Raw genomic sequence first — 57,671 nt, 5'->3', positions numbered from 1 at the left:
GGGCCGGGGCGAACCAGGACGGCGTCGCCCAGGTGACCGCCTAGGTGACGCCGTCGGCATGTTCGGCTTCCGGAGTCGCGCGGACGGCGGACTCAAGGGCCGCGGAAGCTCTTGATCTGTTTACCAGCCGGATCAGACGTGGGTGACCAGGAGGGTCACGCCTGCCTCGTCGCCACAGTCGACGAAAACGGGACCGACGCCATTACCGATGGTGGGGGCGAGGGTCGCCTTCACCACGAATCCCTGCGGGTTGTCGTCAATGATGCGGATGTTCTGCAGCAGCGGGCGCTCTCTGTTGATCCCGGCGAGCACCGCCTTGAGCTCTTTGCCGCCGCCGCAGTTGCCGGTGATCGTCACCTCCTGGCCTCGCTTGGTGGTCGGATTGGGGCTGACCTGAAGCACCGCCCTGGCGCCCTTCGGCGGCTTCGGCGCGGCCATCGCAGCGGTGGCCTGACTGGCCGTGCCAGCCTGGGCACCAGCCGGCACGCCGACCAATCCCAGCAAACCGGCCGTCAAGCTCAGCCCGGCGATCGCAGTGATCACTTTCTTGCTCATGGCGATTCCTCCAGTTCTCATCCGGCTATCTCGACGAGAAACGGTAGGGCGGACCGCAGCGGGAGTGCGTCGTCCGTTGATCGTCATTTGACCTTGCACCGTTCGCTGTATGAGCTACACCAAAGGGAGTAGGTATCAGGCATGAAATGCCCGGTGACCTGTGGACGGACATGAAGTTCCGCTGCCTATCGATAATGGACGCGCCAGTGGAGCACCCCTAGGGCCCCTATGGTTTCTCCAGGGCCCCCTATGCATTCCCTAGGCCATGGGCGCCGCTGACCGGCGATGGTACGAAATCGTTCGTGACCAAGAGAAAAATATTATCCCTGACATCCAGCAGAATTCTCGGTGCGGTCGCGCTCACCGCGAGCCTGACGACCGCGAGCCTGGCGACCGCGGCCCCGGCGGGCGCGACACTCGCGCCGGTCTGGGACCAGCTGTCCTTTCCCTACGGGTACGTCGAATCCGAGAAGCAACTCAAGGAACTCAACGATGTCGCCGCGCTGAGCGGCACCCAAGCTTGGGCTGTGGGGCAGGTGCGGATGGAGGGCTGGCCGAACCCGCCGGCGGGTGCGGTCTGCCCCGATCTGTTCCGCTGGAACGGTCAGAACTGGGTGGACGACCGGCCGGATATCAACTGCCGGGGCGCGCTGACCTCGGTGTCGGCCGCCGCGGCGAACGACGTGTGGGCCACCGGTTCGACCATCGCCTACCACTGGAACGGTACGGCCTGGACCCTCACTCCGTACCCGACCGAACAGAACAACCCTTTCTACCTTGATGATGTCGCCGCGGTGGGCGGCACCGCCTTCGCGGTCGGCAGGTCCTACCAGTCAAGCAGTGAGGTTTCCACGGCGGGTGTGATCCGCTGGAGCGGCACCGCCTGGCAGAAGATGAGCCTCCCGCCGCTCGCGGGCAACACCGACCTGAGCGCGGTGCATGCTCTGGCACCGGACGACGTCTGGGCGGTCGGCACCACCAACCGCTACGGGCCGAGCACCGATGCGCACACCCTGGTGCTGCACTGGGACGGCCACACCTGGTCCCGGCTGCCGGATCCGCCGAAGGAAGCGCTGGTCGAGACCGCTCTGGACGCGGTGGCCGCGCGGTCCGGCGAGGTGTGGGCGGCCGGTCAGCGGACCACCTACGAGGCCAACGGCATTTCGGTCAAGAAGCGCGAGGCGTTCGCCATGCGTTGGAACGGTAGCGCGTGGACGGTGACGCCGACCCCGGCGATCACCGGCTGGTACGGATCCTCCATCACCTCGCTGGCCTGGAACGGCACCGAGGTGTGGGCCGGAGGCAGCGGGCAGGACGACGCCACCGCGCGCAGCGTCGGTGTGCTGCTGCGCTGGAACGGCACCGCCTGGCAGCAGGCGCCGAAGCCGCCGCTGCTCGACGACTACCGGATCAAGCAGCTCGGCGCTGTGCCGGGCGGCGGCCTGTGGGCCACCGGCTACGGCACCCGGGAGACCGACGAGCACGCCAAGGGCCAGTTCCTGGCCCGGGTCACCGGCTAAACCTTCCTCCTTGCGATGGAGTGGGTGATGTGCGCGAGCCGACCGCTGCGCCATCGCATTGTGGGGGCCGACCGCCTGGCTTGGGAGCGGGCCTGGAGGGGGCCAGGGCGATCTTCGAGTCGTTCGTGTCGGCCGGCGGGACCACCTTCGACGTCTCGAACATCTACCAAGACGGTGAGGCAGAGACCGTTCTGGGCGACCTGTTGGGTCGCGAGCGCGACGACTACGTTGTGATCGCCAAATACAGCGGGAGCAGGAGCGTCCAGGTCCGCCCCGGCACCACAGGCAACAGCCGCAAGACCATGATCCGGTCCCTGGAGGAGACCCTGCGACGGTTGAAGACCGACTACGTTGACGTCTTCATGCCGCACTTCCCCGACGGCGTTATCCCGATCTCGGAGATCCTGGGCGGCTTCGAGGACCTGATTCGAGCGGGCAAGATCCGCTACGGTGGCCTGCCGAACTTCCCGGCCTGGCGGGTCGCCGGCGCCGCTGTCAGGTCGGAGCTGAACGGAGACAGGTCGCTGGTCGGCATCCAGACCGAGTACAGCCTGGCTGAGCGCTCTGGGAGCGGGAACTCATCCCGATGGCCCAAGCACATGGGCTGGGCGTCGTTCTCTATTCCCCGCTGGCAGGCGGTCTGCTGACCGGGAAATACCGCCACGGCGAGCAGGGGCGACTCAGCGCACGGGCCGCGGTCGACGGTACTGTCGGCGAGGGCGGTGAGCAGCGCACCGCTGTGCTCGACGCGGTCCTTGCCGTGGCCGCTGAGATTGGTACCGGCCCAGTCCATGTCGCACTGGCCTGGCTGCGTCAGCGCGCTGCGCGGGCCCAGACCTCGATGATCCCCATCGTTGGGCCTCGCACCCCGGCCCACTTGGCAGGATACCTCGACGCGCTGGATGTCGAGCTCGACCCACACCACTACCAGCTGTTGGATGAGGTCAGCGCGATCAGGTTCGGTGCCCCCCACGAAGACGTGGCCGGCGCGCTAGCCCACGGCGTCGACGGGGACCGGAGTCTCTTCGACGACCCGCTCATCCCGGTGATCTGAAACACCGGCCCAACCGCCCGCCACGGCTGATCCCGCCTCATGCCCGTTGACCCCTGCCTCACTTTCGGTCTCGTCTGGACTGCCTTTGCCCCTCGCCGGCATCGCCGTCATCAACCTCGAATGCCCTGACCCGATCTCCCTGGCCCGCTTCTGGGCACACATGCTCAGCGGCGAGATAACGGTCGAGACACCGGGATTCTGCGCGGTCAAGGTCGGGACGCTCCACCTCGGTGCAGTCCGTGTCGAGGACGACCAGCCACCGACCTGGCAGTCCAATGATCGCTCACAGCAGATCCACCTCGACCTCACTGTCGATGACCTCGACACCGCCGAGCACGAGGCGGTCCGATCATCTACGCATGCTCCTCATCGGCGGCGGACTCGACCACCCTCACCGGAAGTGTCCGTCAGCGCGGCGTGGCTACTCGGCACGCATGCCCACCTGGGCGCACGGCTCGCCGCCCACCCCATCAAGCTGTGACGAAGGCACTAGGCGGCCGAGTGGGTGATGGCGCCGGTGTAGGTCCCGGCGACGACATCGGCCGGCAAGGCCACGGTGATCGTCGGGTTCCAGGTGGCGGAGTTGTTCCCCGCGCCGTCGGCGGCGGAGAAGGCGATACGCGCGGAGCCGAGGCCGCCGGCCGTTCCGGGAGTGAATGTCGCGCTACCGGTCGTGTTGATGGCCGGGCCCGGGGAGTAGTTGACGGATCTCTTCGCGATGGTCTCGGGGGCGGTGGCGCCGCCAGTGGTGAAGTCCGTGGAGTCGACGGTCGCGGTCCAGGCGGCGTTCGGGTCACCGCGGGTGTCGGTCACGGTGATCTCGCCGAGCGGGCCCGACACGTTGGCGGCGCCGGCTGCTGCGGAACCCGGGTCCGCGCTGCCGGGCACGTTGATGGACAGTGCGCCGGTGGACCGGCTGATGGCGTTGGTGTCCAGGGTGACGGCGCCGTTGCGGGCCAGGACGCGACCGTTCACGTTCACGCCGGTGGTCACGGTGATCGAGGTCAGCGCGAGGACGTTCCCGGCCAGGCTGGAGCCGGTACCCAGCGTGGCCGAGCTGCCGACCTGCCAGATGACGTTGGCGGCCTTGGCGCCGCCGGTGAGGATCACCGCGCTGGAGGAGGCGGTGATAAGGGTGGAGGCCGCCTGGAAGATGAAGACCGCGTCCGGGTCTCCCTGCGCGTCGAGGGTCAGGTTTCCGGTGATCCCGAAGGTGCCCGCGGCGGAGTTGTAGACCCCTGGTTTCACGGTGGTCCCGCCGAGCTCTGTCCCGATGGTGGTGGCGGGAGTACGAGAGGCGGCGTCGTTGTAGGCGGCGGTCAGGTCGACCTGGGCGTGGGCGGCGGCGGTGTCGGCCACGTGGATGGCACCGCCGACCACGGTGCCGGGCGGGAAACCGGTGACCGACGTGCCCGGGCTCAGCCCGAGGTCGCCGGTGATGACGGTCTCGCCGGTGTTGGTGACGGTGCTGGCACCCAGAACCGCGAAGTTCGCGGCGCTGCCGAGCCCCACCGGCTTGTCCGGGGTGCACGCCCTGGCTTGCGCGGTAAGGAGCATGGTCACGACGGGAATGAGCGCGAAACCGGCCGCCAGCCGGGAAGAGCCAGGAAAGCCGATCTGTGCCGGGGCGGCCACACCGGTGGTCGCGAAGGTCGAACCCCTGGCATATCGCAGCATTGCCGAGACAAGTCTGTTCATACGTCCCTCACCTATGGACGGAGTTGCGGATAGTGATCTTGTAGTCCCCACATCGGCCCGGTGCGGGGGTGGCGTGCTCTGTGGATGACAAGACTTCTTTCCTTGATCACTGACACGGGATACAAGACAGCCGGGGTTCACCGGGATCAGCCCGAACCTTGGGATGGCTATGGCGCCGAATTTCGCTGTCAGCCCGTGACGCACGATTCACGTCGCGACACCACGGCGGGTGAGCTGTGGAAAACCGCAGCCAGATCCGGGTACGCGCTTCCTTCCGGCGCTCGGACCCCCCGGACCTCGCGTTTCTCGTCATGATGGGAAGTTGATCGACGTCCCGCGCCGCACGCTCGAGGGCCGATCTTGACGGGTCCGGTGGACGGGAGAGGCGATACATAGTCGTGAGATAGCGAGACATAGGCGTGGGGTCGCGGGCTGCGGTCGGCAGGGGTCCTACGGCGAGTGCCGCAGAAACCATGGACGGGCGCGGGGTTCCTCCATCGAGGCGCCGACAGCTCCCCGTTGCCAGTAGCCCGACCCGTAAGCGCTGGTCAGACGTTTTCGTCGGCCCTGCGACAGATTTCCGGATTCTTTCTGCCGGAAGGTTGACGTAAAAAATGGGCAAACCATAGGTTTCCAGCGTGTCAACGCCCAATGGAGCCCATGCGCTCGTCCGTCGCTCCCATGAGGAGAGAGTGCTGCGCCTGCTACGCCAGCACGGCGCGCAGAGCCGCAGCGAGATCGCGACGCGGGTCGGCCTGTCGCGCACCACGGTCTCCGAGATCACCAGTGACCTGATCGGGCGCGGCGCGATCCAGGTCGTCGACACCGACGCCGTCGAGCGCGTCGGCAGCGGCCGGCCGGCCGAACGGCTCGCGCTGGACCCCGGTTCGGGGCAGTACATGGGCGTCGACTTCGGCCACCGGCGGGTGAACGTCCTGGTGGCCGACGCGGCGCACGACATCATCGCGTCCGGCACCTCGCGCTACGAGGAGTCGGCGCAGTGGCCCGAGCGGGTCGAGGCCGGGCTGGCGCTGATCGACCGGATCAGCGCCGACACCGGTGTCCACTACGGCGCCCTCCAGGCCATCGGGATCGGCGTGCCGGGCTGGGGTGACCGCTCGCGCGCCGACGGGGTGGCGGAGCTGTTCGCCGAGCGCTTCCACACCGCCGTGATCGTCGACAACAACGTGCGCTTCGCGGGGCTGGCCGAGGCGCTGCACGCCCAGTCGGACTCCGTACGCGACCTCATCTACCTGCGCCTGTCCGACGGCGTCGGCGGCGGGCTCGTGGTGGGCGGCCAGCTCGTACGAGGCTTCAAGGGCTACGCCGGAGAGCTCGGCCATGTGACCGTCGTGCCCGGCGGCGCGCAGTGCCGGTGCGGCAAGCGCGGCTGCGTGGAGACCGTCGCGTCGGTCCCGGCGATCCTCGGGCGCTGCCGCGAGCTCGGCCTGCCGATGGAGACGCTCGACGACCTGCGGGCCGCCGTAGAGATCGCGCACCCGGTCGTCGACCAGGTGCTGCGCGCGGCCGGCGCGGCGGTCGGCCGGGTGCTCGGCACCGCCGCGATGACGCTCAACCCCAGCGAGATCGTGCTGGCCGGCGAGATCGTCATGATCGCGCCCACGCTGGTGCAGCAGGTCGCGGCCACGGTCACGTACGAACTGTCGTGGCTGACCGACGCGGCGCCGGTGATCCGCGCCGCCCTGCTGGCGGACGACGGCGGCGCGCTCGGCGCCATCGCGGCCCTGTTCCACGAGTCCCCACTGCTGGCCGGATACGAAGCGAACGTCACAACGGACGGAGGCCAAAGGTGGCCGTGATCACTACGGAAGCGGCGGCGGCCACGAAGGTCCGCCCCCGCAAGAGCCGTACCCTGCTGATGCTCAACATCGGCTCGGTGGTGGCCGGGCTGGCGATCTGGTGGGGGCTGTCCCTGGCCGGGCTGCAGTTCCCGACCCCGGGCGAGGTCGTCGCGGCCGCCTGGCGGATGCTCCTGGACGGCACACTCGTCACCGACGTCGGCGCCTCGCTCGGGCGGGTGCTGGCCGGGTTCGCGCTCGGCTCGGTCGCGGCGGTCCTGATCGGCTTCCTCATGGGGTGGTACACGATCGCGCGCGGCCTGTTCGAGCCGTGGATCCAGTTCTTCAGGACCGTCCCGCCGCTGGCGATGCTGCCGCTGGTGCTGGTCCTGATGGGCATCGGCGAGAGCCCGAAGATCTTCGTCATCTTCCTGGCGGCGTTCCTGGCCTGCGTCATCTCGACCTACCAGGGCGTGGTGAACGTGGACCGGACCCTCGTCAACGCCGCGCGGGTCCTCGGCGCGGGGGACGGGACGATCTTCGCGCGGGTCGTGGTGCCGGCCTCGACGCCGTTCATCCTCGTCGGGATGCGGGTCGGGCTCGGCTCGGCCTGGGGCACGCTGGTGGCCGCCGAGCTGCTGGCCGCGCAGGCGGGGCTCGGGCACCGGATGCAGAACGCGCAGCTCTACTACGACCTGCCGACGATCTTCGTCGGCATCATCACGATCGGGATCCTCGGCCTGATCATGGACCGGCTGCTCATGCTGGCCGGCAACAAGCTGACGGCCTGGCAGGAGAGCCGATGACCACGCCCAAGATCTCCGTACGCGACATCGAAAAGGTCTACCCCGTCGGCAAGGAGGACTTCGTCGCCCTCGGCGGCGTCTCGCTCGACATCGCCGACAACGAGTTCGTGACCGTCGTCGGGCCCTCCGGCTGCGGCAAGAGCACGCTGCTCAACATCCTCGCCGGGCTGGAGCAGCCCACCGGCGGCGCCGCGCTCGTCGACGGCAAGCCGGTCTCGGGTCCTGGCCCCGAGCGCGGGGTGATCTTCCAGCAGTACGCGCTGTTCCCGTGGCTGACCGTCCGCGAGAACGTCGAGTTCGGCCTGCGTACCGCCAAGGTGCCCAAGGACGAGCGGCGCCGGCGGGCCGAGCACTTCATCGGCCTGGTCGGCTTGGAGCGGTTCGCGGACGCGCTGCCCAAGACGCTGTCCGGCGGCATGAAGCAGCGCTGCGCCATCGCCCGCGCGTACGCGGTCAACCCGTCGATCCTGCTCATGGACGAGCCCTTCGGCGCGCTGGACGCGCTGACCCGGGTGCGGCTGCAGGAGCAGCTCCTGGAGACGTGGAGCCAGGAGCGGCGGACGGTCATGTTCATCACCCATGACGTGGACGAGGCGGTGTTCCTCGCCAACCGGGTGATCGTGATGGCCGCGCGGCCCGGCCGCATCGCCGATGTCATCGACGTCGACCTCCCCTATCCGCGCGACGAGGACATGCGCCTGAGTCCCGAGTTCGGGAACCTGCGCAACCGCGTCTGGCATTCGGTGTACCACCAGCGGCAAGTCAAGGAGCCCGCGCAATGAGAAAGACATCCATCGCCGCTGCCGCCGTCATGCTGGCGCTCGGCACGGCCGCCTGCTCGTCAGGCGACGTCGGCACCCAGGTCAACTTCGGCTACATCGGCGACTTCAACGGCGCCAGCCTGCTCGCCGTCGCCGACCAGCAGGGCCTGTGGAAGAAGCACGGTATCGACGCGAAGACCAGCGTCTTCACCAACGGCCCGCTGCAGATCCAGGCGCTGGGCACCGGCGACCTCGACTTCGGCTACATCGGGCCGGGCGCCATGTGGCTGCCGGCCACCGGCAAGGCCAAGGTCGTCGCGATGAACACGCTCGGCAACGCCGACCGCGTCATCGCGCAGGCCGGTACGGGCTCGATGGCCGACCTGAAGGGCAAGACGATCGGTGTGCCCGAGGGCACCTCCGGCGACATGATCCTCACGCTCGCCCTGAAGAAGGCCGGGCTGGCGAAGACCGACGTCAAGATCGTCCCGATGGACGCGGCGACGATCGTCTCGGCGTTCACCTCCAAGCAGATCGACGCGGCCGGCTTCTGGTATCCGGCCATCGCCACGATCAAGAAGGCCGTTCCGGACCTGGTCGAGCTGGCCAAGAACGAGGACTTCGCCGACACGGTGTCCTTCCCGACCGCGTTCGTGGCCGGCAACGACGTCGTCGCCAAGGACCAGGGCAAGACCCAGAAGGTCATCGCCGTGCTCCGCGACGCGATCCAGTACCGCAGCGAGCACCTCGACGAGACCATCGCCGCGACCGCCAAGATGCTCAACCAGCCGGCCGAGCAGGTGAAGGCCGACGCGGCCAACTCCAAGGTGCTGTCGCTGTCCGAACTGGACGGCTACACCAAGGACGGCACGATCGACAAGTGGCTGACCGGCATGAACGACTACTTCGTCGGCGCGGGCAAGCTCACCGGCGCCGTCGCCCCCAAGACTTACTACACCGCCGACCTGTTCACGGGCGCCGCCAAGTGAACATCCTGTTCCTGATGACCGACCAGCACCGCGTCGACACCCTCGGCGCGTACGGCAACCGCCTGGCCGCCACCCCCGTCCTCGACGAGCTGGCCAGGACCGGAACCCGGTTCGACCGCTGGTACACCCCCACCGCGATCTGCACGCCCGCGCGGGCGAGCCTGCTCACCGGGCAGGCGCCGTTCCGGCACAAGCTGCTGGCCAACCACGAGCGCAACGTCGGCTACATGGAGGACCTGCCCGACGGGCAGTTCTCCTTCTCCGAGGCGCTGCGGGGGGCCGGGTACAACTGCGGGCTCATCGGCAAGTGGCACGTCGGGCACCACCGGCGGGCGGCCGACTTCGGCTTCGACGGGCCGGACCTGCCGGGGTGGCACAACCCCGTGGACCACCCCGACTATCTGGACTACCTGGCGGCCAACGGGCTGCCGCCGTACGAGATCCACGACCACATCCGAGGGACGCTGCCCAACGGCGGGCCGGGCAACCTGCTCGCCGCGCGGCTGCGTCAGCCGGTGGAGGCGACGTTCGAGCACTACCTGGCGACGCGGACGATCGAGATGCTGGAGCGGTACGCGGCCGACGAGCGGCCCTTCTTCCTGCAGCTCAACTTCTTCGGGCCGCACCTGCCGTACATCGTGCCGGACGAGTACTTCGACATGTTCGACCCCGAGCTGGTCGAGCTGCCCAAGTCGATCGCCGAGACCTTCGCCGGCAAGCCCGCGGTGCAGGCCAACTACAGCGCGCACTGGACGTTCGACACCATGCCGCTGGAGGTGACGCGCAAGCTCATCGCCGTCTACTGGGGGTACGTCGCGCTCATCGACGCCCAGATCGGCCGGGTCATGGACGCCATGCGGCGCCTCGGGCTGGTCGACGACACGGCCGTGTTCTTCACCTGCGATCACGGCGAGTTCACCGGCGCGCACCGGCTGCATGACAAGGGCCCGGCGATGTACGAGGACATCTACCGCACGCCCGGCCTGCTCCGCGTTCCGGGGCAGGAGCCCGGAGTCGTCCGGTCGGAGTTCGTCAGCCTGCTGGACTGCACGGCGACCATCCTCGAACTGGCCGGGATCGACCCCGCTCCCGCCGTCGACTCGCGCAGCCTCGTGCCGCTCGCGTCCGCCGACGAGGTGGCGTGGGAGCAGGACATCGTCTGCGAGTTCCACGGGCACCACTTCCCGTATCCGCAGCGGATGATCCGGACCGACCGCTACAAGCTGGTCGTCAACCCGGACTCGACGAACGAGCTGTACGACCTGTTCACCGACCCGGACGAACTGCTCAATGTCTACGCGCACCCCGAGATGGAGGCGGTGCGCGGCCGGCTGATGCGGCGGCTGTACCAGGTGCTGCGGGATCGGGGTGACAACTTCTACCACTGGATGACGTCGATGTACGACGTCGGCGACGTCTCCTACGACCCGACGATGAGCGGGCTGGACGAGGCGACCTACCGGTGAGACGGCCCAACATCGTCATGATCCTCACCGACGACCACGCCTCGCACGCCGTCGGCGCGTACGGGTCGGTAGTCAACCGGACGCCGCGCATCGACGAGATCGCGGCGTCCGGGGCCCGGTTCGACAACTGCTTCGCGACCAACGCGCTCTGCTCGCCGAGCCGGGCCAGCATCCTGACCGGCACGTACTCGCACGTCAACGGCGTCTCGACGCTCGTCACGCCCATCGACGCCGCCCAGCCGACGTTCGTGAGCCTGCTGCGGGACGCCGGGTACCGGACCGCCATCGTCGGCAAATGGCACATGGGGGACGGCCCCGGTCATGATCCGCAGGGGTTCGACTACTGGGACGTGCTGATCGAGCAGGGGGAGTACTTCGATCCGCGATTCCTCTCGAAGGAGGGCCTGCGGACCGTCCCCGGCTACGCCACCGACCTCATCACCGACCTGGCGCTGTCGTGGGCCGACGGGCTCGACGGCGACGACCCGTGGTGCCTGCTGATCTACCACAAGGCGCCGCACCGCCCGTGGGAGCCCGACGAGAAGCACGCCGGGATGTACGCCGAGCCCATCCCGGTGCCGGCGACGTTCACCGATGACCACGCGACGCGCTCGTCCTCGGCGCGGCGGGCGGCGATGCGGATCGCCGAGCACCTGAACGCCGAGGACCTCAAGCAGGATCCGCCCGAGGGGCTGTCCTACGAGGAGCTGGCGCTGTGGAAATATCAGCGCTACATGGAGGACTACCTGGCCGTCGTCGCCTCGGTCGACGACAACGTGGGCCGGGTCGTCGACTGGCTCCGGGCCCGTGGCGACTTCGCGGACACGCTCCTGATGTACTGCTCCGACCAGGGCTTCTTCCTGGGGGATCACGGCTGGTTCGACAAGCGCTTCATGTACGAGGAGTCGCTGCGGATGCCGCTGGTCCTGAGCTACCCGAGGCGTGTACCGGCTGGTCAGGTACACCCCGGTATCGTGACGAACGTGGATTTCGCGCAGACCGTGTTGGACGTGGCCGGGGTGGCGCACCATCCCCGTATGCAGGGGCGCAGCTTCCTGGCGGACCTGACCGGCGAGCCCGGCCCGGCTCCCGCCGAGGGGATGTACTACCGCTACTGGGAGCACGACGACGTCTTCCACAAGGCGCCGGCGCACTACGGTTACCGGACGTCCCGCTACAAGATCATCTACTTCTACAACGACGGCATGGGACTGCCCGGTACGGGCGCGTTCACCTACAGCGGGGAATGGGAGCTGTACGACCTGGAGGCCGACCCCGCGGAGCTGCGCAACGTCTACTTCGAGCCGGACTATCTCGCGGTCCGCGAGGAGATGAAGGCCCGCATGTGGCAGGCGCAGGCGGCACTCGGCGACGAGCCGCACCCCAGCCAACCGGTCCCCAGCCAGTTGCTCCCCGGCCGGCCGCGCCCGAGCCAGTCGCTCCCCGGTCAGCCGCACCCCGGCGGGGTGTGACATGTCGGGCAGCTGCTGCACACCCGCGACGCCGGCCACACCCCTGGAGCCGACCCGGTTCGCGGCACAGGGCACGCACGCGATCGAGCAGGTGGACCTGCCCGGCGGCGAGTTCCGGATGGGCGACGCCACCGGCGACGGCAACCGGGGCGACGGTGAGACGCCCGTCCACCCGGTGGTCCTGGCGCCGTTCTCGATCGACGCGACCTGCGTGACGACGGCCGACTTCGCCGCCTTCGCGGAGGCGACCGGCTACCGGACGGAGGCCGAGGAGTACGGCTTCTCCGCCGTCTTCCACCTGGCGCTGCAGGCCCGCCCGGAAGACGTGATGAACCCCGTCCCCGGCACCCCCTGGTGGGTCGGCGTCCACGGCGCCGACTGGCGGCACCCCGGCGGCGCCCTGTCATCGGCGGAGGCCGACCACCCCGTGGTCCATGTGAGCTGGAACGACGCCCTCGCCTACTGCTCGTGGGCCGGCCGGCGCCTGCCGACCGAGGCCGAATGGGAGTACGCCTCCCGTGGCGGCCTCGAGGGCGCACGCTACCCGTGGGGCGACGACCTGCCCGAGGACGAGTGGCGGGTGAACATCTGGCAGGGCGTCTTCCCCACCCGGAACACGCTGGCCGACGGCTACCTGACCACGGCTCCGGTCCGCACGTTCGAGCCCAACGCGTACGGGCTCTGGCAGACGGTCGGCAACGTCTGGGAGTGGTGTTCGGACTGGTACGCCCCCGACTACTACGCCTACTCCCCGTCGGCCGACCCGCGCGGCCCGCTCCGTGGCACGACGCGGGTGCTGCGCGGCGGCTCCTTCCTGTGCCACGACTCCTACTGCAACCGCTACCGCAACGCGGCGCGGTCCTCGAACACGCCCGATTCCTCGATGGCCAACGCCGGGTTCCGGACCGTGGCGCCATGAGGCCGCCGGAAAGCTGACCGTGGGGCTATGAGACCGCCGGCTGGTGGCCGAACCTGACCGGTTTCGGGCCGCGCAGCCGCACGGCCGGGTCGGTCAGCGCCTGGTCCCGGGCCTCGACCTCGACGGCCGGCTCGATGACCGGCTCGGCCTCGCCCGCCGCCACGATCCGCCACAGCAGCCGCGCGCGCAGCCCGGCCGCCACCTCCAGATGGGACCGATGCCCCGCCAGGTTGACCAGCTCGTGCGGGTCGCTGTCCAGGTCGTACAGGGCCTGCTCGCGGTAGTGGGCGGAGGCGGGGCTGGCCACCGGGTCGGCGTCCTCGGCGACGGCGTAGTACTTCCACCGCGAGGTACGGATGCCGCGCCCCACTTCCGATTCGCTCACCTGGAAGAACACCTCGTCCGGCCAGGGGGCGCGGGCGTCGCTGAGCAGCGGCAGGAACGAGCGGCCCTGCATGTTCTCCGGCACGGGCAGCCCGGCCGCGTCCAGCAGCGTGGGCGGCAGGTCGATGACGCTGACCGGCCGGGAGATCGCGCCGCCCCCGTCGAACCCCGGCCCGCGCACGGCCAGTGGCACCCGCAGCGACGCGTCGTGGCAGGACCGTTTGTACTCGCCGTTGCGGGTCTTGAAGTGGTTGCCGTGGTCGGAGGTGTAGGCGACGATCGTGTCGTCGAGCAGGTCCATGCTCCGCAGCGCGTCGAGCAGCCGGCCCAGCCCCTCGTCCAGGCGCTTGACCTGGCCCAGGTAGCCGCCCAGGTGCCGGGCGGCCGTGCCGCCCAGCGCGGTCAGGTCCGGCGGCGTCCAGCGGCCCTGGTAGCGCTCCTCGTAGCCGTCGGGGGCCGGGTAGTTGTCCACCTCGTTCTGGTGGTGCGGCTCCAGGAAGGACAGGAAGAGGAAGAAGGGCTCGTCGTGGTGGTCGGCGACGAACCGGACGGCCGCGTCGACCAGCGCGTCGGAGCGGTAACCGGGCAGGAAGACGGGGTCGTTCGCCTCGTCGTACACGATCGTGCGGTAGGCGTCGGAGGTGTGCTCCAGCGCGTTGGCCGCCAGCCACGACCCGTAGCCGCCGCGTAGTTCCTCGGGCACCGGCTCGGTGGCGGCCAGGTGCCACTTGCCGATGTAGCCGGTGGCGTATCCGGCGGCGCCGAAGTGGTGCGCCAGGGTGCGCTCCTCGGCGGGCAGGGCGCGGCCGTTGCGGTAGACCCCGGTCGTGGTCGGGTAGCGGCCCGTCTGCAGGGCCGCGCGGGCGGGCGCGCACACCGGTTGCGGGGTCAGCGCGACCGTGGCCTGCGTGCCGTGCCGGGCCATCCGGTCGAGGTTCGGGGTGAAGGGACCCACGGTGTCCCACCGCTGCTGGTCGGTGAAGACGACGATCACGTTCGGGCGCAAGGAAGAGCTCCTGTCGAAGGGCCGTTGGGAGAGGCTGTTGGGAAGGGCTGTCAGGAAGAGCCGCGTCGCAGGAATGTCCACGGGCGGACCACTTCGCGGGCGGGCAGGGGCCCGTCGGCCTGGAGGCGGTCGAAGAGCAGGCGTACGACGTCGGTGTAGTCGTGTCTGAGCGGGCCGACGGTGCTCAACTGCGGGTTGCTGATGAGCCCCTCGTCGATGTTGCCGACCCCGATCACCGCGACGTCGCCCGGCACGCTCAGCCCGATGTCCCTGGCGGCGGAGAGCACGCTGATCGCGGCCCGGTCCGACGCCGCGAAGATCGCGTCGGGCCGGTCGGGGGAGCGCAGGAGCTCGGTGGCTGAGTGGTAGGCCGCCACGCGGTCGTCCGCGCCGGAGACGATGATCCGCCGCTCGACGCCATGCCGGTCGAGGGCCGTCGTGTAGCCCAGCAGCCTGCCGGTCGGGTGGTCGCGGTAGAGCTCGTGGCGGTGCGCCATGAAGGCGATGCGCGTGCGGCCCTCGGCCAGCAGATGCTCGATCGCCTCGGCGCTGACCTCGGTCTCCGGTGTCCGTACGACGTCGCAGCCGTCCGGCACGCTCTCGTTGCGGACCACGACCATCGGCAGACCGCCGGCGGCGATCTCGGCCAGCAGGTCGTGGGTGAGGTGCTCGCCGGCCAGATTGACCAGCGCGCCGTCGGCGATCCCGCTCCGCAGCACGTCGGCCGCGGCCCGCGCGCGAGCCTCGGAGTAGACGGCGAGCGTGATCACGGAGTAGCCGTGTACGTCGGCCATCTCGTGGAGGTCCCTGGCCAGCCGCTCGTCGGTGGGCACCCCGCCGAGCGAGCCCTGAACCAGGCAGACCCGCTGGGTCCGGCGCTTGCGCAGGCTCCTGGCGGCCTGGTCGGGCGTGTAGCCGAGCTGCCTGGCCGCGTCGAGCACCCGCTGTCTCGTCTCGGCGGCGACGGGCCGGTCCCGGCCGCTGAGCACATAGGACACGGTCGCCACCGACACCTGCGCCAGCTCGGCCACCTGTCGTGCTGTGGGTCTCATGTGTGCTGATGTTAAACGATTAACATCAGCGGGCTCTACTCTAACCCTCCTGATCGGATCAACCTTCTGTCGTTCGGACGCTCTTTGCCGGTGAGGTAGAATTCAGGTACCGAGGACATTTCGTGCGTTGACACTCAGGTCGGCGTCGCCCACGGCGATCCGCGATTGTCGGCCTCCTCATGTTGGGCCGGACAGGTCAGGCGACCATGAAGGCGTCAGTTCTTACTCATCTCAAGCCGCTGAGCGCTGTCGCTTCCGCGGCTCCTGCCATCGGCTCCGAAGTGCGGCTCAGCCTGAATCCCGTTCTGAGCCGGCGATCCGTGGTGGACGGGGCGTGGTGGCCCCACTCCCGTGACGCGGCCGCAGAGCTGCCAGGGCTCATCGCCGCCGTCGATCAGCGGCTCGACCGGACCACGTTGCGGGTCGGCGTGCGCAAGGAGGCGTGGGACCACATCCCGCGTCGTATCCCGGCACCCGGGCGCCAGATCAAGGTCGGCTGGTTCCACAACACCGACCCTCAGGTGGTCACGTTGATCCTCGCGGGTGCCGAGCCGATCGTTCTGCTGGTCATCCCACCGGACACCGCGAGCGGGCCCGCTGAGGCCGCGCTCAAGCTCGGCGCTCAGGACACGAGCGGATTGTGGCCGGTCGACCTCCTCACCATCGCCCGCCTGCCCGCCACCCGCAGTGCCCGGCGGGCGGGCCAGGAAGCCTCGGACGGCTGGGAGAACGAGGGTGGGCACATCGCCGACCAAGCGGCCGGTCCGCCGATCCCGTAGCCGGTAGTTCCAACCCGAGCGCCGGGGCGGCGGGGGCGTAGGCTGCTGGACGTGGACCTCCCCCCGTCTCACGGCCCGACGTTGCAGGTCGCCCAGGCGTTCATCACCCTGGCCGACACGCTGGTAACCGGGTTCGACGTCATCGACTTCATGCACGGCCTGTCCGAGCAGTGCGTGCGACTTCTCGGCGTCGATGCCGCCGGGCTGCTGTTCGCCGCCCCCGGTGAGAAGTTGCGGTTGGTGGGCGCCTCCAGTGAGCAGAGCCGGCTGCTGGAGCTGTTCCAGCTCCAGACCGACCAGGGTCCCTGTCTGGACTGTTTCGCCACCGGTCGGTCCGTGCACTGCGCCGACCTGGCTACGGCGGAGCCCATGCGGCGCTGGCCCCGCTTCGCCGAGCAGGCCGGCGTCAACGGGTTTCGCGCGGTCGACGCGCTGCCCATGCGGCTGCGCAACCAGGTGATCGGCGCGATGAACCTGTTTCGCCACGAGCCCGGCGAAATGCCGGCCCCCACCGTCGCGCTCGCCCAGGCCCTGGCCGACATCGCCACCATCGGGCTGCTCCAGGAGCGCGCCATCCGGGAAGGCCAGGTCCTGTCCGAGCAGTTGCAGCACGCGCTCGACAGCCGGGTGGTAATCGAACAGGCCAAGGGTATGCTCAGCGAGCGTTACACGCTGCCGATGGAGCAGTCCTTCGCCGTGCTGCGCCGACACGCTCGCGACCACAGCCGCCACCTGACCGAACTCGCGCGTGAGGTGGTCGCCCGTGCCGCCGACCCCGGCCTCATGCCCTTCCCTCCCGCCCCCTCAGCCGAGGACGCTGACCCGACGCCGTGACACCCGGCGAGGCGTCAGCCCGGTAACCGGACGGTGGTTCCGCCCGTGTCGCTGGAGAAGGTGACCGCGTCGCCGAACTGCCGGATCGGGGGTGGAATACGGGAGCCCCTGAAGTCCCAGGTCGGCGACAGGTCCTGTACACCGGTAGCATGGGCCCAGGCACCGAGTGTTCCCCCGATGTATCGGGGGACGTCAGCCACAATCCTGAGAGCGGGACGCAAGATGCGTAGTCCTCGCACAACCGAAGACTTGACCACGATGGAGTCCGCCCCGACCACCGAGGCCGACGAGCGGGCCGAGCACGCGGCCAACGCCCAGTGGCTCAAGGACAACCCGGCTTCGATGCCGCAGGTGGCCGCGGGCCGCTGGGCCGTGTACAACCGCGCCGGCCACCTGCGCGGCCACCTCGTCGGTGATGGCCCGACCCGCGAGACCCGCTTCAAAGCGACCAGCGCCGACAAAGCGGACAACGACCGGATGCCCGCCGGCAGCGCGCGCTTCGGCATCACCTTGCACGATGCCGGGGCACATCTCCTCGATGGGGGCACGCACGGCGGCCTCGCCGAGGCAACGGGCAGCTGAGCGCCGCTCAGGCACCGGCGCACCGTGCGAGGCCGCTCGGTCATGCGTTGGGGCAGTAGGCCGGGGCCGTGCCGTAGGCGTACTGGAGGAAGTCGACCAGGTCGTCAGGCCAGGAGTTCCAGTCGTGGCCGCCGGTGCCGTAGCAGTAGCGGTGGTTCACTCCCAGACTGGTCAGCGTCTTGTCGAAGTCGCTCGCGTACGAGCCGAGGATGGTCTCGTCGACCGACAAGGCGTCATCATGGGCCTTGCTGTCGTAGGCGCACGTCTTCGGCGCTGGGTGGTTGCCGTCGGCGTACTGGGGATTGCCGGGAGCGCCCGGCAACTCCTTGCAGCCGCCCGCGTACAGGCCGAACCGGCCGCTGTAGGGCGCGTACTTGCCCTGTGTCACCAGCTCGGCCGGGTTGACGGACGGCCAGTCGTCGACCGTCTTGCCGTTGAAGACGGTGCTCGTGTACGGCCCGAACAGGCTCTCCAGCCGGTAGCGCCGCTGCTTGTCCTGGTCGAGCACCAGGACGCCGTTCTCGTATTTGTTGACCCTGAACGCCCCCCAGTCCGTCAGTGGCATGATCGCCGCGCCGGACGCCCACATGGAGTCGGAGATCGTCCGCTGGGCGGGCATGCCCCGCAGGTCGATGCCCGGGGAGAAGGCGCCGATGACGGAGAACACGTCGGGGTGCGCGGCGGCGTACTTGAGCGTGCCGAAGCCGCCCATCGAGATCCCGGCCAGCCCGCGCCCGGATCGGTTGGCGATGGTGTTGAAGTTGGCGTCGATCCAGGGGATGAGCTGGGAGATGTGGTACGTCTCCCACTTGGGCGCGAAATATCCGTCAGTGCGGCCGACCCAGTCGCTGTACCAGCCGGTCATCCCCCCGGTCGGCATCACCACGATGCCGTCATAGGCCCCCGCCTGGTCCACCAGGGAGACCAGATCGGTCTTCGTCGTCCATTCGTCGTAGTTGTCCCCGCCGCCGTTGAGCAGGTAGAGCGAGCGGTAGCGGGTGCTCCTGGCCGGGTCGTAGTCCTTGGGCAGGTAGATCCGTACGGTGATCGGACGGGCCAGCGGGTCGATCGCCGGAGTGCCGCCGGACGCCTGGAAGATCGCCGTGGAGGTCATGGTGATGTCCCGCAGCTCGGACCCGTTGTCCTGGAGATGCCGGTCCACGCTCACGCAGGTGATGCCGTAGTTGTCGGGGTGGGGCAGGGTCGTCGAGCAGGTCTGCGCCCGCGCCACGCCGGCCGGGACCACAACCGCTCCGGCGATCATCAGCAGTCCGGTCAATGCGCGCGATAACCACCGTGGGGAACTTCGCATCGCTTCCTCCTCCAAGTGAGAAACCGGGCATCAAGGTACAAAGCGGTGCCGATTTCCGCGTCAACCGCCGGGTGGAGAAAGTGGTCAACCTTCGCCTTGTGGGCCGGGGCCGCGTACAACTCCTGCGGTAGGTCGCCTGGCGTATTGCGGCTTTCGAGTGGGTCTTGCCAGTTTTGTCATGTCGGCTTTCACTGATCTCCATACCGGTGATCCAGGAGGAGCCGATGCGTGGCTTACGGGCGTCCGCAGTCGTTCTGGCGATCGTTCTTCTCACGACGTTCCTGACCTCGGGGCAATCCGTCCCGGCGGTCGCCGGGCCGTCCGACCCGGAGCCGGCCTCGCTGGTCACGCTCTCCGTGCCGGACCAGGCCACGATGGAGCGGCTGAGGGCCTCGGGGGCGGACCTCACCGAGCGGGTACGCCCACAGGCGGACGGCAGCGTCCAGGTCGACGCGGTCGTCACGCCGAGCCAGCTGACGGCGCTCGCCGCGCTCGGCGCGACCCTGGCGCCCGGCACGCCGCCCAGCTCCCGGGCGACGCCGAAGGGCACCGCGGCGCCGGATCAGCTGGTCATTGAGCGGGCGGTGTGGTTCAAGAGCCGCGACGGGTACTTCCTGTCGGTCGAGGCGTCCAGCAGCGCGGGGGCGGCGGCCACGCTCAGCGTGAGCTGGACGGGCAAGGGCGGTTCGGGCGGTCAGGTGCCGATGGTGCCGTACGTCGACGCGGGAGCGTACCTGGGCCACCAGCTCAGCACCCCCGTGCCGGCGGAGAACCGGCCGCAGTGGGTCACAGTCACGTCGGCGGCCGGTGGCAGGGCGGACGCGCGGGTCCAGGAGTGGCCCGACGGGGAGCGGCCCGACCGCCAGGGTCCCGGCTACGAGAAGGACTTCGTCAGCCAGTACATGCCGCCGACCCAGCTCAACGAGCGGGTCAAGGCGCTGCACCGGCGCTTCCCCAAGCTCACCGACATCATCACGCTGCCGAACCCGACCAACGGCTACCGGCGCAACGCCCAGGCCCTGATCGGCACCCCGCCCGGCGCCGCCGTCGTGGTCACCTCGAACGCCTACGGCTCCGAGGGCGGCAACGACCTGGCCATCGAGCTCGTCACCCCCGGCGCCCCCGACCGGCAGTTGCAGGTGACGGTGAACGGCAAGCAGATCACCGTAAGTCTGGCCACCGACGGCTCCGGCACGTCCACCAGCACCGCCGCCCAGGTGGTCGCGGCGATCAACGCGACGCCGGGCATCGCCGTCAAGGCCACGACCTACCGCACCGACGCGGGACTCGGCGTCATGGCGCCCGCCCCGCTCACCCAGCTGAGCGACTTCCTCAAGGCCCCGGCCGACGTCCCCCGCGCGCCGTGGCGAGTGCTGGCCCTGCGCGTCGGCGTGCACAGGGACGGCTCGCGCACCGGAGTGCTCGCCTACGCGCAGGAACACGCCAGGGAATGGGTGGGGCCGCTGGTCACCATCGAGGCGGCCGAGCGGCTGCTGCGCAACTACGCGCGCGACGCGGCGACGCGGGAGCTGCTGAAGCGCACCGACATCTTCATCGTGCCCACGGTCAACCCCGACGGCGCGAACTACAGCTTCTACGACTTCAACTCCCAGCGTAAGAACATGACCAACCACTGCCCCGCCCAGCAGTCCGACCCGGCGCTCCGCAACACCTGGGGAGTGGACGTCAACCGCAACTACGCCGTGGGCTCGCTGTCGGACGGATACTTCGGCGCCTCGGCCGGCTGCCAGAGCGGTACGTACGCCGGGCCCGCCGAGCACTCCGAGCCCGAGAGCCGCAACCTCATCTGGCTGGCGCAGCGGTATCGCAACATCAAGTTCGCGATGAACGTCCACAGCTACGGCGGCTATTTCATGTGGCCGCCGGGCGCCTACAAACTCGACGGCCGCGTCACCCTGACCCGGCCCACACCCCGGCAGGAGGCGTACTTCCTGCGTTCGGCCCGCACCATCGAGCAGGCCATCGCCGCCGAACGCGGCACGGTCACCTGGCCGCAGCAGACCGGGCCGGTGACCGACGTGCTCTATTCGGCGGCGGGCAACTCCGCGGACGAGCTCTGGTACGACCACGGCGTCTTCGGATGGGACTTCGAGGTCGGCAGCGACCTGTGGAACCCCACGACACAGAGATGGGAGGGAGTGGGGTTCCAGCCGCCGTTCAGCGAGGGGCACGCGGAGGCGATGGAGTTCGCCTCCGGCCTCATCTCGCTGATCGGGGTCGCCGCCGACTATCGGGAGCCGTGACGGGCACGTCTCGCCGGCCCGGCCGCAGCGGCGGCCGGGCGTGCCGGAGTGTCAGCCGATCACCCGCGCCACCCCCGGTATCCGCCGGAGCACCAGCCAGTCGAGCAGCAGCACGACCGCCATAGTGACCCCCGCCAGCGGGAACAGCAGGCCGAGCACCGCCATGACGGCGATCACTCCGTACGCGCTGCGCCTGTTGGTGGCGCGGGCGGGCGCACCGGCTCGCCCGCGCGGGCGGCGCTTCCACCACATCCACGCGCCGGTGACCACGAGCGTGATCAGGGACAGGCAGGCGGCGAGCATGACGAGCAGGTTGACGGTGCCGTAGCGGCGGCCCTCGTGCAGGGCGATGCCCTGTTCGACGGCTTTGGCCATGATGCCGTACTCGGCCCAGCCGTAGGAGACGAGCACCCGGCCGCTGTACTGGTCGACGTGGAGCGTCTGCGCGGCGGCCGGGTCACGGCGGTTGTCGGTCACGACGGTGTACACGCCCTTCGCGTCCTTGGGGAGGAGGACCTTGACGTCGCATTCGGCTGGCTGGCAGTCGCGCAGGACCGGACGGGCGGCGGCCAGGGCCCGCTCGATGGGCACCGCACCCGGTTGCAGCACGCCGCCGGCCGTTTCGTGCGCGGCGTGACCTCCGGACTGCGGTACGGGGAGTCGTTCGGCGGACCAGGGCACCTTGACGTCGGGGTTGGTGGACAGGTCTCCGGACAGCGTCGAGGTCTTGGGGAAGGAGTCCGCGCTGGGGGTGGTCGAGCCCGTACTGTCCTGGATGCGCTGCAGGCCATCGCCCCACACGCCCGACCAGGGCAGGCCGGACAGGACGAGGAAGACGACCACCGCCCCGGCGCCGACTCCGGTGAGGGTGTGCAGGCGGCGCAGCCGGCCGCGGCCCGACCGCTTGGCCCGCTTATGTGTACGTCGCCCGCTCCACCACAGGTACGTGCCGGTGGCGATGAGGATCAGCGCCCAGCACGCGGCGATCTCGACGACCCGGTCGCCGATGGTGCCCGCCATCAGCTCACCGTGAATGGTGCGTATGACACGCATGAAGGTGGTGCCGTCGTCGATCTGCCCCACCACGCGGGCTGTGGCCGGATCGACGTAGACCGAGACGCCCTGAGCGAAGGGGCCGGTGTCGGCGCCCTGGAGGATGACCCGGGTGGTCCGGTCCGGGGCGGTGGGCGGGATGACCGACATGACGGCCGCGCCGGGCCGCGCCTGCCGGGCGGCGGCGATCTGCTCCGACAGGGGCTTCGCGGTAGTTACCGGCGCGGCGAGCGTGCGGACGTCGGCGTAGTGCCACTCCTCGAACGGCTCCTTGAACAGGTAGATCGACCCGGTTATGGCGAGGATGAGCAGAACGGGGGCGACGAACAGCCCGGCGTAGAAATGCCAGCGCCAGATGATGCGATAGCGCTGGGACGACAGGGCCGGGGTGGGCTGGACGGTCGGCGGCCGTACCTCGACAGAGGTCATGGGGTTCTCCATTCCGGAGACGCGCCCGTCTCGGGGCGCGCGAACAGCGGGGGCGGTCATGACCGGCCGATCGGGTCTTCAAGGCGCGATCGGGGCTTCGATGCACGATCGGGCGCAAGGCACGGTCGGGGCTTCGATGCGCGATCGGGGCGTACGGCGCGATCGGGCCGCGAAGGCCATGATCGTCGTGCGGTCATGATGGACCGGACGTGCGGCTTCCGGGTACGAGGACGGCGATGCATGCGGTCGGTCCCGGCGGCACACGGTGCCGGTAAATGGTCGGCTTCAGCAGGCGTCGCCTACTGAGGCGGCCCCCGGCGGCACAGCTCCCAGGTCAGTACCTGGGTGGTGGGCATCCCCGGCGTGACCTCCACTACCGGCGCCACGCGGCGCGGCGTCGAGGTCGGCACGAGCAGGTCGGTCAGCGGGCGCCACAGGTCGCGGAGCGAGCAGGCCAGCAGGAACAGCAGTGTGGCCAGCGCCGTCTCACCGCGCTCCAGCCACCAGGCGGACACCGTGGCGACCAGCACGTGCGCCAGCAGCATCCCGACCCCGGCGGACAGTCCGCCGAGGTGGTGTCCCGTCAGCGGAAGGCCGGGGCCGGGACCGAAGAGATGGTGCATGCCGTACTGCGCGGCGAAGGAGGCGACGAGCAGCGTTCCCAAGCTCCGCCGCCGGCGCGCGAGGACGTACGCCCCCGCGCCGGTCACGGCGGTGGCGGTGGCGACGATCCCCAGCCCGGCGCCGGTGCCACCGGCCAGCACGTGCATGCCCAGCGCGGCGTACACGCAGACGACCGCGAACACCGCCGCGCGCACGACACGTCCGGCGGGCTCGTTCCGATCGGCGCTCACGCGCGATCACCGCTCACATGTGCAGATACGGCCCAGCGGGTGTCTCGGTTCGATCGCGCCGTAATGGGCGGTGGTCCCGTGGGCTCCATCGGATTGACCTGCGGAAACTTCGGCTCGCCGGGTAGGGGTGTCGGGGAAGGGGACGTCGGACGGGGGCAGATCATGATCATTGCCGGGGTGGACGGCTCGCGGGCGGGGCTCGAGGCCGTCGGGTGGGCCGCCAGGGAGGCCGCGCTGCGCGAGGTGCCATTGACCGTGGTGCACGCCATGCCGGGATGGGCCTGCGAGACGGCGTCCGGCCACTATGCCGCCGTGGCCAAGTGGATGCGCGACGGGGGCGAGATGGCGCTGGCCGCGGCCGAGGACCGGGCGCGCGGCGAACACCCGAAGATCAACATCAGGACGATGCTCCTGCCCGGCGATCCCCGAGCCGCCCTGATCGGGGCCGCGAAGGAGGCCGAGCTGCTGGTCATCGGCAGCCACGGGCTCGGGGGAGTGCGCGGGCTGCTGGTGGGGTCCGTGGCGTACGGGGTGGCCGGGCACGCGCCCTGCGACGTGGTCGTCGTGCGGCAGCTGCCGTCCCTTCCTCGTGGCGAGCTGGTGGCCGGGGTGGACGGCTCGCCGCGGACCCGCCGTCGGGTGCTGGACTTCGCCTTCTCCGAGGCGGAGTTGCGGGGTGTGACCCTGCGGGCCGTACATGCCTGGAGCGGGTTCCAGCCCACGAGCGAGGAGGATGAGCGGGACGGGCGGCTCATCCTGCGCGAGGCGCTGGCCGGACACCGTCAGGACCATCCCGATGTCGAATTGATCGAGGAGGCCGTGCACGGTCACCCCGTGGAGGTGCTGCGTCAGGCCGCTGAGGGCGCCGACCTGCTCGTGGTCGGCTCGCACGGGCACGGCGCGTTCGCCGGCATGGTCATGGGCTCGGTCAGCCAGGCCATGTTGCACCACTCCCCGTGCCCGCTCGCCGTGGTCCGGAACCGGCAGGACGACCCAGGTTGAGTTTCGAGCATTCATGGGTTGATGACGACCGCGCTGCCCAGCGGGACATGTGCCAGGACGCGCAGGGCGGCGGCCGGGACACGGACGCAGCCGTGACTGACCTCCTGCCCGAACACGCTCTCGTCCGGCCAGCCGTGCAGCCCGATCGTGCCGGGGCCGCCGTCGAAAGTCTGGAGGACGGCGGAATGCGAGCCCAGCGCGAGCATGCGCGGGCTGTACGTCGCGTCCTCAGGAGTCAGCGAGGCGAGCAGGAACGTCCGTCCCGTTGGCGTGGGGGTCGACGGGGCGCCGGTGGCGACTTTCCACGTGCCCAGACTGCGATCGGACTTGAACACCGTGAGTTGATGAGCGGCCAAATCGATGCGTACGTAATAAGGGCTGTAGGCATTCCGCAATCCGCCGCCAGCGGTATAAATCCAGCCCGTCGACAGATTCGGGCGGCTCGGCAGCATAACGCGTACCCATCCCGGCTGCTCTTCCACTATGGGCACCCATACGGGGCCGCCCACTGAAGTGGTCGGCAATATCCCCACCGGTGCGCCGCCGGGGCTGGCATAAACCACCTGTGGTCGCGTGGGATGCGTCAGGTGCCCATTCCCCGGCTCGAAAGGAGCAGTGTCTTTCGGCGCGCCGCGCAATCTCGTGTACGTCGTGGAGCGCGTCAGCCGAGCCCGTTGCGCGGCCGACACCGGCAGCGGCGCGATCTGCTGGATCGGGGCGGCGTGGGGCGCGGCGGCCGGTGGCGGGGCGGTCGTTCCGCAGGCCGCGGCCAGGGTCATGGCGGCCAATGCCGTGCTCCACGCGATCGGCCGCGCATTGCTGTTCCTGTCCAGTTCCATGCGATCGCGCAAGGCGGCCTCCACTATTTCCGGGGTGAGCAAGGGCAGTTTACGGAGGAGCCTTGAGCGTCTTGGGCCGAGAATTGGGATAAGTCGTTTTATCGGGTGATCTCGGGTCTTGGTTGATAAGTGGCAGAGGCTTTGTCGCGCCTTTACCGGTCGATTGTGCGTGGTCGTTGATCTCCCCGAATATCATGCCGAGTTGCTTGCCGTTTCACCTCGCTGCGCGGGTGGAAGCCGGTTGTATCCAGCGCGCTCCCCTATAGAAAAGATTCACTACATGGAAGTAATCTCTGGTCGCGCTTCCCGCCGGTCGCGATGGGTCTCTCTGCTGGCGGGGGCCTTCGTGCTCGTCGTCGCCGGTGCTCTGCTGACCACATGGCCATCCGGCGCAAAGGCGGCCCAGCCGCGGTCCTGCCACCAAAACGAGGACGTCTGCGATAGCCCGGCCACCAGCATCTCGGGCGATCTCGAAGGCATGACCCTCGAACCCGGCGTCTACACGGCCGCGTCCTCGATCGAGCTGACCGGCACGGTCACCCTCGACGCTCAGGGCGATCCCGACGCCGTCTTCATCTTCCAGATCGGCACCGCGTTCTTCACCGGCCCGGACAGCGACGTCGAACTCGTCGGCGGCGCTCAGGACTGCAACGTCTTCTGGGAGGTGGGCAACACGGTGACGACCGGCGCCATGCCCGACGTGACCGTACCGGTGGACGAGGAGGTCGAAGAGGAGGTCAATGAGGATCGGGGGAGGCCCGGGACCGAGACGGCCGTCACGGACGACTGCCCTCTGGCGCATCAGGTCACGCCGCCCGCCCTTCCGCCATGTGCGGAGACTCCGCCGGTGCGGCCGGTGCCGACTCCGATAGAGCGGCCGACCCCGGCCCAGCCGGTGAAGCCGACCCCGACGCCGAAGGTGGTTTCTACGCCCCAGGTGGACGCACCTCCGAAGGCGGTGTCGACGCCTCCGACGGTTTCGACTCCCCACACGGTTACGCCGCCGAAGGTGGTTTCGACGCCTCAGACGGTTACGCCGCCGAAGGTGGTTTCGACGCCTCAGACGGTTACGCCGCCGAAGGTGGTTTCGACGCCCAAGACGGTTGCGACGCCTCAGACGGTTGCGACTCCGAAGGTGACGTCGACTCCGACGGCGACCGCGACGTCCACTCCGACGGCGACATCCACCTCCAGGACGAGCACACCCGATCACCACCGTGATCATCACCACCGCGACCGCCACAACTGCGGACACCACTGCGGGCTCGAACCGGCGCCCGAGCCCGTCCCGGTCGGCTCGCGTCTGCGTGTGGCCGGCTGACGATCCTGTCCGGCTGCCTGTTTCGGGGCGATGCGCGGGATGACCAGCTCGCTGAGGCCATCCCGCACATCGCCGCAGCCGGTCGGCGTCTGTGAGCGCCGAGGTCGGTCGCGCAGAGAGTCATCGCGCGGGGCCAGAGGACGGGCGTCGAGGGGCGGGCATTCAGAAGACGGACGTCAGAGGACGGGCATCCGGAGATGGGCGTCCGGAGATGGACGTCCGAAGATGGGCGTCAGGGGATGGGAGTCAGGGGTGGCTCGCCGTTCAGGACCGCGATGATGTTGTCCACGGCGAGGTCCACCATCCGGGCCCGAGTCGCCTCGGTGGCCGAGCCGATGTGCGGGAGGGCCGCCACGCGTTCGTGCTGAATCAGCGGGTCGCCGACGCCGTTGCGCGGCTCGCGGTCGAACACGTCCAGCCCGGCCGAATGGAGCCGCCCGGCCTGCAGGGCGGCGAGGAGCGCGGCCTCGTCGACGACGCCGCCGCGGGCGGTGTTGACGAGGGTCGCGGTGGGTTTCATCATCGCGAGCTCGTCCGCGCCGATGAGACGGCGGGTCTGATCGGTGAGCGGTACGTGCAGAGACACCACATCGCTGGTGCTCAGGAGCTTGGGCAGGGAAACCGCCTGGGAGAGCTCGTCATCGGGTTTACGGGACAAGGTGTGCTGGACGGTCATGCCGAACCCGATCGCCCGGCGGGCGACGGCCTGCCCGATCTCGCCGTAGCCGATGAGACCCAGGGTCGCCCCCGCCACGTCGAGTCCGAGGTAGGCGTCCAGCCGGCTGCCGGTCCACCCGCCGTTCCTGAGACTGTCACCCGCGGTGACCAGCCGCCGCCGCGCCATCAGGATGAGGGCGAAGGCGGTGTCGGCGGTGGTCTCGTGCAGGACACCCGGGGTGTTGGTGACCACGATGCCGCGCTCCCGCGCGGTGGCGACGTCGGTGCCGTCGTAGCCCGCGCTCGGCAGGGCCAGTACCCGCAGCCGGTCGCCCGCCTCGAGCACCGCGGCGTCGACATGGTCGGAGTTCTGGCACAGCAGCGCGTCCGCGCCGGTGAGGAGGTCGCGCAGCCGCTCGGGCGGCGGCGGCGTGACCTCGGACCACTGGCGTAGCTGGGCGACGCGGCCGAGCCGTTCGAGACCCGTGCCCGGCAATGTCGGCCGGGTGACCACCACGATCGGCGCCGTCGCCTGCATATTGCTCTCTCCTCCCGATGGGGTCCGGCCTGAGCACGGACAACATCCCTCCATCAACATAGATCACCTGGATGTCGACGAAGTCAGGGGGCGGGGGGAGGAGAGGGCGGGGCGGACGAGGTTGACGAAGTCAGGGGCGGGGGGACGAGCGGGCGGGTGAGAAGAGAGGGCGGGTCAGCGTGGCTCGGTGGCTCCGGTGAAGGGCATGTGCTCGCCTTCCACGTACTTCGGGAACGGCTGGTAGACATTCGCGCCCGGCTGGCCACGCAGCAGCAGCGCCGAGACGAACGGCTGCTCCTCGCTGGTGATCCGGGTCGAGGTCGGGATGTAGCGGATGGTCAGGCCGCAGCGGCGCTTGGGGGAGGTGTTGGCGCTGGAGGCGTGCAGGATGTTCGGGTGGTGCACCTCCACGTCGCCGGGTGACAGCACCAGGTCCACGGCCTGGGACTCGTCCACCGTCACGGCGCTCTCCGAGCCGAGCACGTTGGCGACGTCGTCGCGCTGCCGCAGCTCGTGCAGGGCCTCCTTGTGCGAACCGGGGATCACGCGCATGCAGCCGTTCTCCGGCGTGGACTCGTCGACGGCCAGCCAGAGCGTGATCACCCGCATCGGCTCCAGCGGCCAGTAGGCACCGTCCTGGTGCCAGAGGACCGCCTTGCCGGAGAAGGGCGGCTTGCTGATGTAGTGCGAGGCGAACAGCGCGAGGTCCGGGCCGACAAAGAGCTCGGCGATGTCCAGCAGCCGATCGTCGGAGATCAGCCGCACCCAGAACGGGTCGTCGGCCACCAGTTCGGTGCCCAGGTCCTCGCCGAGCAGTTCGGGGTGCTTGGCCTGGAGCCAGGCGACGTGGTCGCCGGCCTCGGCGATCAGATCGGAGTCGATGACGTTCCGGAAGATCGTGTAGCCGTCGCGGTCGTAGTCCTGAAGGCGGGTCGAGTCCTGAAGGCGGGTCGAGTCCTGAAGAGTGCGGTCGGCTTCCTGGGTCACGATGTTCTCCTGTGCGCGGGAGCGATGGACATCGATCCGGATTCTTCGGCCTCCCCGCCCCGACTTACTAGCACTCGCCTCCCCATAACTATTAATTTCCTGACATGCCGACTGTGCTGCGCTGGGTGGAGTTCGCGTACGGCCTGCCCTACCACGCGGCGCTGGTGCCAGTGAGCGGCGGCCGTCGCGACCGGCCCGAGCCGCACAGTCATGCCGATTTCCATGAGTTCGTCTTCGTGACCGCGGGAGCCGGCTCGCAGCGCGTCGGCGAGGCGGAGATGCCGCTGCGCGCGGGCGACGTGGTGCTGGTCCGGCCGCATGACCGGCACGAATTCGCGGGTACGGCGGCCGACGGGATGCGCTTCATCAACATCGCCTTCCCCAGTTGGCGCTGGCGTGCCTTCGCCGACCTCGCCGGGCTGGCGGGCACGGCGGAATGGGAGCGGCGCGACCTTCCCCTGGCGGCGCGCACCGACCTGGACGGGCCGGTCGCGGCGGAGTTCGCCCGCGTGCTGGCCGCCTATTCCGGCATGCCGCGCGTGCTCGACCTGGTCGGGCTGTGGACGGCGGTCGTGCCGCTGCTGGAACGGGCCGACGGCACGGCCGTGGACCGGCGGCCGGGCTGGCTGGTGGCGGCCTGCGTGGCGATGAGCCGCGAGGAGAACCTGCGCGACGGGCTGCCCAGGCTGCTCGCGATGGCCGCGGTCAGTCCGGGGCATCTGGCCCGTTCCATGCGTACGCACTACGGGTGCACGCCGATCGCGTTCGTCTCCGCGCGCCGCCTGGAGCACGCCGCGCTGCTGCTCACCACGACGACCGAGGGCATCGGCCAGATCGCCCAGCGCTGCGGTTTCTCCGGCCAGTCGTACTTCGGCAGGCTCTTTCACCAGAAATACGGCCTGGCGCCCCGCGACTATCGGGAGGCCACCCGGCGGGCGGTGGTTCCGGCGGCCCTGGACACCCCACACATCAAGTGATTAGATGACTTCACTTGGGCGAAGGACGCATGGTGCGGCCGCCCGATCCACCTCCGGCGGACACGAGCACGCCCTCCCACTCGACGCCCACGTACGAGACACCCCCCAAGATCGAACAGGAGGCCGGGCATGATCCGGTCGCGTTTACTGTGCATGGCCGCCATCTGCGCCGTCGTCACCCCGCTCGCCCTCACGGGCTGTTCCTCCAGCGGTGACACGGCGAAGGAGGCGGGCAAGACCGAGCTGAAGCTCTACAACGACAAGGGCGCCTGGAGTAAGTACTTCGACCAGATGGGTGCCCTGTCCAAGCAGCAGATCGGGCTGTCGATGAAGCCGGTCGGCTACACCGACGAGCCGACGTACCAGGCGTTCATCAAGGCGTCCTTCCGCACCAACGTCAAGCCCGACCTGTTCACCTGGACGACCGGCGGCGGGCTGGCCGAGGTCGTCGCCCAGAAGCAGCTGGCCGAGACGACCGCCCTCTGGCAGGAGGCCATCAAGAACGGCGACCTGTCGGCGGACCTGGCGAAGTACTACACCGTGGGCGGGAAGCAGTACTGCGTGCCGCTGAACGCCGCCTACTGGGGGATGTTCTACAACAAGAAGGTCTTCGACAAGTACGGTCTCAAGCCCCCCACCACCTGGGACGAGCTGATCAAGATCGCCGACACGCTGAAGAAGAACGGTGTGCCCGCGTTCTACCACACCTCGGTGCTGTTCTCCTTCGTCTGGTTCGAGCAGCTGCTCGCCGGCACCGATCCCGACCTGTACGACCGCCTCTCCACCGGCCAGGCGAAGTACACCGATCCCGGCGTGGTCGAGGTCATGAAGCGGTGGAAGTCGATGATCGACGCCGGCTACTTCAACAACGCCGGTGACAAGACCGACCCGGGTGACGTGCTCAAGACCGGCAAGACCGCGATGGTGTCGTTCGGTACGTGGTTCAACACGAGCATGACGCAGCGCGATCTGAAGGCCGGTACCGACTACGGCTACTTCACGATCCCGAACGTCAACCCCGCGCTGCCCAAGACCTCGATGATCTTCGAGAGCGGCCCGCTCTGCTCGCTGGCCAAGGCGCCCGACCCCGAGGCCAGCACGAAGTACCTCAAGTGGTGGGTGACGCCGGCCGCGCAGGAGAAGTGGGCGACCGCCAGGGGAGACGTCTCGGCCAACCCCAAGGTCACCATCACCGACCAGGCGATCGCGGAGGTCAGCAAGGCGGCGGGCAGCGGACAGTATCGCCTGGTCAACCGCTACTTCGAGGCCACGCCGCCGCCCGTGCTCACGGCCGCGCTGGACGGCTTCGGCGCCTTCCTCGTCAAGCCGGACAGCTACCAGAAGGTCCTTGAGGACATCCAGGGCGCCGCCGACGAGTACTGGAGCAGTCACCAGCCCGGCAGCTGAGATTCGAGGGCGCACCGGCACCTGTACGAATTCTGTACGCCGCGCTTGCAGGCTGATCATCAGCGGGTGCCGCGTGCGGCCTCCACTCCTTGCGATGCCCCCCGGAACTGTTCTTGAGGAGAAACCTGTGCAGGTCCGACTCCGTCGTTCGGCCGCGCTGCTTGCCGGTGCGCTCATCCCCCTCTCGCTGCTCACCGGCCAACCAGCCGGAGCCGCGTCCGCCGATCCCATGACCGACGCCTTCGCCCGCGCGGCCACCACGTACGAGGTGCCCCGCGACCTGCTGGTGTCCCTCGCCTACTCCGAAACCCACCTGGACGGTCACCGCGGCCAGCCCAGCGCGTCCGGCGGTTACGGCGTGATGCACCTGGTCAGCAACCCCGTCACGCACACCCTTGAGCGGGCGGCCACGCTGACGAAGCAGCCCGTCTCGGCCCTGAAGGCGGACGCCGCGGCCAACATCACGGGCGGCGCCGCCGTGCTGCGCGCCTACGCCGACGAGCTGGGGCTGGACGCCAAGGCCCGCAAGGACGCCGCCAAGTGGTACCAGGCGGTGGCCAAGTACGGCGGCGCCTCCTCGCCGGAGGTCGCCCGCCTGTACGCCGACACCGTCTACGACCTGATGGCCCAGGGGATCCGCGCCACCACTCCGGAGGGCGAGGCCGTCACGGCGGCGCCGCGGGTCGTCGAGCCCGAGCGTGGTTCCTACGCCAAGGCGCAGGAGCTGGGCAAGACCAACACGCTCGCGGCGGCGGTCGACTACCCGGGGGCGACGTGGGCGGCGGCGCACAGCTCCAACTACGCCGTCTCCAACCGCCCGACCAGCGACGCGATCGACCGCATCGTCATCCACGTGACCCAGGGCTCCTACGCCGGGACGATCGACTGGTTCCAGACAGGGCCGCGGCCGAACCCCACGTCGGCGCACTACGTCATCCGTTCGTCGGACGGCGCCATCACCCAGATGGTCAGGGAGAAGGACCGGGCCTTCCACGCCGGTGACTACAACCGGCGCTCGGTGGGCATCGAGCACGAGGGATTCGTCGACAACGCCTCCTGGTTCACCGACGCGATGTACCGCTCCTCGGCGGCGCTGACCCGCAACATCGCCGACCGGTACGGCATCCCGAAGGACCGGGCGCACATCCTCGGCCACAGCGAGGTGCCCGGCGCCGACCACACCGACCCGGGTCCGAACTGGAACTGGACCACGTACATGAACTACGTCACCGGCGGCAGCGGCCCCACCAACCCGCACACCGCCGAATCGGTCTGCGGCACCGGGTTCAAGGTGATCGACTCGGCGGCGCTGGGCACGGCGGGCACCGTCTACCTGACGTACAACTCGACCACCGGCTACAACTGCGTGGCCACGATCAAGAAGACCCAGCTCGGTACGGCCTCGGCCACCAGCGCCTACCTGGAGGTGGAAGGCCAGACGCGGATCACCGACAGCGGTAACTTCGCCTACTACGCGGGTCCGGTACGCGCCAACGCGGCCGACAAGTGCGTCAGATGGGGCGGCAAGGCCGGCGCGTCCACCTACGACAGCCCGTCCGAGCACTGCGGATAGCCGGAACGTCCCGGCCTCGACGCGCGATGCGCCGGGGGTAGCCGGAAACAGAAACAACAGGGCCCCGACGAATCGTCGTCGGGGCCTTCGCCATGTCAGATGATCACTGGGCCGGAGTGGGGCGCCGCCGGTTCCAGGAGTCGAGGATGTGCGTGCGCATCGCCGCGGCCGCGGCCTCGGGGTCGCCGGCCGAGATCGCGTCGCTGATCGCCTGGTGCTCGTCCAGCGTCTGGCGCATGACCTCCTCGTTGTACTGGCCGTGGTAGCGCATGCTGGTGCGGGCCTTGTCGTGGATGCTGTTGACGATGGCGCGGCCGAGCCGGTTGCGGGAGGCCGCCATGATCACGTCGTGGAAGCGGACGTCGGCCGCGCCGAAATCGGGGGGAGAGGCGACGTTCGACCGCATGACGCCCAGCGCCTCGGCGATGCGTTGATCGTCGTCGGCGGTGCGGGCCAGGGCCGCGGCGGCGGCCATCTCGGCTTCGAGCGCGGTGCGTACGGTGACCAGCTCGTCGAGGAAGGCCGCGGTCTCGTCGTGCGCGATCACTGAGGTGAGCACGACGTCGTCGAGGAGGTTCCACTGCCTCGGCTCGGTGACCTGGGTGCCGCGACCGTGCTCGATCCGGACCAGGCCCTTCTCCTGGATCACCTTGACCGATTCGCGGATCACCGTGCGGCTGACGCCGAACTCCTCGCACAGGTCGGCCTCGGGCGGCAGCGTCGCACCCGGGCGCAGCGTGCCGCGGATGATGTCGTCGACCAGTTGCTCGACCACCGTGGTGCCCAGCTTGGGGGCCCGGGTGCGGCGGGGTCGTTTCGCGGGCGGTTGGGGCCGCACCGCGTCGTCCGTCCACGGACCCTCCGCGTGCTGAGTCAACGTGCCCTCCCTTGATCACGACAGCGCCTTGAGTATAGGCCATTGTGTAGATGTCATTCGTATGATGTCATATCTCGAAACATGCCGTTAACGGAGGCACTATGAGACGACGCAGTCATGCCGCGTACCGCCGTGCGGTGCCTGCGGCCACCGCCGCCGCGGCGGTTCTTCTCGCCGTCGCGGCCTGCGGTCCCCCCAACCCCACGGCTTCGTCGAAGCCGACCGGCGCCGCCTCCCAGTACGGGTTCAGCACGGCCGAGCAGAAGGACGGCAAGCTCGTGGTCTGGGTGGACTCCACCCGGCTCGACGCCGCGAAGGCGTACCAGACGGCGCACCCCGGCGTGCCGCTGGACATCGTCACCTACGACGGCAACGCCAACGGCTCCAACACCCTCAAGACCAAGGTGCAGCTGTTCAACCGGGCCGGCGAGGGCTGGCCGGACGTCGTGTTCACCACCGACAACAACACCGCCTCCTGGGCCTCGCAGGGTGATGACGCCTTCGTCGCCCCGCTCAACAAGGGCCTGCTCGACGACGCCACGCTGAGCGGCTTCGCCAAGGGCGCGCTCGACGTGTGCGCCATCGACGGCACGGTCTACTGCCTGCGCAACGACCTGGCCCAGGTGGTGCTCTGGTACAACAAGAAGCTGCTCGACAAGTTCGGCTACACGTTGCCCAAGACGTGGGAGGAATACACCGCGCTGGGCGAGAAGGTGGCCGCCGAGCACCCGGGATACATCATCGGCACGGCCGGTGACGCGTGGGCGCCGGAGATCTACATGTGGGGCGGCGAGTGCCCGGCCAACCAGGTCACCGGCGCCAAGGCGATCACCGTCAAGGCGACGGACGCCAAGTGCGTACGGACCGCGCGGATGCTGGACAAGCTCGTGGCGAACAAGACGATGTCCATGTTGCCGCTGTTCGGCCCCGACTTCGTCAAGAACCAGGGCGACAAGGTGCTCATGCTGCCCGGCCCGGCCTGGTACGGCGGGGCGGTGTTCCAGGGGACGATCAAGACCCCGAAGGGCGAGCTAGCGGTCGGCGACGCGCTGCACTGGGCGGACCAGACCCAGCCGGTGACCGGCAACGTCGGCGGCGGCACCTGGTGGCTGTCACGGCACACCGCGCACCTGAAGGCGGCCAAGGACTTCATCAGCTGGGTCGCCACCGCCGACGAGTACCAGGTCGCCCTCTCGCCGGGCTATCCCGCCTTCTCGGCCGCCGCGACGAAGTGGATCAAGAAGCAGCAGGACAGCGGCTACTACGCGGGCGACATCGCCGCCCCGATCGCCGCCGCGGCCGGACAGGTCTGGTCCGGCTGGGGCTCGCCCGAGTTCAGCCAGGAGGCGATCTGGGCCAAGACCGTCATCCCCGGCCAGACCGCCGGTAAGACCATCGAGTCGCTGCTGCCGGACTGGCAGACGGCGATCGAGCAGCAGGCCCAGGTGTCCGGATACCAGGTCACCAAGTGAGCGTTACGCACGTGCGGAGTCGTTCCTGGCGGCCTGCCGCCGGGCACGTCTTCGTCTCCGGGTACGTGGTGCTCCTGGTGGCGTTCGGCATCGCGCCCACGGTGTACGCGCTCAATCTGGCGTTCACCGATGGCGAGGGGCGCTTCGCCGGCATCTCCAACTTCCTGCGTACCGCCCAGGACTACCGGTTCGTGGCCGCTCTCGGGCATGTGGCGACCTACCTCGTGCTGTGGCTGGTCACCCTGACCGTGCTCGTCCTGCTGCTCGCGCTGGTGGTGCACCGGCTCGCCTCGCGCTGGTCACGGGCCGCGCTGCGGTTCGTCTACTACGTGCCGGGCGCGCTGGCCGGCGCGTCGAGCGTGCTGCTGTGGCTGTTCATGCTGGACCCCTCCGTGAGCCCGGTCGACGGCCTCGTCCGCTCGCTGTGGGGTGACACGTTCGTGCAGGTGATCGCGCCGGGCCACCTGCCGTGGATCTTCACGATCATCGCCTTCTGGACCGGCGCGGGCGGCTGGATCACGGTCATGTACGGCGCGTTGAACAGCATCCCGTACACGGTGATCGAGGCGGCGCGGGTGGACGGCGCCGGGCCGGTGAAGACGGCGCTGCGGGTGCAACTGCCGATGCTGCGCAAGTGGATCGTCTACATGCTCATCCTGTCCCTCGCCGCGGGCACGCAGCTCTTCGTCGAGCCGCAGCTCGTCTCGCAGGCCGGGTTCGGGGTGGTCGGGACCGACTACTCGCTCAACCAGCTCGCCTACCTGTACGCCTTCGACCAGAACGACTTCAACGGCTCGGCGGCGATCGCGATCGACCTGCTCATCGTGGCGCTGTGCTGCGCCGGGCTGTTCGTCGCGCGGGGAGGTCTCTTCGATGCGGACTGATCAACGGCCCGGCGTCATCCGGCTGGTCGGCCGGGGGCTGATCGCCGCGCTGCTGCTGGCCTTCGCGCTGTTCTTCGTCCTGCCGATGGTGTGGCTGCTGCTCGCCTCGACCAAGAGCCCGGCCGACCTGATCCACGCCAACCCGCTGTCACCGGGCTCGATCGGCTCGCTCGTCACGAACTGGCAGCACCTCATGTCCTTCCAGGACGGGGCGGTGCTGACGTGGATGACGAACTCCGTCGTCTACTCGGCGCTCTCGGTGGCGCTGACCCTGCTGGTCGGCATCCCGGCCGGCTACGCGATGGCGCTCATGCGGTTCGGCGGACGTCGCCTGCTGCTGATCGTCACCCTGGTGGTGATGCTGATGCCGGCCACCGCCCTGGTGCTGCCGATCTTCCTGGAGCTCAGCTACCTCGGGCTGATCAACAAGACGGCCTCGGTCGTGCTGCCGATGTCGTTCTTCCCCTTCGGCGTGTACCTGACCTACATCTACTTCTCCACCAGCGTCCCCGGCGACCTGCTGGACGCGGCCCGGCTCGACGGTTGCGGCGAGACCGCGACCTTCTTCCGGGTGGCGCTCCCGCTGGCCAAACCGGTCGTCGCGCTGGTCGCCTTCTTCAGCTTCGTCAACAACTGGAACAACTTCTTCCTGCCGTACGTGATGCTGCCGAACAGCGGCAACTACCCCATGCAGGTCGGCCTGACGCAGATGCTGGCCGCGACCCCCACCTTCAACCCCGTCGTCGGCGCCAACGCCGAGGTGCAGCCGCCCGAACTGGTGCTGGCCACCCTGATCTCCATCGCGCCGGTGTTGCTGGTGTTCCTGTTCTCTCAGCGCTTCCTGGTCGCCGGGCTGACCGCCGGCGCGACCAAGGGATGAGGAGTACACACCCTATGACCGACAGCTCCGCCCGGCGCCCGCCCGTTGTCACGGCGAGCGTCCCCGTCATCGAGCCCCCGGCCTGGGCGCTGTCCCAGCGCGCGCTGTTCGACCTGCTGGACAGCGGGTGGCGGCTGTTCTCCTCCCGGTACACCCGCCCTGACGGCTCGCTGCGTTACTCCGGCCGGTTGTCCAGCCGCGACGGCGCGGACGACTTCTTCGAACCGTTCTTCAACTGGCCCCAGCTCTACCTGCTGGGTGGCGCGGACGACCTGCTCCCGGCGTGCGCCCACCACTGGGAGGGTGTGGTGGCCCAGATGACCGAGCTCGGCATGTTCGCCGAGGAGTTCGAGATCGGCTACGACTGGTTCCACCAGGGCGAGAGCCTGCTCTTCACCTACTTCCTCACCGCCGCCGACCCGGCGGCCTGGGCGGAGCGGGCGACCCGGTTCGCCGACCTCTATCTCGGTCCGGCCAATTACGACCCGGACCACCACATCATCAAGGCTCCCCACAACGGCAGCGGGGGAGCCCGCGACGGGGTGTCCGACACGCCCGCCTATCCCTGGACCGAGGCCGAGGCCGCGCAGTACGGCTACCCGCTGGACTGGCTGGTCCCGGCCGACGCGCCGGTGCCGCCGCTCGCCGACGACCCGCGGCTGGGCGCGGAGATGCGCGAGCGTATGGGCCGGGGCGACGCGGTCGGCAACCTGAGCGTGGCCGGCCTGGTCTGCAACGCCTTCCTGGTCTCCGGCGACGAGCGATACACCGGCTGGCTGCGCGAGTACGTCGGCGCCTGGCAGCGCCGGGCCAAGGACAACGGCGGGATCGTCCCGGACAACGTCGGCCTGGACGGTGTGGTCGGCAGCCAATTGGACGGGCGCTGGTACGGCGGTCACTACGGCTGGACCTGGCCGCACGGCATGTACAGCGTCGGCCAGGCGACGGCCGTCGGCGCGCTCAGCGCCGCGCTGGCCACGCGGGACGACGGCTACCTCGACCTGCTCCGGTCGCTCCTGGACGCGATCATCGGCCTGGGCGTCCAGCTGCCCTTCAGCCAGAGCGACTCGGCCAACCAGGGCCGCTGGCGCGCTCATCTCGGCTCGGACGTGGACACCGCCACCCTGCTCGTGCCCTACCGGCACAGCGACAAAGGCTGGTTCGACTACAACCCGATCCAGACCTCGGTCCCGTTCGCGCTCTGGCACCACACCGGCGCGGCCGAGGACCGGGCCCGCCTGGACGCGCTGCGCGCCGCGGCCGGTTATGACTGGGCGACCGTACGGCCGTTCCGCGACAAGGAGGAGGCCGGGCACGAGGAGCCGTGGTACGCCTACCTGTGCGGCGACAACCCGGACTACCCCCAGCAAATCCTCGCCGCCGCGCACGCCCAGGCCCGGCGCCGCATAGCGCTGCTGCTCGCCAACGCCGACCGGGACCTGCCGGAGGAGGCGATCCACCTGTGGCAGAACGTCAACCCGGTGGTGACCGAGGCGCTGGCCCAGACGATGTGGGGCGGCCCGCAGGTCATCTACAACGGCGGCCTGCAGCAGGCCAGGGTCCGCTACTTCGACGCCGAACGCCGCCGCCCCGGCGTGCCGGAGCAGGTCGCCGCGCTGGTCAGCGCCATCGAGCCGGAGGCCACCGTGGTCACGCTGGTCAACCTCTCGGCCACCGACGACCGGGTGCTCATCGTGCAGGCGGGGGCGTTCGGCGAGCACGAGATCGCCACCGCCGTCGCGACCGGGGCCGAGCCCGGCTGGACCGGCCGCGACGCCGAGTACATCCACCACCAGCCGGTACCGTCGGCCACCGAGCTCACGGTCGGCGGCCCGCACCTCACGGTGGAGCTACCGGCCGGCACCACCGTCACGCTGACCCTGCGGCTGCGGCTGCACGCTTACCAGCCGTCGTACCGGCAGCCGTGGGACTGAGCCTGTCCTCCCCGCGGCCTTCCGCGAGCGGGTCAGCCGTACGGCCAGGAGGGCGAGGGCGGCCACGGGGAGCGCCAGGTAGATCAGGCCGGCCAGCCATTGCCCGGCCGCCACGCCCGGCGCGCCGCGCGGGGTCACCTGCGCGAACCAGTCCTGGGCCAGCACCGGCCCGTACAGGAGGAGCAGGCCGACCACCACCTGCGTCGCGACGACGGCCGCGAGCAGCCGCGTGCGATCGCGCCGCGCGATCGTCTGGGGCAGCGGGTCGACCCCGGCCAGCACCCAGCAGCACAGCAGCCCGGTACTGAAGAACAGGCCCTGGGTGAGCAGGTGGACCGCCTGGTTGGTGACCGACCAGGCCAGCCACTCGGTGCCGTAGAGGACGAGGACCGGCAGGACGTAGCTGGCCAGGAGGGTCATCGGATGAGTGAGTTGCCTGGTCAGGGGGCTGTTCAGGATGGCGGAGGTGACGTCGCCGTACTGTGAGCGGGATGTGATGGCCCGCGCGGTCAGCGTCAGCGGCGCCCCGAAGGCCAGCAGCAGCGGGCCGACGACGTTGAGCACCGTGTACTGCAGCGCGTGCGCCGACGGCATCGCCCGCGCGTAGGCGCTCACGCCGCCGGCGAGCACCAATGCCAGCACCGCCACCCCGGCGAACCAGGAGATCGTCCGGCCCACCGGCCACGGCACGCCGGCGCGGGCGAGCCTGCGCAGCCCGGCCAGATAGCCGATGACCGGAAGCGCCAGGGCGAGCAGGACCAGCGGGTTCGGCCGGAACTCGGTGATCAGGTGGCCGATCGAATAGGGCGCCAGGTTGTAGCCCAGGAGGTCGTCATGGCTGCCGGTGGTCGGCGGCGCGGAGCGCGACAGGCCGACGGCCAGGCCCATGGCCGCCGCCATCACCACGATCTCGCCGGTGGCCAGCCGGACGAAGGTGCCGCGCTTGGAGCGTTCGGCGATCCCGGCGACGGTACGGCGGCGGTGCATCCACCCGATGACGCCCAAGGCCACCAGCGCCGTCACCTTGGCCAGGACGAGCGTGCCGTACCTCGTCGTCCACAACTGTGGTACCGAGTCCAGCCGGACCCAGGCGCCGGCCACACCGGACACGGTCACCGCGACGAAGCAGCACAGGGCCAGCGTGCTGAATCTGGCGACGACGCCGGCCAGCCGGTCCGAACGGCGAAAGTGGATCAGCACGGCCACCAGGCCGCCGACCCACACGGCCGCCGCGAGCAGGTGTGTCATCAGCGCGGAGACCGCGACGTCGTGGTCTCCGGCCGAGGCGGCGTGACCGACGTAGGCGGGCGGCAGCAGGCCGAACGCGGCGGCCACGAGCAGGGCGACCGCCCACCGGGGCCGCCGGCCGTCCCGTACCCGTGAGGAGCCGAGCACCACGACCGTGGCCGTGCACGTCACCACGAGCATGGCCTGCGTCTGGGGGAGGGCGGTGCCGAAGTTCAGCAGGGTGAAGTCGCCGAACACCTGGCTCGCCGGGAGGCTGAGAATGTTCGCGAGCGTCAGCAGGTAGGTCAGCAGCGCGCAGACCGCCCAGCCCAGCGCCCAGCCGCCCGCCGCGCGTACGCAGGCGCTCGCCTCCGGCGCGTCGCGCCGGACCAGGACAACCCCGGCGACCAGGGTCCCCACCGTGCCGACGGAGCACACCTCCAGCGCCAGCCGCGCCAGCGGCACTCCCCAGACGGTCAGCGGATCGGGTGTCGGCAGTCCCTTGATCGGCGGCGGCGTTCCGCCTCCGCCGACCCATAACGCGCCCACCAGCGCCAGGACGCCGACCGCGACGGCTACACCGGCGTATAACAGCGCCCGACGCCCGGATGACAGCACCAGCGTCCTCCTTTGTCAGGGAGCGTCCCTCCGTTGGGTAAGCGTCCCCCTATGGACGGGTACGTCCGCGTACCTGCGGCGGTTCGATGGCCGCAGGGGCGGATTTATCGCTTTATTCTTCCGCGAAGCTCGGCGCCGGTGTCGGCGATCGCGGTGATCGCCGCGGTTTCCGCGGCGGGTTCCGCGGCGGCGGCCGGGCCGGGCAGGACGGGCTTGAAGGCGTAGACCAGGGCGGCGGCGGCGATGGCGCCGGTGTTCAGCGCCAGAGCCCGGTCGTTGATGTTCGTCGTGGTGTCGCAGGCCTTGTGGTAGCACGCGTCGTACGGCTGGCCGGCCGTACCACCGAACAGGGCCGCCTCCTGGGCCGTCTTGATGCCCTCACCTCCGGTGAACAGGCCGCCGGAGGCGATGCCGGCCGCGATGAACGGCCCGTAGTCGGAGCGGCCGTCGAAGTCGGTCCCGTTGTGGCCCTGGTGCAGCAGGTCGTAGTAGCTCTCGAACAGCTTCTCGATCTCGGCTGAGCCGGGCGGACCGGCGGGCTCGCCCGTGGCGTCGGAGTCGTCACCGTCGTAGATCTTGAGGGCGTAGTTCGGCGAGGCGATCATGTCGTAGTTGAGGTAGAGCTTGATCCGGCTCCGCCGGGCGGGCGTCAGGTGCTCCACGTAGAACTTCGAGCCCAGCAGGCCCAGCTCCTCCGCGCTCCACCAGGCGAAGCGGAGCCTGTTCCGGGTGGGGATCTTGCCGAGCGCCTCGGCGACGGCCAGGAGCGCGGCGCTGCCCGAGCCGTTGTCGTTGATGCCCGGCCCCTCCAGGACGGAGTCCAGATGCGCCCCGGACATGACCACCTTGTTCGGGTCGCCCCACGGGGAGTCGGCGATCACGTTGGAGGTGGTGCGTACCTCGCTGATCGTGTCGGTCTTGAGGTGGACCGTCGCCCCCGTGGCGAGCTCCTGGCCGACCGCGAAGGAGGCGCCGACGACCGGGATGGAGACCGGTTCGCCGAGGTTGCCCTGCGGAGTCGCGGTACGGCCCGGCTGGCCCTCGTTGAAGATGATCGCGGCCACGGCGCCCGCCGCCTGGGCGTTCCGCGCCTTGACCAGGAAGGTGCAGGTGCCGCGCTGCAACAGCGCGATCTTGCCCGGCGTGAACCCGGCGAAGTCGGCGGCCTCGCAGCCGGAGGTGGAGGTGCTCGGCGTCGGGCCGGGCGGCAGGACCAGGTCGACGTTCTGCAGGGCCGCGATGACGTCGCCGCGCCCGGAGTAGCTCATCGTGGCGAAGTCGCCGAGGCCGGAGCCGTCGGGCGGCGTCGGAGTGTAGACCTTGTGCGCCGGGGCGACCCGCTCCATCAGCGCGGTGGATCTCTCCTGGTAGAAGGGGAAGTCGAACGGCTGAACGGTCACCTGGTAACCGGCGGCCCTGAGCTTGGCGGCCACGTAGTCGCGCGACGCGTCGTGGCCGCGGGTGCCCGCCGCGCGGGTGCCGTGGTAGATGTCGGCGACGGCCTGCAACGCCCGCAGGTGCTCCTTGACCGCCGTGAGGGCCCCGAAGCCGATCAGCCTCCCCTCGGCAGGGCCGGGGGCGGCGTCGGCGTGGGCGGCGACAGGGGCGAGGGTGAGTGCCGCGACCACGGTGAGGGCGCGGTAGACACCCCCGCGCATGACGGTACGCATAGGGCTCCTCTAACTGGCGGTGGGTGTAGTGCGATCCGGACACCATCAGCCGGGAAGAACCTGGCGACCGCCAGTCAGATGATCACCCCATTCTAGGAGCCGCCCCCGCGAAAACCGGACACCCTCCGGCAGCCAGGCATGTCGTGGCGCTGTCCGAGGTGGCCGCGCCTGTTGCTTTATCCGAGGTAGCCGCCCATGGTGCGGAAGTAGTCGGTGGCCGCGTGCTCGGCGCCGTCCGGTGTCCGCAGCCGTTTGACCACCAGCCCGCGCCGCTGCCCCGTCCGCGCGTCCGCGCCGGCGACGATGACCACGCCGTCCCCCTCCCGGATGAAGATCCGTCCGGGGGTGCCTCCGTAGCGGGCTTGCGACACCGCGGCCGAGACGATCTGGATCCGCTCCCCGCGATGGTGGGTGAACGCGTTCGGGTACGGATCGGACTGGGCCCGGACCAGCCGCTCCAGGTCCTCCGCCGGCCAGGACCAGTCGATCCGGCCGTCCTCGACCGACCGCTTGTGGAAGAAGCTGGCCTGGGTACGGTCCTGGGGGACCCAGCGCGCCCGGCCGGAGGCGATCAGGTCCAGCGACTCCCGCACGAGCGGCTCGATCAGGTCCACCGTCCGGTGGAAGAGGTCGGTCGTGGTGTCGTCGTCCTTCACGGGTACGGCCCGTTGCAGCAGGATGTCGCCCGCGTCCAGTTCGGCGTTCATGCGGTGCGCGGTGACGCCGACCTCCCGCTCGCCGTTGATCAGGGCCCAGATCAGCGGGGAAAAGCCCGCGTACGCCGGAAGCAGCGAATCATGGATGTTGAGCGTGCCGTGCGGCGGCAGGTCGAAGATCTCCGGCGGCAGCCAGGTCCGCCAGTTGTTGGCGACGATGATGTCCGGCGCGGCGTCCCGGAGCGCCTGGAGGAGGCCGGCGTCGTCGGGCCGGTTGCGCAGCAGCACCGGCACGTCATGCCGCTCCGCGAGCTCCGCGACCGAGTCGTCCCAGATCTTCTCGTAGGCGTGCTCGCTCTTGGGATGGGTGATGGCGAGGACCACGTCGTGGCCGGAGTCGAGCAGGGCGCGTAATGTCCGATGGCCCCACGTCTGGTACCCGAACATGACCACTCGCATGATCGATCCTCTCTGCCATGATTCTTGAAAGGTTAGCCTTACCTTATCTACTATTGCCCCGATAAGGGAGGCGATGCCGCGGTGGAGACCCTGCCGAGTGGACCGGACACGATCTACGACATCCTGGGAGTCGGATTCGGGCCATCCAACCTGGCGCTGGCCATAGCCGTCGACGAGCACAACGCGCGGGTCCCGGAAGCGGACCGGCTGCGCGCCGGGTTCCTGGAGAAGCAGGCCGCCTTCGGCTGGCATCGGGGCATGCTGCTCGACGACGCCACCATGCAGGTGTCGTTCCTGAAGGACCTGGTCACCATGCGGGACCCGGCGAGCGACTTCAGCTTCCTGTGCTACCTCAAGGAGCGCGGCAGGCTGGTGGACTTCCTCAACCACAAGACGCTGTTCCCGTTACGGATCGACTTCCACGGCTACTTCGAGTGGGCCGCGGACCGGATGCGGGAGATGGTCGAGTACTCCGCCGAGGTCCTGTCCATCGAGCCGGTCGTCACGGAGGACGGCGAGGTCCCCCTGTTCGACGTGACCAGCCGCGACCCCGGCGACCCGGAGCGCGTCATCGTCCGCCGGACCCGCAACATCTGCGTCGCCACCGGCCTGGAACCCCACCTGCCGCCGGACGCCGCCCTGTCCGACCGCGTGTGGCACAACAGCGAGCTGATCCCGCGCGTGGCCGCCCTCACCGAGGCCGGCGTCCCGGTACGCCGGATCCTGGTGCTCGGAGCCGGGCAGAGCGCGGCGGAGACGGCCGACTATCTCCACCGGACCTTCACCGGCGCCGAGGTGTGCGCGGTGTTCGCGAAGTACGGCTACACCCCGGCCGACGACAGCCCCTTCGCGAACCGGATCTTCGACCCCGAAGCCGTCGACACCTTCTTCCAGGCTCCGCCCTCGGTCAAGCAGGCGCTCCACGACTATCACCGGGGCACCAACTACTCGGTGGTCGACATGGACCTCATCGAGTCCCTGTACGCGACCATGTACCGCGAGAAGGTCCAGGGCAACGAACGCCTGCGCATCCTCAAGGTCTCCCGCATCAGGGACGTCAGCGTCAACGGCGACCGCCTGGACGTCACGGTGGAGTTCCTGCCCACCGGCGAGCGGGAGGTGCTGGCCACGGACATCCTCGTGCACGCCACCGGCTACCGCCCCCAGGACATCGGCGCCGTGCTCGGCGAGACGGCCAAGCTCTGCCTGCGCGACGAGGAGGACGAGGTCCGGATCGGCCGCGACTACCGCGTCGAGGTGCCCTGGCACGTGTCGGCCGGCATCTACGTACAGGGGGCCAGCGAGCACACGCACGGCATCACCTCAACCCTGCTGTCCACCACGGCCGTACGCGCCGGCGAGATCCGCGACTCGCTGCTCGCCAACCGCGCGCGAGCCACGAGCTAGTGGTATCCCTGCGCCCACACTCGCCGACTTCGCCCAAGCGGACGGAGCGGCAGCCGACCGGCGGCGTCGCCGCGACGAACGCGGGCCGCAGCGCCTGGCTGGCGATGTGCGTGGTGCTGCTGGCCGTCGCCTGCGTCCTGAGCATCGTCATCGGCACCAAGAACATCGCCCCGGACACGGTCTGGAACGCCTTCGCCCACTTCACCAACAGCGACGACCAGGTGCTCGTACGCGAGCTGCGCGTCCCCCGGACCGCGCTGGGCCTGCTCGTCGGCGCGGCGCTGGGCATCGCGGGCGCGCTCCTCCAAGCCGTGACCCGCAACCCGCTGGCCGACACCCAGATCCTCGGCGTCAACGCGGGCGCGGGCCTGTTCGTGGTCTTCGCGATCGGGGTGCTGGGGCTCACCGGGATCTGGTCGTACGTGTGGTTCGCCTTCCTCGGCAGCGCCGTCGCGATGGTCCTGGTGTACGCGCTGGGCTCGGCGGGCAGCAGGGGCGCGACGCCGATCCAGCTGACGCTCGCCGGTGTGGCGCTCGGCGCGGTCATGGAGGGCGTCTCGGGCGGGATCCGGCTGCTGAAGCCGCGGGCGTTCGACTACCTGCGGTTCTGGGACGTAGGCACGCTGGCGGGCAGGCCGCTGTCGATCGCGGGGGCCGTGGCGCCGTTCGTCGCGGCGGGGCTGGTCCTGGCACTGGCCGTCGCGCGTTCCCTCAACGCCATCGCGCTCGGGGACGATCTCGCCCGGTCCCTGGGCACGAACATCGCGCGGGCGCGGGCGCTGTCCATGGTCGCGGTGACCCTGCTGGCCGGCGCGGCCACCGCGGCCGTGGGCCCGATCGGGTTCGTGGGCCTGATGGTGCCGCACGCCGTCCGCTGGATCGTCGGCCCGGACCAGCGGTGGATCTTCGCGTACACGATGGTGTGCGCGCCGGTTCTCATGCTCGCCGCCGACGTCGTCGGCCGGGTGGTCATCCGGCCGGCGGAGCTGCAGGTGGGGATCGTGACGGCGTTCGTGGGCGGGCCGGTGCTGATCTGGCTGATCCGCCGCAGAACGGTGAGCGGCCAGTGACCGGCCCGACGGGTTCCGGCCTGGACTCGGGATCTGGTCTGGACTTCGGCCGGCGGGTCGTGGTCGTGCGTGGGGCGTCGGTGTCGCTGCGGTTCGGGGTGCGGACGGCGGTCATCTGCGGCGTGCTGGGTCTGGCGGCCCTCGCGGTGGGCGTGTTAGCCCTCGGCACCGGCGAGTTCGAGGTGCCCGTCGGGGAGGTGGTCCGCGTCCTGCTCGGCGGCGAGCCAGGTCCCACCCGGCTGGTGATCATGGAATGGCGGCTGCCACGAGTACTGCTGTCCCTGCTCATCGGGATGGCCCTGGGGCTGAGCGGTGCCGTGTTCCAGTCGTTGATGCGCAATCCCCTGGGCAGCCCCGACGTGATCGGCTTCAACACCGGCGCCTACACCGGAGTGCTGGTCACGATGATGTTCGTCGGCCGCGACTACTACCAGACGGCCGCGGGCGCGCTGGCGGGCGGCCTGCTCGCCGCCGCCGTGGTCTACCTGCTGGCCTACCGGAAGGGCGTCCAAGGGTTCCGGCTGATCATCGTGGGGATCGCGGTCAGCGCGATCCTCGGCGCGGCCAACCAGTGGTTCGTCATCAAGGTGAACCTGCAGACCGCCGTCGCCGCCGCGATCTGGGGACAGGGCAGCCTGAACACCCTGACCTGGGACCAGGTCCTGCCCGTGGCCGTCTCGGTCGCGCTGCCGACCGCGCTCCTGGTGGCCCTCGGGCCGCGCCTGTCCCTGCTGGCCATGGGGGACGACGCCGCCGCGGCACTCGGCGTACGGACGGAGCGGTCGCGCCTGGCGTACCTCGTCATCGGGGTCGCGCTGACGGCGGTGGCGACGGCCGCCGCCGGGCCGATCTCGTTCGTCGCGCTCGCCGTCCCGCAGCTGGCCCGCCTATTGACGCGTACGGCCGGCATCGCGCTGATGCCGTCCGCGGTCACGGGCGCGCTGCTGCTGGCCACGAGCGACTGGCTCGCCCAGCGGGCCTTCGCCCCCACCCAGCTGCCGGTCGGCATCGTCACGGTGTCGCTGGGCGGCGTCTACTTCGCCTGGCTGCTGGCCAGGCAGGCGCGCAGCCGATGAGGAGAGCCATCGTCGCCGTGGCGCGGGGCGACCCGTAGACGCACACGCCGCTGGTCATCCCGCGCTCCCATCCATCCACCCCGATGCCGAGGAGGCACAGTGTCCGACAACCCCTTCGACGACGAGAACGGCACCTTCTACGTCCTGGTGAACGACGAGGAACAGCACTCCCTGTGGCCCACCTTCAAGGAGGTGCCCGGCGGCTGGCGAATCGTCTTCGGCGAAGGCGGCCAGAGCAAGCGGCAGGAGTGCCTCGACTACGTCGACGCGAACTGGACGGACCTGCGTCCCAAGAGCCTGCGTGAGAGCATGGCCCGCGCGTCGGCCCAGGTGAACGACAGCTGAACGCGTCAGCCACGGCGCGGCCCCGGACGGGGTGGCGCGTTCTCCTGCGTACGGTGACCCGCAACCGGCGGCGGCTGGGCCTGGGAACCGCTCTCATCAGCCTCCACCAGGTGTGCGAGTCACTCGTACCGATTTTCATCGGGGTCATCGTCGACCGGGCCATCGGCCCCGGCGACGGTGGCGCCCTCGTGCTCTGGGTGGCGGCCCTGGCGGTGCTGTTCGTCGTGCTGACGACGGTGTACCGGTTCGGCGCCCGGCAGCTCATGCTCGCCATCGCGGTGGAGGCCCACACCCTCCGGGTCGAGGTGGCGGAGAAGATCATGCATCCGCGCGGCATCCGTACCGACCGGCGCGCCGGCGACCTGCTCACCGTCTCGACCACCGACACCGACAACGCCTCGTACCTGCTGGACTACGTGCCGCGCGTCGCCGGCGCAGTGACGGCGACCGTGGTGAGCGCCGTCGCGCTGCTCGTGATCGACTGGCGGCTCGGGCTGGCCGTCCTCGTCGGGACGCCCGTGGTGCTCCTCGCGCTGCAGGCGGGCACGCCGCTGATCACCAAGCGGGTGACCGAGCAGCAGGAACGCGCGGCGGAGGCCACATCACTGGCGACCGACCTGGTCAGCGGACTGCGTCCGCTGCGCGGCCTCGGCGCCGAGGAGGCGGCCGCCCAACGGTACCGGGAGGTCAGCGGGCGTTCCCTGCGAGCCGTCGTGCGGGCGGCCCGCACGCAGGGCGTGTACGTGGCCGCCTCGACGACCTGCGGCGCGCTGCTGGCCTGCGGCATCGCGATCCTGGCCGGGTGGTTCGCGCTGACCGGGCGGATCAGCGCCGGGGAGCTGATCACCGTGATCGGGCTCGCCCAGTTCCTGATGGAGCCGATCGGGCTGCTCGCCATCGTCCCGAGCTGGGTGGCGGAGGCGCGAGCGTCGGCCGAGCGCGTGGCCGTCATCCTGAACGCGGCCCCACTGGTACCCGACGGCACCGAGCCACTCGACCACGGGGCGTCCGGCGACAGGGCGTCCGGCAACGGAGCGCCCGGTCTGGAGGTGCGCGCCCTCAGATACGGCACCCTCGACGGGGTGGACCTCCTTGTGCGTCCCGGCGAGTTCGTGGGCGTGGCGGCACACCGCTCCGCCGACGGGGAGGCGCTGGTCAAGGTCCTCTCGGGGCGGGTGGCGCCGGAGGAGTACGACGGCCGGGTCCTGGTCGGCGGTCGGGAACTGGCCCGGATACGGCTGGCGCACGCCCGCCGGACGATGCTGGTGGAACCCCATCAGACGGACCTGTTCACCGGCACAATCCGCGACAACCTCACCGTCGGCGCACTGGCGGCGGGCTCGGCCGGTCCGGCTCTGTTGGCTGAGGTCCTGGCTGCCTCGGCTGCCGAGCAGGTGCTCTCCGCCCATCCCGACGGTCTGGAGCACCTGGTCACCGAGCGGGGTGCCAGTCTGTCGGGTGGGCAGCGGCAGCGGGTCGCGCTCGCCCGGGCGCTGCTGGCCCGCCCGCCGATCCTTGTGCTGCATGACCCGACGACGGCCGTGGACGCCGTCACCGAACACGCGATCGCCCAGGGCGTACGAGCGCTGCGGCACGCGCAGGACCCAGGGCAGGCCCCCGAACAGGGCGTACAGGCTCCGTGGCACCCGCGCGGCGAGGCAGGGCCGTTCACCACCGTCGTGGTCACGAGCAGTCCCGCGATGCTGGCCGCGACGGACCGGGTCGTCGTCATCGACGGCGGCCGGGTGGTCGCCGAGGGGAGCCACGCCGAGCTGGCCGCGACCGACAGCGACTACAACCGGGCGGTATTGAGATGACCCGAGCAGACGAGGCCGGTGCTGACGTGACTGGATCAGGCGGCGACGGGACGGACGCCGGACGAGATCGCGAGCTGCTCCCGGTCGCCGGCGCGCGCCTCACCTGGGCGTGGCTGTGGCGCGAACTGCGCGCCAGGTGGCCGAGTCTCACCTTCGCGCTGCTGGTGGGCCTGCTGGGGGCGGTCGCCTCCGTGGTGCCGGCGTACGCGCTGGGCGCTCTCGTGGACCGGGTGCGGGAGCACGCCCCAGCCTCCGCGATCGTGCCCATCACGATCGTGATCATCGTCGCGGCCGTGGTCGGCGGGCTGGCCACCGGCCTGGCGACGTACCTGATCGGCCGGTTGTGCGGGCAGATTCTCGCGGTGCTGCGGGAGGCGACCGTGGCCAGGGCGCTGACTCTGCCGGCCACGACGCTCGAACGGACCGGGAAGGGCGATCTGCTCTCGCGGGTGGGCAGCGACGCGGCCGCGATCGGCAAGGCGGCCTCCGACGTGATTCCCACGATGATCTCGGCGTTCCTGCTGGGTGTCCTGAGCGTCGCCGCGATGGCCGGGATCGACTGGCGGCTCGGGCTGGCCGGCGCGGTGGCGGTGCCGTTGTACGCGGTGGCGCTGCGGTGGTACCTGCCGCGTGCGGCGCCCCAGTACGCCCGGGAGCGGCAGGCGGTGGCGGACTCGTCGCAGCTGCTGGTCGAGAACATGCAGGGTGTACGCACGGTGCACGCCTACCGTCTGGAGCAGGCGCGGCTGCACGACATCGGGATCGCCTCCGGGCGGGCCCGCGACATCTCGGTCTCGGTCTTCACGCTGTTCACGCGCTTCGTCGGTCGGGTCAACCGGGCGGAGTTCTTCGGGTTGGCCGCGATCCTGGTGGCGGGGTTCCTGCTGGTGCGCGGGGGGTCGGTGACGGTCGGCGAGAGTGCCGCCGCGGCGGTCCTCTTCCATCGGCTGTTCAACCCGATCGCGATGCTGCTGTTCACCTTCGACGAGGTACAGGCGGCGGGCGCGAGCCTGGCCCGGCTCGTCGGCGTGGTCGAACTCTCTCCGGCGCCCCAACATTCGGATCGGGCGCCACGCCTACCCGCGGACGGCTCGCTTGAGTTGTCCGGCGTGCGCTTCAGCTATGACGGCCAGGTCGATGTGCTCCACGACGTGAGCGTGCGGGTCGCGGCGGGTGCGCGGGTGGCGCTGGTGGGGTCGACGGGGGCGGGCAAGTCCACCCTCGCGGCCATCGCGGCCGGGATCCTGCGGGCCGGGCACGGCGAGGCGCGTGTCGGCGGCGTGCCGCTGGCGGAGCTGGCTCCGGCGGAACTGCGGGAGCGGGTGGCGATCGTCACCCAGGAGACCCATGTCTTCGCCGGGCCGCTGATCGAGGACCTGCGCCTGGCCCGGCCGGGGGTTTCGCCGGACGAGGCCGCCGCGGCACTGGACACCGTAGGCGCGCTGGACTGGGCGCGGAGCCTTCCGGAGGGCCTGGACACGGTGGTCGGTGAGGGCGGGCACGAGCTGACGGCGGCCCAGGCCCAGCAACTCGCTCTGGCGCGGCTGGTACTCGCGGCCCCCGCGATCGCCGTCCTGGACGAGGCCACGGCGGAGGCGGGCAGCCTGGGCGCCCGCGACATCGAGGCGTCCGCCGCCGCGGCGACCCGGGGACGTACCACCCTGATCGTCGCCCACCGTCTCACCCAGGCGGCGTCGGCCGACCGGGTGGTCGTCCTCGAACACGGCAAGGTCGTCGAGGAGGGCCCGCACCACGAACTGGTCGCCGCCGGCGGCCGGTACGCCGAACTGTGGCGGGCCTGGGAGACGCGTACACCCACTTCCTCATCAAGTAAGGCTAGGCTAACCTAAGTGGCGTGGCGAATACCGTGAACCCAGGGCGTCCGGACGGCATAGGCGAGCGACTTGAGGCACTGCGCAGGTGGAACAACGCGACCACTCCAGAGACGATCACCACGGTCGCCGACCTGTTCACCGCACAGGCACACCGCACTCCCCACGCCCTCGCGGTGGTGGCGCCCGGCGCCCGCCTGACGTACGCCGAGCTGGGTGCCCACGTCTTCCAGCTCGCGCACCACCTGCGCGGTCGCGGCCTGGGGGCGGAGGACGTCGTGGCGGTGTCCACGCCCCGCTCCGCGGAGCTGGTCGTCGCCGTGCTGGCGGTCATGGTCGCGGGCGGCGCTTTCGTACCGGTCGAGCCGTCCTGGCCCGCGGAACGCCGAGCCAAGGTACGCGCCGAGGCCGGGGCGGGCCTGGTCATCGCCGCCCCCGGCGTGGAGACCGGTGACTCCGTCATAGAGGTGGACCTCGGCACCTGGCGCTACGGCGGCGAACCCGTCGAGCCGCCGCCGCTGCCGCCCATCAGCGGGGGACGGCTCGCGTACGTGATGTTCACCTCCGGCTCCACGGGCACCCCCAAGGGGGCGATGATCCGGCACGAGGCGATCAGCACCCGGCTGCTGTGGCAGGTCGAGGAGATCCTCGGGTTCGGGCCAGGGGACGCGTCGCTGTTCAAGGCGCCGCTGTCGTTCGACATCTCGGTCAACGAGATCCTGCTGCCGCTCGTCTCCGGCGGTTATGTGGTCGTCGCCGAGCCCGGCGGCGAACGCGACCCCCAATACCTGCTGGATCTGATCGCGGGGGAGCGGGTGACGTTCGTCTATCTGGTGTCGTCGATGCTCGACACCCTGCTGGAGATGGCCGACGGGACCTCGCTGCTGTCCGGGCTCAAGCACGTCTGGTGCGGCGGCGAGGTGCTCACGCCGGAGCTGTTCGACCGGTTCCGGAGCCGGCTGTCCACCACCCTGTACCACGGCTACGGTCCGGCCGAGGCGACCATCGGCGTCTCGCACGTCATCTACCGGGACACCGCCGAGCGCATCGCGACCTCGATCGGCCGCCCCAACCCGCACACACAGCTCTACGTGCTCGACGACCGGCTGGAGCCGCTGCCCGTGGGTGCGGTCGGGGAGTTGTACGCGGCGGGGTTCCTGCTCGGGCGCGGGTACATCAACGCCCCCGCGCTGACCGGCTCCCGGTTCGTGGCCAACCCGTTCGGCGACGGCGGTTCCCGGATGTACCGCACCGGCGACCTCGCGCGCTGGAACGCCGACGGCTCGCTGGAGTTCGTGGGGCGGGCGGACAACCAGGTGAAGATCCGCGGCATGCGACTGGAGCCGGAGGAAGTGGAGGCCGTGCTGGCCACCTACCCCGGGGTCCGGCAGGCGGCCGTCACGGTGGGTACGAACGCGGCGGGCGTACGGCACCTCATCGGGTACGTGACCTCCCACGACGACCTTCCGGCGGCGGAACTACGGCGCTGGTGCGCCGACCGGCTGCCCGAGTACATGGTGCCGAGCGCCTTCGTCGTCCTGGACCACTTCCCGGTCACCGCCAACGGCAAGGTGGACCGCCGAGCTCTGCCGGATCCGGAGCCCGAGATGGGTCGCCGTGCTCTGCCAGAGTCCGGCGGACAGGGCCGCGACGTGGGCGAGTCTCGGATTGAGCGGGAACGTGTTCTCTGCGAGATCTTCGCGCGGGTCCTCGGCCTCGAGGAGGTGGGGGCCGAGGAGGACTTCTTCGCGCTGGGCGGTGACAGCATCGTCGCCATCGGCGTCGTCCGGCAGGCGCGGCGCGCCGGACTCGTGGTGCGGGCGCGCGACCTGTTCGCCCATCCCACTCCCGCCGCGCTGGCGGTCACGGTGACCGAGGTCGCCTCGACCTCAGGGCCCACTACCGGTGCCGTCGGGGAGGTGCCCGCGACCCCGATCACCGAGTGGCTCCAGGCCACCGGCCCATCGATGGACGGGTTCATCCAGTCGATGACGGTCCGCACACCCGCCGGCATGACGGCCGAACAGCTCGAACGCGTCGTCGACGCCGTACTCGCGGCCCACGACCTGCTGCGGGCACGGACCGACGGCGCCTCCCCCTGGACCCTGGCGGTCCAGCCGGTGGGCTCACCCCGGGCGGGACAACTGATCACCCGCGTGGACGTGACCGACAGCAACGCGGCGCAGGTGGCGGCCGTTTTGGACAGCGAGATCACGGCGGCGGCGCGGCGGTTGGATCCGGTCGGCGGCCGGATGGTCGATCTGGTGTGGCTGGATGCCGGGCCGCACGCGCAGGGCCGGCTCGTGGTGGTGATCCATCACGTGATCGTGGACGGGGTGTCGCTCCGCGTGCTCCTGGAGGACCTCGGCCACGCCTGGGCGGCGGTACGTGACGGGCAGGCGGTGTCGCTGCCCGGCGTACCCACCTCATTCAGGCAGTGGGCGACCCTGCTGCGCGAACGTACCCGCGCGGGCGCGTTCGCCGCCGACGAGGCGTACTGGCTGCGGGCCGCGGCCACGCCGGACCCGACGCTGGGGGAGCGGCCCCTGGACCCGCGCCGTGACGTGGTGGCCGCCGAGGAGTCGCTGACGGTCACGGTCCCCTCACCCGTGGCCGCCCGGCTGCTCGGCGCGGTGCCCGCGGCCGTTCACGGTGGCGTGCACGACGTGCTGGTCGCGGCGGCGGCGATCGCTCTGGGCCGGTGGCGGGCCGGACACTGCCCGGACGCCGGTTCCGAGGTGCTGCTGGAGCTGGAGGGGCACGGGCGCGAGGAAGACGCCGTGGGGGACGTCGATCTCTCCCGTACCTTCGGCTGGTTCACCACGCTCTTCCCGGCCGTACTCGATCCGGGCCCGGCCGACGCCGCTTACGGCGACGCGGTGAAGGCGGTCAAGGAGCAGCTCCGCGCGGTCCCTGGGCGCGGGCTGAGTTACGGCGCTCTGCGTTATCTCGGCGACGATCCCCGTCCCGACCTGGCGGTGGCGCCGCAGGTGCTGTTCCACTACCTCGGGCGGTTCGCGGCCGGGTCCACCGAGGCGTGGACGGCCGTCGGTGACACCGAGATCGTGGTCGAGCGGCGCGACCCGCGCATGCCGCTGCCGCGCGTACTGGAGATCAACTCGGTCGCCGTGGACACGGCCGACGGGCCGGTGCTGGAGACGCGGTTCAGCTGGCCCGGCGGTGTGCTCGATGTCGGCCGAGTGCGAGGGCTGGCCGACCTATGGACCGAGGTGCTCACCGGGATCGCCACGAGCGAGACGGTCGCCGGGCACACCCCCTCGGACTTTCCCCTCCTCACCCTGGAACCCGGTGACGTGGCCGCCATCGAGGCCGCGGCACCGGAACTGCGGGAAGTGCTTCCCCTGTCTCCGCTGCAGCTCGGCCTCTACTTCCACGCCACCTTCTCCCGCGCCGCCGACCCGTACGTCGTCCAGCAGACCATCGAGCTGACCGGCCCGCTCGACGGCGACCGGTTGCGGCTGGCGGCGGACCGGCTGATCGACCGGTATCCCAACCTGGGCGCGGCCTTCCGCACTGTCGGGGACGGGCGGGTCGTGTCCGTGATCGCGGGCCGTCCGCGGGTGCCGTGGCGGGTGGAGGATCTCACCGGCACGGATGTCGCAGCCTTAGGGGCGGACGGCTTCGCGGGCCTTGGTGCCGAGGACGTCGCAGCGCGGGTGGCCGCCATCGCGGAGGCGGAGCGGTCCACGCCGTTCGATCTGGGCCGGCCTCCGTCCATGAGGTACGCGCTGCTCAGGCTCGGCGAACGGCGGCACGTGCTGATCCACACCGTGCACCACATCCTGGCCGACGGCTGGTCGGTGCCGCTGCTCCTGCGCGACCTGCTGGCGCTCTACGAGGCCGAGGGACGGTCCGAGGCGTTGCCCGCGCCCGCGCAGTACCGGGAATTCCTGCGGATGCTGGCCGCGCAGGACCCTGACGTGGCGACCGAGGCATGGGCGGACGTCCTGGCTGACGTGCGGGAGCCGACCAGACTCGCCGACGCGCTGAGCACCCCTCAAGCCGGAGGGCTCGCCGACGCGCTGAGCACGCCTCAAGCCGCAGGGCTCATCGACGTGCTGGGCGCTCCCCAAGAAACCGGACTCGCCGACGAGGGTGGCGGTGGGTTCGGGCGGGTCGAGTGGGAGTTGCCCGCGGACGTCGGCGACCGGGTGCGTGACTGGGCGCGGGAGCACGGGCTGACGGTCGGCGCCGTCATCGCCGCCGCCTGGGGGATCCTCGTCGGGCGGTTGGCCGGTCGGTCCGACGTGATGTTCGGCTCGACCGTGTCCGGCCGCGGGGCGGCCGACGTCGCGGGCATCGACTCCATGGTCGGGCTGCTGATCAACACCGTTCCGGCGCGGGTACGGTGGGTGCCCGGGGACTCCCTCGCCACCGTGGTACGGTGCTTCGCCCGCGACCGGCGTGAGGTGGTGGAGCACGAGCACGTCTCGCTGGCCCGGCTGCAGCGGCGGCTGGGCGTGCCGGAGCTGTTCGACACGCTGGTGGTCATCGAGAACTACCCGGCCGAGCCCACCCCGGCGGGCGAGGTACAGATCTCGGCGGTGCACACCGTCGAGGCGCCGCACTACCCGGTGACCCTGATGGCCAAGCCGGGTGCGCGGATCGCCGTCACGCTGACCCACGACCGGCGGGTGGTCGGGGCGGATGCCGCGGCCCGGCTGGCCCGCCAGTACGAGATGGTGCTGACCGCCCTCGCCGACGACCCCGAGCGGGCCTGCGAGCGGCTGGACCTGGTGACCGAGGAGGAGCGCGAGCGGCTGACGGCCGTTGGCTCCGGTGCCCCGGCTCGGGTGGGCGGCACGGTGGTGGGGCTGTTCGCGCGGCAGGTGGCCGAGCACTCGGAGCGTACGGCCATCGTCTGCGGGGAGCGCGTGCTCACCTACGCCGAGCTGGACGATCGCGCCCGGAGAGTCGGCCGGACGCTGACCCGGGCGGGGGTGCGGCGCGGCGACGTCGTCGCGGTGGCGACGAGCCGCTCGGCGGACATGGCCGTGGCTCTTCTTGCCGTCATGCGCGCCGGGGCCGCCTACCTTCCGGTCGATCCCGGCTATCCGGCGGCCCGGATCGAGTTCATGCTCGGGGACGCGCGTCCGGTGTGCGTGCTCACCGACGAGGCGAGTGCCAGGTCGCTGCCGCCGCACGACCTGCCGACGCTCACCGTACGAGCCGCCGCCTACGCCAGCGCCGACGTGCACCCCATCGCCGACGTGGCGGCCGGCCCGGGGGATGCCGTTTCTGTCGTGTACACCTCCGGCTCGACGGGTCGGCCGAAAGCGGTCGTCGGGACGCAGGAGGCGCTCGCCAACCGGCTGCTTTGGGCCGCTCAGGAGTGGGGGTCCGGCGTCCGGGTGGCGAAGAGCTCGCTGAGCTTCATCGACGGCACCACGGAGCTGCTCGGCGGCCTGGTCGCCGGGGCCACGACGGTCATCGCCGACGCCACCGAGGCCACCGACGGCGCCGCGCTGGCCAGGCTCGTCGAGCGGTCCGGGGCGACCCAGCTGCTCGCCGTGCCCAGCCTGGCCGGTGCGCTGGCGGACACCGAACCGGTGCGGCTCAGCGCGCTCAGCCGCTGGATCTGCAGCGGGGAACCCCTCGATCGGGCCTGCGTGAACGCGCTCCGGCAGGCGTCCCCCGACGCCCGGATCGTCAACTCCTATGGGTCTTCGGAGGTGGCGGGTGACGTACTTCAGGGCGAGGTCGAACCGGCGGGGCCGGTGACGCTGGGCAGGCCCGTGCCCGGGGCGCGGGTCTACCTGCTGGATGCCGCTCTCGACCTCGTTCCGCCCGGTGCGGTGGGGGAGATCTATGTCGGCGGGGTTCAGCTCGCTCTCGGGTACCTGGGTCAGGGCGGCGTGACGGCCACCCGCTTCGTGGCCGACCCGTACACCGACGGCGCCCGGCTCTACCGCACCGGCGACCTCGGCCGGTGGACGGCCGACGGCCGGGTCGAGTTCCTCGGCCGGGCCGATGACCAGGTGAAAATCACCGGATATCGGGTCGAACCAGGTGAACTCGAGGCCGCCCTGATGCGCCGCCCAGGCGTGGCCGACGCCGTGGTCGCCGTACGCACCACCGGCGAAAGCACGCGTTCCCTGCACGCGTACGTGGTGGCCGCCCCGGGCGAGGAGCTCGACCCCAACGCCCTTCGCGCGACCCTGCGTGCCGAGCTGCCCGCCTACCTGGTCCCCGCGACCGTGACCGTTCTGGACCGCCTGCCGGCCCTGCCCAACGGCAAGCGGGACCGCCGGGCACTGCCGGACCCCGAGCCCATCGCCAGAGGCGGACTGCCGCGCACCGCCAGGGAGGCGCTGGTCTGCCGGCACTTCGGTACGGTGCTCGGCCTCGACGGCATCGGTGTCCACGACGACTTCTTCGCCGCCGGGGGAGACAGCATCCTCGCCATCCGCGTCGTCAGCCTGCTCGTCAACGACGGGATCGAGCTGACCGCAGAAGACGTCTTCCGCCTGCGCACCCCCTCCGCCATTGAGGCGCACCTGACAGGTGGCGAACCGGCGGCCCAACCGGTCCGGGCTC

46 protein-coding genes (1 of these 46 running past the window's edge) are annotated in these 57,671 nt (G+C 70.3%); 32 read left to right on the top strand and 14 right to left on the bottom strand.

The features are described from left to right. Positions 1-132: 132 nt before the first annotated feature. The gene (locus AB0B64_RS01670; RefSeq protein WP_357952199.1) at positions 133-555 is read right to left on the bottom strand and encodes a hypothetical protein; all 423 of its coding nucleotides are present in this window, start codon (positions 553-555) and stop codon (positions 133-135) included. Between the two features lie 302 nt (positions 556-857). Here AB0B64_RS01670 and AB0B64_RS01665 point away from each other — a divergent pair, with 302 nt between their 5' ends. From AB0B64_RS01665 to AB0B64_RS01650, 4 genes are all read left to right on the top strand, one after another. Continuing rightward, positions 858-2,075 carry a hypothetical protein gene (locus AB0B64_RS01665; RefSeq protein WP_357952200.1) on the top strand — a complete coding sequence of 406 codons (1,218 nt, stop codon included), beginning with the start codon at positions 858-860 and terminating at the stop codon, positions 2,073-2,075. An 80-nt stretch (positions 2,076-2,155) separates the two neighbouring features. Further along, complete coding sequence (locus AB0B64_RS01660; protein ID WP_357952201.1) at positions 2,156-2,722, top strand: aldo/keto reductase; 567 nt, start codon at positions 2,156-2,158, stop codon at positions 2,720-2,722. Beyond that, the gene (locus tag AB0B64_RS01655; protein WP_358173774.1) at positions 2,662-3,129 is read left to right on the top strand and encodes an aldo/keto reductase; all 468 of its coding nucleotides are present in this window, start codon (positions 2,662-2,664) and stop codon (positions 3,127-3,129) included. Before AB0B64_RS01660 ends, AB0B64_RS01655 begins: the two co-directional genes overlap by 61 nt. An 85-nt stretch (positions 3,130-3,214) precedes the next feature. Beyond that, positions 3,215-3,610: a VOC family protein gene (locus AB0B64_RS01650; RefSeq protein ID WP_357952203.1), complete on the top strand. Its 396-nt coding sequence runs from the start codon at positions 3,215-3,217 to the stop codon at positions 3,608-3,610. Between the two features lie 8 nt (positions 3,611-3,618). Here AB0B64_RS01650 and AB0B64_RS01645 read toward each other — a convergent pair whose 3' ends face one another. Next, positions 3,619-4,827, bottom strand: a complete 1,209-nt coding sequence (locus AB0B64_RS01645) for an ice-binding family protein (RefSeq protein ID WP_358173771.1) — start codon at positions 4,825-4,827, stop codon at positions 3,619-3,621. A gap of 638 nt (positions 4,828-5,465) precedes the next feature. Between AB0B64_RS01645 and AB0B64_RS01640 the strand changes: the two genes are divergently transcribed. The 7 genes from AB0B64_RS01640 to AB0B64_RS01610 are packed head-to-tail and all read left to right on the top strand — an operon-like array spanning position 5,466 to position 13,039. After that, positions 5,466-6,647, top strand: a complete 1,182-nt coding sequence (locus tag AB0B64_RS01640) for an ROK family protein (protein ID WP_358173768.1) — start codon at positions 5,466-5,468, stop codon at positions 6,645-6,647. After that, entirely contained in the window at positions 6,644-7,432 is a 789-nt protein-coding gene (locus AB0B64_RS01635) for an ABC transporter permease (protein WP_357952206.1), read from the top strand. The genes AB0B64_RS01640 and AB0B64_RS01635 overlap by 4 nt, the downstream gene beginning before the upstream one ends. After that, positions 7,429-8,214, top strand: coding sequence for an ABC transporter ATP-binding protein (locus AB0B64_RS01630; protein ID WP_358173765.1), 786 nt, complete (start codon positions 7,429-7,431; stop codon positions 8,212-8,214). Before AB0B64_RS01635 ends, AB0B64_RS01630 begins: the two co-directional genes overlap by 4 nt. Then, positions 8,211-9,182 carry an aliphatic sulfonate ABC transporter substrate-binding protein gene (locus AB0B64_RS01625; protein WP_358173762.1) on the top strand — a complete coding sequence of 324 codons (972 nt, stop codon included), beginning with the start codon at positions 8,211-8,213 and terminating at the stop codon, positions 9,180-9,182. The genes AB0B64_RS01630 and AB0B64_RS01625 overlap by 4 nt, the downstream gene beginning before the upstream one ends. Then, complete coding sequence (locus AB0B64_RS01620) at positions 9,179-10,648, top strand: sulfatase-like hydrolase/transferase (RefSeq protein WP_358173759.1); 1,470 nt, start codon at positions 9,179-9,181, stop codon at positions 10,646-10,648. Before AB0B64_RS01625 ends, AB0B64_RS01620 begins: the two co-directional genes overlap by 4 nt. Then, positions 10,645-12,120: a sulfatase gene (locus tag AB0B64_RS01615; RefSeq protein WP_357952210.1), complete on the top strand. Its 1,476-nt coding sequence runs from the start codon at positions 10,645-10,647 to the stop codon at positions 12,118-12,120. The genes AB0B64_RS01620 and AB0B64_RS01615 overlap by 4 nt, the downstream gene beginning before the upstream one ends. A 1-nt stretch (position 12,121) precedes the next feature. Then, on the top strand, positions 12,122-13,039 hold the full coding sequence (locus AB0B64_RS01610) for a formylglycine-generating enzyme family protein (RefSeq protein ID WP_357952211.1): 918 nt from the start codon (positions 12,122-12,124) through the stop codon (positions 13,037-13,039). Positions 13,040-13,064: 25 nt separating this feature from the next. On the opposite strand, the gene AB0B64_RS01605 is transcribed toward AB0B64_RS01610, so the two are convergent. Together AB0B64_RS01605 and AB0B64_RS01600 are read right to left on the bottom strand one after the other, a co-directional pair. Further along, positions 13,065-14,429 carry a sulfatase-like hydrolase/transferase gene (locus AB0B64_RS01605; RefSeq protein ID WP_357952212.1) on the bottom strand — a complete coding sequence of 455 codons (1,365 nt, stop codon included), beginning with the start codon at positions 14,427-14,429 and terminating at the stop codon, positions 13,065-13,067. Between the two features lie 50 nt (positions 14,430-14,479). Continuing rightward, positions 14,480-15,481, bottom strand: coding sequence for a LacI family DNA-binding transcriptional regulator (locus AB0B64_RS01600; protein ID WP_358173757.1), 1,002 nt, complete (start codon positions 15,479-15,481; stop codon positions 14,480-14,482). A 281-nt stretch (positions 15,482-15,762) separates the two neighbouring features. On the opposite strand from AB0B64_RS01600, the gene AB0B64_RS01595 reads away from it, so the two are divergent. From AB0B64_RS01595 to AB0B64_RS01585, 3 genes are all read left to right on the top strand, one after another. After that, entirely contained in the window at positions 15,763-16,260 is a 498-nt protein-coding gene (locus AB0B64_RS01595; RefSeq protein ID WP_357952214.1) for a DUF5994 family protein, read from the top strand. Positions 16,261-16,311: 51 nt separating this feature from the next. Beyond that, positions 16,312-17,094 carry a GAF and ANTAR domain-containing protein gene (locus AB0B64_RS01590; RefSeq protein ID WP_357952215.1) on the top strand — a complete coding sequence of 261 codons (783 nt, stop codon included), beginning with the start codon at positions 16,312-16,314 and terminating at the stop codon, positions 17,092-17,094. A gap of 249 nt (positions 17,095-17,343) precedes the next feature. Beyond that, positions 17,344-17,676, top strand: coding sequence for a hypothetical protein (locus AB0B64_RS01585; protein WP_357952216.1), 333 nt, complete (start codon positions 17,344-17,346; stop codon positions 17,674-17,676). A gap of 40 nt (positions 17,677-17,716) precedes the next feature. Here AB0B64_RS01585 and AB0B64_RS01580 read toward each other — a convergent pair whose 3' ends face one another. Beyond that, positions 17,717-18,988 (bottom strand): alpha/beta hydrolase-fold protein, encoded by a 1,272-nt coding sequence (locus AB0B64_RS01580; protein WP_358173754.1) that lies wholly within the window; start codon positions 18,986-18,988, stop codon positions 17,717-17,719. Positions 18,989-19,212: 224 nt separating this feature from the next. Between AB0B64_RS01580 and AB0B64_RS01575 the strand changes: the two genes are divergently transcribed. Next, positions 19,213-21,252, top strand: coding sequence for a M14 family zinc carboxypeptidase (locus tag AB0B64_RS01575; RefSeq protein ID WP_358173752.1), 2,040 nt, complete (start codon positions 19,213-19,215; stop codon positions 21,250-21,252). 51 nt (positions 21,253-21,303) lie between these two features. Here AB0B64_RS01575 and AB0B64_RS01570 read toward each other — a convergent pair whose 3' ends face one another. Together AB0B64_RS01570 and AB0B64_RS01565 are read right to left on the bottom strand one after the other, a co-directional pair. Then, entirely contained in the window at positions 21,304-22,734 is a 1,431-nt protein-coding gene (locus AB0B64_RS01570) for a PepSY domain-containing protein (protein WP_358173750.1), read from the bottom strand. A 299-nt stretch (positions 22,735-23,033) separates the two neighbouring features. Then, the gene (locus AB0B64_RS01565) at positions 23,034-23,588 is read right to left on the bottom strand and encodes a hypothetical protein (RefSeq protein ID WP_358173747.1); all 555 of its coding nucleotides are present in this window, start codon (positions 23,586-23,588) and stop codon (positions 23,034-23,036) included. A gap of 162 nt (positions 23,589-23,750) precedes the next feature. Here AB0B64_RS01565 and AB0B64_RS01560 point away from each other — a divergent pair, with 162 nt between their 5' ends. Then, entirely contained in the window at positions 23,751-24,590 is an 840-nt protein-coding gene (locus AB0B64_RS01560) for a universal stress protein (RefSeq protein WP_358173744.1), read from the top strand. An 11-nt stretch (positions 24,591-24,601) separates the two neighbouring features. On the opposite strand, the gene AB0B64_RS01555 is transcribed toward AB0B64_RS01560, so the two are convergent. Further along, positions 24,602-25,042, bottom strand: a complete 441-nt coding sequence (locus tag AB0B64_RS01555; RefSeq protein ID WP_358174774.1) for a L,D-transpeptidase — start codon at positions 25,040-25,042, stop codon at positions 24,602-24,604. Between the two features lie 163 nt (positions 25,043-25,205). On the opposite strand from AB0B64_RS01555, the gene AB0B64_RS01550 reads away from it, so the two are divergent. Both AB0B64_RS01550 and AB0B64_RS01545 read left to right on the top strand, forming a co-directional pair. Beyond that, positions 25,206-25,538, top strand: a complete 333-nt coding sequence (locus AB0B64_RS01550) for a hypothetical protein (protein ID WP_358174801.1) — start codon at positions 25,206-25,208, stop codon at positions 25,536-25,538. A gap of 237 nt (positions 25,539-25,775) precedes the next feature. Then, a complete protein-coding gene (locus tag AB0B64_RS01545; RefSeq protein ID WP_358173741.1) occupies positions 25,776-26,750 on the top strand; it encodes an ice-binding family protein in 975 nt (324 codons plus the stop codon). Between the two features lie 232 nt (positions 26,751-26,982). Here AB0B64_RS01545 and AB0B64_RS01540 read toward each other — a convergent pair whose 3' ends face one another. Together AB0B64_RS01540 and AB0B64_RS01535 are read right to left on the bottom strand one after the other, a co-directional pair. Beyond that, positions 26,983-27,945, bottom strand: a complete 963-nt coding sequence (locus tag AB0B64_RS01540; protein ID WP_358173739.1) for a D-glycerate dehydrogenase — start codon at positions 27,943-27,945, stop codon at positions 26,983-26,985. 174 nt (positions 27,946-28,119) lie between these two features. Continuing rightward, entirely contained in the window at positions 28,120-28,932 is an 813-nt protein-coding gene (locus AB0B64_RS01535; protein WP_358173736.1) for a phytanoyl-CoA dioxygenase family protein, read from the bottom strand. A gap of 104 nt (positions 28,933-29,036) precedes the next feature. Here AB0B64_RS01535 and AB0B64_RS01530 point away from each other — a divergent pair, with 104 nt between their 5' ends. The 3 genes from AB0B64_RS01530 (at position 29,037) to AB0B64_RS01520 (ending at position 32,889) form a co-directional block, all read left to right on the top strand. After that, the gene (locus tag AB0B64_RS01530) at positions 29,037-29,909 is read left to right on the top strand and encodes an AraC family transcriptional regulator (protein ID WP_357952226.1); all 873 of its coding nucleotides are present in this window, start codon (positions 29,037-29,039) and stop codon (positions 29,907-29,909) included. A gap of 129 nt (positions 29,910-30,038) precedes the next feature. Next, on the top strand, positions 30,039-31,316 hold the full coding sequence (locus AB0B64_RS01525; RefSeq protein ID WP_357952227.1) for an ABC transporter substrate-binding protein: 1,278 nt from the start codon (positions 30,039-30,041) through the stop codon (positions 31,314-31,316). Positions 31,317-31,443: 127 nt separating this feature from the next. After that, on the top strand, positions 31,444-32,889 hold the full coding sequence (locus AB0B64_RS01520) for a peptidoglycan recognition family protein (RefSeq protein WP_358173733.1): 1,446 nt from the start codon (positions 31,444-31,446) through the stop codon (positions 32,887-32,889). 103 nt (positions 32,890-32,992) lie between these two features. On the opposite strand, the gene AB0B64_RS01515 is transcribed toward AB0B64_RS01520, so the two are convergent. Beyond that, a complete protein-coding gene (locus tag AB0B64_RS01515) occupies positions 32,993-33,766 on the bottom strand; it encodes a FadR/GntR family transcriptional regulator (protein WP_357952229.1) in 774 nt (257 codons plus the stop codon). Between the two features lie 101 nt (positions 33,767-33,867). Between AB0B64_RS01515 and AB0B64_RS01510 the strand changes: the two genes are divergently transcribed. The 4 genes from AB0B64_RS01510 to AB0B64_RS01495 are packed head-to-tail and all read left to right on the top strand — an operon-like array spanning position 33,868 to position 38,936. Then, positions 33,868-35,238, top strand: a complete 1,371-nt coding sequence (locus tag AB0B64_RS01510; protein WP_358173731.1) for an extracellular solute-binding protein — start codon at positions 33,868-33,870, stop codon at positions 35,236-35,238. Positions 35,239-35,249: 11 nt separating this feature from the next. Beyond that, a complete protein-coding gene (locus tag AB0B64_RS01505; RefSeq protein WP_357952231.1) occupies positions 35,250-36,122 on the top strand; it encodes a sugar ABC transporter permease in 873 nt (290 codons plus the stop codon). After that, positions 36,112-37,002 (top strand): carbohydrate ABC transporter permease, encoded by an 891-nt coding sequence (locus AB0B64_RS01500; RefSeq protein WP_357952232.1) that lies wholly within the window; start codon positions 36,112-36,114, stop codon positions 37,000-37,002. The genes AB0B64_RS01505 and AB0B64_RS01500 overlap by 11 nt, the downstream gene beginning before the upstream one ends. Positions 37,003-37,016: 14 nt before the next feature. Continuing rightward, positions 37,017-38,936: a hypothetical protein gene (locus AB0B64_RS01495; RefSeq protein WP_358173728.1), complete on the top strand. Its 1,920-nt coding sequence runs from the start codon at positions 37,017-37,019 to the stop codon at positions 38,934-38,936. Here the strand turns inward: AB0B64_RS01495 and AB0B64_RS01490 are convergent. The 3 genes from AB0B64_RS01490 to AB0B64_RS01480 all read right to left on the bottom strand — a co-directional run bounded on the left by AB0B64_RS01490 (position 38,853) and on the right by AB0B64_RS01480 (position 43,566). After that, entirely contained in the window at positions 38,853-40,781 is a 1,929-nt protein-coding gene (locus tag AB0B64_RS01490; protein WP_357952234.1) for a cytochrome c oxidase assembly protein, read from the bottom strand. The two genes, AB0B64_RS01495 and AB0B64_RS01490, sit on opposite strands and share 84 nt — an antisense overlap. Before the next feature lie 104 nt (positions 40,782-40,885). Then, positions 40,886-42,451: a M28 family peptidase gene (locus AB0B64_RS01485; protein WP_358173725.1), complete on the bottom strand. Its 1,566-nt coding sequence runs from the start codon at positions 42,449-42,451 to the stop codon at positions 40,886-40,888. A 176-nt stretch (positions 42,452-42,627) separates the two neighbouring features. Further along, positions 42,628-43,566, bottom strand: coding sequence for a methionyl-tRNA formyltransferase (locus AB0B64_RS01480; protein ID WP_358173722.1), 939 nt, complete (start codon positions 43,564-43,566; stop codon positions 42,628-42,630). A gap of 81 nt (positions 43,567-43,647) precedes the next feature. Here AB0B64_RS01480 and AB0B64_RS01475 point away from each other — a divergent pair, with 81 nt between their 5' ends. From AB0B64_RS01475 to AB0B64_RS01445, 7 genes are all read left to right on the top strand, one after another. After that, positions 43,648-44,973, top strand: a complete 1,326-nt coding sequence (locus tag AB0B64_RS01475) for a SidA/IucD/PvdA family monooxygenase (RefSeq protein ID WP_358173719.1) — start codon at positions 43,648-43,650, stop codon at positions 44,971-44,973. After that, the gene (locus AB0B64_RS01470; RefSeq protein WP_358173716.1) at positions 44,973-46,043 is read left to right on the top strand and encodes an iron chelate uptake ABC transporter family permease subunit; all 1,071 of its coding nucleotides are present in this window, start codon (positions 44,973-44,975) and stop codon (positions 46,041-46,043) included. Before AB0B64_RS01475 ends, AB0B64_RS01470 begins: the two co-directional genes overlap by 1 nt. Beyond that, complete coding sequence (locus tag AB0B64_RS01465) at positions 46,040-47,119, top strand: iron chelate uptake ABC transporter family permease subunit (RefSeq protein ID WP_358173713.1); 1,080 nt, start codon at positions 46,040-46,042, stop codon at positions 47,117-47,119. The genes AB0B64_RS01470 and AB0B64_RS01465 overlap by 4 nt, the downstream gene beginning before the upstream one ends. 99 nt (positions 47,120-47,218) lie before the next feature. Continuing rightward, entirely contained in the window at positions 47,219-47,464 is a 246-nt protein-coding gene (locus AB0B64_RS01460) for an MbtH family protein (protein WP_225295555.1), read from the top strand. 53 nt (positions 47,465-47,517) lie between these two features. After that, positions 47,518-49,281 carry an ABC transporter ATP-binding protein gene (locus AB0B64_RS01455; protein WP_358173710.1) on the top strand — a complete coding sequence of 588 codons (1,764 nt, stop codon included), beginning with the start codon at positions 47,518-47,520 and terminating at the stop codon, positions 49,279-49,281. Positions 49,282-49,307: 26 nt separating this feature from the next. After that, positions 49,308-51,131, top strand: coding sequence for an ABC transporter ATP-binding protein (locus AB0B64_RS01450; RefSeq protein WP_358173707.1), 1,824 nt, complete (start codon positions 49,308-49,310; stop codon positions 51,129-51,131). 5 nt (positions 51,132-51,136) lie between these two features. After that, on the top strand, positions 51,137-57,671 hold the 5' end (the start) of the coding sequence (locus AB0B64_RS01445) for a non-ribosomal peptide synthase/polyketide synthase (protein ID WP_358173705.1). It continues 17,036 nt past the right edge of the window; 6,535 of the gene's 23,571 nt are visible here — the first part of the coding sequence; the start codon lies at positions 51,137-51,139; its stop codon lies off the right edge, out of view.

Source organism: Nonomuraea sp. NPDC049129 (assembly GCF_040648495.1).
GTDB lineage: Bacteria > Actinomycetota > Actinomycetes > Streptosporangiales > Streptosporangiaceae > Nonomuraea.
Note: the sequence above shows the minus strand (reverse complement) of the source record. Positions and strands in the feature narration are given on the sequence as shown.

Coding starts and splice junctions, on each gene's coding strand:
- AB0B64_RS01485 (WP_358173725.1), bottom strand. CDS start 42,451: ATGCGTACCGTCATGCGCGGGGGTGTCTACCGCGCCCTCACCGTGGTC.
- AB0B64_RS01500 (WP_357952232.1), top strand. CDS start 36,112: ATGCGGACTGATCAACGGCCCGGCGTCATCCGGCTGGTCGGCCGGGGG.
- AB0B64_RS01580 (WP_358173754.1), bottom strand. CDS start 18,988: ATGCGAAGTTCCCCACGGTGGTTATCGCGCGCATTGACCGGACTGCTG.
- AB0B64_RS01525 (WP_357952227.1), top strand. CDS start 30,039: ATGATCCGGTCGCGTTTACTGTGCATGGCCGCCATCTGCGCCGTCGTC.
- AB0B64_RS01630 (WP_358173765.1), top strand. CDS start 7,429: ATGACCACGCCCAAGATCTCCGTACGCGACATCGAAAAGGTCTACCCC.
- AB0B64_RS01510 (WP_358173731.1), top strand. CDS start 33,868: ATGAGACGACGCAGTCATGCCGCGTACCGCCGTGCGGTGCCTGCGGCC.
- AB0B64_RS01625 (WP_358173762.1), top strand. CDS start 8,211: ATGAGAAAGACATCCATCGCCGCTGCCGCCGTCATGCTGGCGCTCGGC.
- AB0B64_RS01600 (WP_358173757.1), bottom strand. CDS start 15,481: ATGAGACCCACAGCACGACAGGTGGCCGAGCTGGCGCAGGTGTCGGTG.
- AB0B64_RS01570 (WP_358173750.1), bottom strand. CDS start 22,734: ATGACCTCTGTCGAGGTACGGCCGCCGACCGTCCAGCCCACCCCGGCC.
- AB0B64_RS01530 (WP_357952226.1), top strand. CDS start 29,037: ATGCCGACTGTGCTGCGCTGGGTGGAGTTCGCGTACGGCCTGCCCTAC.
- AB0B64_RS01655 (WP_358173774.1), top strand. CDS start 2,662: ATGGCCCAAGCACATGGGCTGGGCGTCGTTCTCTATTCCCCGCTGGCA.
- AB0B64_RS01610 (WP_357952211.1), top strand. CDS start 12,122: ATGTCGGGCAGCTGCTGCACACCCGCGACGCCGGCCACACCCCTGGAG.
- AB0B64_RS01540 (WP_358173739.1), bottom strand. CDS start 27,945: ATGCAGGCGACGGCGCCGATCGTGGTGGTCACCCGGCCGACATTGCCG.
- AB0B64_RS01560 (WP_358173744.1), top strand. CDS start 23,751: ATGATCATTGCCGGGGTGGACGGCTCGCGGGCGGGGCTCGAGGCCGTC.
- AB0B64_RS01555 (WP_358174774.1), bottom strand. CDS start 25,042: ATGCTGCCGAGCCGCCCGAATCTGTCGACGGGCTGGATTTATACCGCT.
- AB0B64_RS01495 (WP_358173728.1), top strand. CDS start 37,017: ATGACCGACAGCTCCGCCCGGCGCCCGCCCGTTGTCACGGCGAGCGTC.
- AB0B64_RS01480 (WP_358173722.1), bottom strand. CDS start 43,566: ATGCGAGTGGTCATGTTCGGGTACCAGACGTGGGGCCATCGGACATTA.
- AB0B64_RS01670 (WP_357952199.1), bottom strand. CDS start 555: ATGAGCAAGAAAGTGATCACTGCGATCGCCGGGCTGAGCTTGACGGCC.
- AB0B64_RS01575 (WP_358173752.1), top strand. CDS start 19,213: ATGCGTGGCTTACGGGCGTCCGCAGTCGTTCTGGCGATCGTTCTTCTC.
- AB0B64_RS01645 (WP_358173771.1), bottom strand. CDS start 4,827: ATGAACAGACTTGTCTCGGCAATGCTGCGATATGCCAGGGGTTCGACC.